Annotated in this window: 56 protein-coding genes, 1 riboswitch and 1 other annotated feature (1 of these 58 only partly in view); of the genes, 18 read left to right on the top strand and 38 right to left on the bottom strand. The window is 41.1% G+C overall.

The window, feature by feature from the left end; genetic code table 11:
• Nucleotides 1–183: 183 nt before the first annotated feature.
• Nucleotides 184–1,146 carry a hypothetical protein gene (locus SRRS_RS07885; RefSeq protein ID WP_371367769.1) on the top strand — a complete coding sequence of 321 codons (963 nt, stop codon included), beginning with the start codon at nucleotides 184–186 and terminating at the stop codon, nucleotides 1,144–1,146.
• Nucleotides 1,147–1,149: 3 nt separating this feature from the next.
• Here the strand turns inward: SRRS_RS07885 and SRRS_RS07880 are convergent, their stop codons facing one another.
• A complete protein-coding gene (locus SRRS_RS07880) occupies nucleotides 1,150–3,789 on the bottom strand; it encodes a phosphoenolpyruvate synthase (protein ID WP_371367767.1) in 2,640 nt (879 codons plus the stop codon).
• A 213-nt stretch (nucleotides 3,790–4,002) separates the two neighbouring features.
• Between SRRS_RS07880 and SRRS_RS07875 the strand changes: the two genes are divergently transcribed.
• Entirely contained in the window at nucleotides 4,003–5,274 is a 1,272-nt protein-coding gene (locus tag SRRS_RS07875) for a LytS/YhcK type 5TM receptor domain-containing protein (RefSeq protein ID WP_371367766.1), read from the top strand.
• Between the two features lie 499 nt (nucleotides 5,275–5,773).
• Here the strand turns inward: SRRS_RS07875 and SRRS_RS07870 are convergent, their stop codons facing one another.
• Entirely contained in the window at nucleotides 5,774–6,346 is a 573-nt protein-coding gene (locus tag SRRS_RS07870) for a JAB domain-containing protein (RefSeq protein WP_371367764.1), read from the bottom strand.
• Nucleotides 6,347–6,632: 286 nt separating this feature from the next.
• Entirely contained in the window at nucleotides 6,633–7,235 is a 603-nt protein-coding gene (locus SRRS_RS07865) for a nitroreductase family protein (RefSeq protein WP_371367762.1), read from the bottom strand.
• 480 nt (nucleotides 7,236–7,715) lie between these two features.
• Between SRRS_RS07865 and SRRS_RS07860 the strand changes: the two genes are divergently transcribed.
• The 4 genes from SRRS_RS07860 to SRRS_RS07845 all read left to right on the top strand — a co-directional run bounded on the left by SRRS_RS07860 (nucleotide 7,716) and on the right by SRRS_RS07845 (nucleotide 9,680).
• Nucleotides 7,716–7,916: a hypothetical protein gene (locus tag SRRS_RS07860; RefSeq protein WP_371367760.1), complete on the top strand. Its 201-nt coding sequence runs from the start codon at nucleotides 7,716–7,718 to the stop codon at nucleotides 7,914–7,916.
• 98 nt (nucleotides 7,917–8,014) lie between these two features.
• Nucleotides 8,015–8,118: riboswitch (THF riboswitch) on the top strand.
• A 70-nt stretch (nucleotides 8,119–8,188) separates the two neighbouring features.
• Nucleotides 8,189–8,728: a folate family ECF transporter S component gene (locus tag SRRS_RS07855; RefSeq protein ID WP_371367759.1), complete on the top strand. Its 540-nt coding sequence runs from the start codon at nucleotides 8,189–8,191 to the stop codon at nucleotides 8,726–8,728.
• Nucleotides 8,729–8,992: 264 nt separating this feature from the next.
• Nucleotides 8,993–9,448 carry a CBO0543 family protein gene (locus tag SRRS_RS07850; protein ID WP_371367757.1) on the top strand — a complete coding sequence of 152 codons (456 nt, stop codon included), beginning with the start codon at nucleotides 8,993–8,995 and terminating at the stop codon, nucleotides 9,446–9,448.
• A 103-nt stretch (nucleotides 9,449–9,551) separates the two neighbouring features.
• Nucleotides 9,552–9,680 carry a hypothetical protein gene (locus tag SRRS_RS07845; protein ID WP_371367756.1) on the top strand — a complete coding sequence of 43 codons (129 nt, stop codon included), beginning with the start codon at nucleotides 9,552–9,554 and terminating at the stop codon, nucleotides 9,678–9,680.
• Nucleotides 9,681–9,888: 208 nt separating this feature from the next.
• Here the strand turns inward: SRRS_RS07845 and SRRS_RS07840 are convergent, their stop codons facing one another.
• The 8 genes from SRRS_RS07840 to SRRS_RS07805 form a co-directional block, all read right to left on the bottom strand.
• Nucleotides 9,889–10,200, bottom strand: a complete 312-nt coding sequence (locus SRRS_RS07840; RefSeq protein WP_371367754.1) for a hypothetical protein — start codon at nucleotides 10,198–10,200, stop codon at nucleotides 9,889–9,891.
• Nucleotide 10,201: 1 nt separating this feature from the next.
• Complete coding sequence (locus tag SRRS_RS07835) at nucleotides 10,202–11,539, bottom strand: acyclic terpene utilization AtuA family protein (RefSeq protein ID WP_371367752.1); 1,338 nt, start codon at nucleotides 11,537–11,539, stop codon at nucleotides 10,202–10,204.
• A 26-nt stretch (nucleotides 11,540–11,565) separates the two neighbouring features.
• Nucleotides 11,566–12,861, bottom strand: coding sequence for a CitMHS family transporter (locus tag SRRS_RS07830; RefSeq protein WP_371367750.1), 1,296 nt, complete (start codon nucleotides 12,859–12,861; stop codon nucleotides 11,566–11,568).
• A 284-nt stretch (nucleotides 12,862–13,145) separates the two neighbouring features.
• Nucleotides 13,146–13,304, bottom strand: a complete 159-nt coding sequence (locus SRRS_RS07825; protein ID WP_371367748.1) for a helix-turn-helix domain-containing protein — start codon at nucleotides 13,302–13,304, stop codon at nucleotides 13,146–13,148.
• Between the two features lie 127 nt (nucleotides 13,305–13,431).
• A complete protein-coding gene (locus tag SRRS_RS07820; RefSeq protein ID WP_371367746.1) occupies nucleotides 13,432–13,962 on the bottom strand; it encodes a 3D domain-containing protein in 531 nt (176 codons plus the stop codon).
• Between the two features lie 230 nt (nucleotides 13,963–14,192).
• Nucleotides 14,193–17,294 carry an isoleucine--tRNA ligase gene (gene ileS / locus SRRS_RS07815; RefSeq protein ID WP_371367745.1) on the bottom strand — a complete coding sequence of 1,034 codons (3,102 nt, stop codon included), beginning with the start codon at nucleotides 17,292–17,294 and terminating at the stop codon, nucleotides 14,193–14,195.
• Between the two features lie 80 nt (nucleotides 17,295–17,374).
• Nucleotides 17,375–17,588, bottom strand: a binding site (T-box leader).
• Nucleotides 17,589–17,678: 90 nt separating this feature from the next.
• Entirely contained in the window at nucleotides 17,679–17,876 is a 198-nt protein-coding gene (locus tag SRRS_RS07810; RefSeq protein WP_371367743.1) for a hypothetical protein, read from the bottom strand.
• Nucleotides 17,873–18,526 carry a GGDEF domain-containing protein gene (locus SRRS_RS07805; RefSeq protein ID WP_371367741.1) on the bottom strand — a complete coding sequence of 218 codons (654 nt, stop codon included), beginning with the start codon at nucleotides 18,524–18,526 and terminating at the stop codon, nucleotides 17,873–17,875. Before SRRS_RS07805 ends, SRRS_RS07810 begins: the two co-directional genes overlap by 4 nt.
• A 168-nt stretch (nucleotides 18,527–18,694) precedes the next feature.
• Between SRRS_RS07805 and SRRS_RS07800 the strand changes: the two genes are divergently transcribed.
• The gene (locus SRRS_RS07800; RefSeq protein ID WP_371367739.1) at nucleotides 18,695–19,021 is read left to right on the top strand and encodes a helix-turn-helix domain-containing protein; all 327 of its coding nucleotides are present in this window, start codon (nucleotides 18,695–18,697) and stop codon (nucleotides 19,019–19,021) included.
• A gap of 200 nt (nucleotides 19,022–19,221) precedes the next feature.
• Here the strand turns inward: SRRS_RS07800 and SRRS_RS07795 are convergent, their stop codons facing one another.
• The gene (locus tag SRRS_RS07795) at nucleotides 19,222–21,267 is read right to left on the bottom strand and encodes a diguanylate cyclase domain-containing protein (protein ID WP_371367737.1); all 2,046 of its coding nucleotides are present in this window, start codon (nucleotides 21,265–21,267) and stop codon (nucleotides 19,222–19,224) included.
• A gap of 411 nt (nucleotides 21,268–21,678) precedes the next feature.
• Nucleotides 21,679–22,092 (bottom strand): nucleoside diphosphate kinase regulator, encoded by a 414-nt coding sequence (gene rnk, locus SRRS_RS07790; protein ID WP_371367735.1) that lies wholly within the window; start codon nucleotides 22,090–22,092, stop codon nucleotides 21,679–21,681.
• Between the two features lie 466 nt (nucleotides 22,093–22,558).
• Here rnk and SRRS_RS07785 point away from each other — a divergent pair, with 466 nt between their 5' ends.
• On the top strand, nucleotides 22,559–23,557 hold the full coding sequence (locus SRRS_RS07785; protein WP_371367733.1) for a hypothetical protein: 999 nt from the start codon (nucleotides 22,559–22,561) through the stop codon (nucleotides 23,555–23,557).
• 101 nt (nucleotides 23,558–23,658) lie between these two features.
• On the opposite strand, the gene SRRS_RS07780 is transcribed toward SRRS_RS07785, so the two are convergent.
• Entirely contained in the window at nucleotides 23,659–24,249 is a 591-nt protein-coding gene (locus SRRS_RS07780) for a DNA-3-methyladenine glycosylase I (RefSeq protein WP_371367731.1), read from the bottom strand.
• A gap of 213 nt (nucleotides 24,250–24,462) precedes the next feature.
• Between SRRS_RS07780 and SRRS_RS07775 the strand changes: the two genes are divergently transcribed.
• The 3 genes from SRRS_RS07775 to SRRS_RS07765 all read left to right on the top strand — a co-directional run bounded on the left by SRRS_RS07775 (nucleotide 24,463) and on the right by SRRS_RS07765 (nucleotide 27,886).
• Nucleotides 24,463–25,086 (top strand): TetR/AcrR family transcriptional regulator, encoded by a 624-nt coding sequence (locus tag SRRS_RS07775; RefSeq protein WP_371367729.1) that lies wholly within the window; start codon nucleotides 24,463–24,465, stop codon nucleotides 25,084–25,086.
• Nucleotides 25,087–25,265: 179 nt separating this feature from the next.
• Complete coding sequence (locus SRRS_RS07770; protein ID WP_371367727.1) at nucleotides 25,266–26,324, top strand: HlyD family secretion protein; 1,059 nt, start codon at nucleotides 25,266–25,268, stop codon at nucleotides 26,322–26,324.
• A complete protein-coding gene (locus SRRS_RS07765; protein WP_371367725.1) occupies nucleotides 26,321–27,886 on the top strand; it encodes a DHA2 family efflux MFS transporter permease subunit in 1,566 nt (521 codons plus the stop codon). Before SRRS_RS07770 ends, SRRS_RS07765 begins: the two co-directional genes overlap by 4 nt.
• Before the next feature lie 233 nt (nucleotides 27,887–28,119).
• Here SRRS_RS07765 and SRRS_RS07760 read toward each other — a convergent pair whose 3' ends face one another.
• Both SRRS_RS07760 and SRRS_RS07755 read right to left on the bottom strand, forming a co-directional pair.
• Nucleotides 28,120–29,001, bottom strand: a complete 882-nt coding sequence (locus SRRS_RS07760) for a DMT family transporter (RefSeq protein WP_371369755.1) — start codon at nucleotides 28,999–29,001, stop codon at nucleotides 28,120–28,122.
• A gap of 794 nt (nucleotides 29,002–29,795) precedes the next feature.
• Nucleotides 29,796–30,317 carry a nitroreductase family protein gene (locus SRRS_RS07755; RefSeq protein WP_371367723.1) on the bottom strand — a complete coding sequence of 174 codons (522 nt, stop codon included), beginning with the start codon at nucleotides 30,315–30,317 and terminating at the stop codon, nucleotides 29,796–29,798.
• A gap of 283 nt (nucleotides 30,318–30,600) precedes the next feature.
• Here SRRS_RS07755 and SRRS_RS07750 point away from each other — a divergent pair, with 283 nt between their 5' ends.
• Entirely contained in the window at nucleotides 30,601–31,926 is a 1,326-nt protein-coding gene (locus tag SRRS_RS07750) for an FAD-binding oxidoreductase (RefSeq protein WP_371367721.1), read from the top strand.
• A gap of 182 nt (nucleotides 31,927–32,108) precedes the next feature.
• Here SRRS_RS07750 and SRRS_RS07745 read toward each other — a convergent pair whose 3' ends face one another.
• From SRRS_RS07745 to SRRS_RS07710, 8 genes are all read right to left on the bottom strand, one after another.
• A complete protein-coding gene (locus tag SRRS_RS07745; RefSeq protein WP_371367720.1) occupies nucleotides 32,109–33,134 on the bottom strand; it encodes an ATP-grasp domain-containing protein in 1,026 nt (341 codons plus the stop codon).
• Entirely contained in the window at nucleotides 33,131–33,817 is a 687-nt protein-coding gene (locus SRRS_RS07740; protein ID WP_371367719.1) for a WbqC family protein, read from the bottom strand. Before SRRS_RS07740 ends, SRRS_RS07745 begins: the two co-directional genes overlap by 4 nt.
• Nucleotides 33,818–33,829: 12 nt before the next feature.
• The gene (locus SRRS_RS07735) at nucleotides 33,830–34,912 is read right to left on the bottom strand and encodes a DegT/DnrJ/EryC1/StrS family aminotransferase (RefSeq protein ID WP_371367717.1); all 1,083 of its coding nucleotides are present in this window, start codon (nucleotides 34,910–34,912) and stop codon (nucleotides 33,830–33,832) included.
• Nucleotides 34,913–34,914: 2 nt separating this feature from the next.
• Nucleotides 34,915–35,760: a UDP-3-O-acyl-N-acetylglucosamine deacetylase gene (locus SRRS_RS07730; protein ID WP_371367715.1), complete on the bottom strand. Its 846-nt coding sequence runs from the start codon at nucleotides 35,758–35,760 to the stop codon at nucleotides 34,915–34,917.
• Nucleotides 35,745–36,731 carry a glycosyltransferase gene (locus SRRS_RS07725; protein ID WP_371367714.1) on the bottom strand — a complete coding sequence of 329 codons (987 nt, stop codon included), beginning with the start codon at nucleotides 36,729–36,731 and terminating at the stop codon, nucleotides 35,745–35,747. The genes SRRS_RS07730 and SRRS_RS07725 overlap by 16 nt, the downstream gene beginning before the upstream one ends.
• 15 nt (nucleotides 36,732–36,746) lie before the next feature.
• Nucleotides 36,747–37,718 carry a GNAT family N-acetyltransferase gene (locus SRRS_RS07720; RefSeq protein ID WP_371369753.1) on the bottom strand — a complete coding sequence of 324 codons (972 nt, stop codon included), beginning with the start codon at nucleotides 37,716–37,718 and terminating at the stop codon, nucleotides 36,747–36,749.
• Nucleotides 37,696–38,685, bottom strand: coding sequence for a Gfo/Idh/MocA family protein (locus SRRS_RS07715; RefSeq protein WP_371367713.1), 990 nt, complete (start codon nucleotides 38,683–38,685; stop codon nucleotides 37,696–37,698). Before SRRS_RS07715 ends, SRRS_RS07720 begins: the two co-directional genes overlap by 23 nt.
• Before the next feature lie 357 nt (nucleotides 38,686–39,042).
• Complete coding sequence (locus SRRS_RS07710) at nucleotides 39,043–39,921, bottom strand: LysR family transcriptional regulator (RefSeq protein ID WP_371367711.1); 879 nt, start codon at nucleotides 39,919–39,921, stop codon at nucleotides 39,043–39,045.
• 157 nt (nucleotides 39,922–40,078) lie between these two features.
• On the opposite strand from SRRS_RS07710, the gene SRRS_RS07705 reads away from it, so the two are divergent.
• Both SRRS_RS07705 and SRRS_RS07700 read left to right on the top strand, forming a co-directional pair.
• Nucleotides 40,079–40,843 carry a sulfite exporter TauE/SafE family protein gene (locus tag SRRS_RS07705; RefSeq protein WP_371367709.1) on the top strand — a complete coding sequence of 255 codons (765 nt, stop codon included), beginning with the start codon at nucleotides 40,079–40,081 and terminating at the stop codon, nucleotides 40,841–40,843.
• 132 nt (nucleotides 40,844–40,975) lie between these two features.
• Nucleotides 40,976–41,389 carry an EamA family transporter gene (locus SRRS_RS07700; protein WP_371369751.1) on the top strand — a complete coding sequence of 138 codons (414 nt, stop codon included), beginning with the start codon at nucleotides 40,976–40,978 and terminating at the stop codon, nucleotides 41,387–41,389.
• A 157-nt stretch (nucleotides 41,390–41,546) separates the two neighbouring features.
• Here SRRS_RS07700 and SRRS_RS07695 read toward each other — a convergent pair whose 3' ends face one another.
• The 4 genes from SRRS_RS07695 to SRRS_RS07680 form a co-directional block, all read right to left on the bottom strand.
• Nucleotides 41,547–42,176 carry a CBO0543 family protein gene (locus SRRS_RS07695; RefSeq protein WP_371367707.1) on the bottom strand — a complete coding sequence of 210 codons (630 nt, stop codon included), beginning with the start codon at nucleotides 42,174–42,176 and terminating at the stop codon, nucleotides 41,547–41,549.
• A gap of 68 nt (nucleotides 42,177–42,244) precedes the next feature.
• Nucleotides 42,245–42,622, bottom strand: a complete 378-nt coding sequence (locus tag SRRS_RS07690) for a VOC family protein (protein WP_371367705.1) — start codon at nucleotides 42,620–42,622, stop codon at nucleotides 42,245–42,247.
• Between the two features lie 347 nt (nucleotides 42,623–42,969).
• A complete protein-coding gene (locus SRRS_RS07685; RefSeq protein ID WP_371367703.1) occupies nucleotides 42,970–43,200 on the bottom strand; it encodes a helix-turn-helix transcriptional regulator in 231 nt (76 codons plus the stop codon).
• A 185-nt stretch (nucleotides 43,201–43,385) separates the two neighbouring features.
• Complete coding sequence (locus SRRS_RS07680) at nucleotides 43,386–43,814, bottom strand: MarR family winged helix-turn-helix transcriptional regulator (protein ID WP_371367701.1); 429 nt, start codon at nucleotides 43,812–43,814, stop codon at nucleotides 43,386–43,388.
• Between the two features lie 421 nt (nucleotides 43,815–44,235).
• Between SRRS_RS07680 and SRRS_RS07675 the strand changes: the two genes are divergently transcribed.
• Together SRRS_RS07675 and SRRS_RS07670 are read left to right on the top strand one after the other, a co-directional pair.
• Complete coding sequence (locus SRRS_RS07675; protein ID WP_371367699.1) at nucleotides 44,236–45,900, top strand: ATP-binding protein; 1,665 nt, start codon at nucleotides 44,236–44,238, stop codon at nucleotides 45,898–45,900.
• A 226-nt stretch (nucleotides 45,901–46,126) separates the two neighbouring features.
• Nucleotides 46,127–47,296 carry a GNAT family N-acyltransferase gene (locus tag SRRS_RS07670; RefSeq protein WP_371367697.1) on the top strand — a complete coding sequence of 390 codons (1,170 nt, stop codon included), beginning with the start codon at nucleotides 46,127–46,129 and terminating at the stop codon, nucleotides 47,294–47,296.
• Between the two features lie 90 nt (nucleotides 47,297–47,386).
• Here the strand turns inward: SRRS_RS07670 and SRRS_RS07665 are convergent, their stop codons facing one another.
• The 6 genes from SRRS_RS07665 to SRRS_RS07640 all read right to left on the bottom strand — a co-directional run bounded on the left by SRRS_RS07665 (nucleotide 47,387) and on the right by SRRS_RS07640 (nucleotide 50,938).
• Nucleotides 47,387–47,935, bottom strand: a complete 549-nt coding sequence (locus tag SRRS_RS07665) for a flavodoxin family protein (RefSeq protein WP_371367696.1) — start codon at nucleotides 47,933–47,935, stop codon at nucleotides 47,387–47,389.
• Nucleotides 47,936–47,949: 14 nt separating this feature from the next.
• The gene (locus SRRS_RS07660; RefSeq protein ID WP_371367694.1) at nucleotides 47,950–48,627 is read right to left on the bottom strand and encodes a flavodoxin family protein; all 678 of its coding nucleotides are present in this window, start codon (nucleotides 48,625–48,627) and stop codon (nucleotides 47,950–47,952) included.
• Nucleotides 48,628–48,645: 18 nt separating this feature from the next.
• Entirely contained in the window at nucleotides 48,646–49,188 is a 543-nt protein-coding gene (locus tag SRRS_RS07655) for a nitroreductase family protein (RefSeq protein ID WP_371367692.1), read from the bottom strand.
• 127 nt (nucleotides 49,189–49,315) lie between these two features.
• Nucleotides 49,316–49,627, bottom strand: a complete 312-nt coding sequence (locus SRRS_RS07650) for an ArsR/SmtB family transcription factor (RefSeq protein WP_371367690.1) — start codon at nucleotides 49,625–49,627, stop codon at nucleotides 49,316–49,318.
• 98 nt (nucleotides 49,628–49,725) lie between these two features.
• Nucleotides 49,726–50,364, bottom strand: coding sequence for an HXXEE domain-containing protein (locus tag SRRS_RS07645; RefSeq protein WP_371367688.1), 639 nt, complete (start codon nucleotides 50,362–50,364; stop codon nucleotides 49,726–49,728).
• Nucleotides 50,365–50,503: 139 nt separating this feature from the next.
• Nucleotides 50,504–50,938 carry a MarR family winged helix-turn-helix transcriptional regulator gene (locus tag SRRS_RS07640; protein ID WP_371367686.1) on the bottom strand — a complete coding sequence of 145 codons (435 nt, stop codon included), beginning with the start codon at nucleotides 50,936–50,938 and terminating at the stop codon, nucleotides 50,504–50,506.
• Nucleotides 50,939–51,192: 254 nt separating this feature from the next.
• Here SRRS_RS07640 and SRRS_RS07635 point away from each other — a divergent pair, with 254 nt between their 5' ends.
• The gene (locus SRRS_RS07635; protein WP_371367684.1) at nucleotides 51,193–52,155 is read left to right on the top strand and encodes a P1 family peptidase; all 963 of its coding nucleotides are present in this window, start codon (nucleotides 51,193–51,195) and stop codon (nucleotides 52,153–52,155) included.
• A 127-nt stretch (nucleotides 52,156–52,282) separates the two neighbouring features.
• Here the strand turns inward: SRRS_RS07635 and SRRS_RS07630 are convergent, their stop codons facing one another.
• A complete protein-coding gene (locus SRRS_RS07630) occupies nucleotides 52,283–53,638 on the bottom strand; it encodes a PLP-dependent aminotransferase family protein (protein WP_371367682.1) in 1,356 nt (451 codons plus the stop codon).
• Between the two features lie 115 nt (nucleotides 53,639–53,753).
• Between SRRS_RS07630 and SRRS_RS07625 the strand changes: the two genes are divergently transcribed.
• The gene (locus tag SRRS_RS07625; RefSeq protein ID WP_371367680.1) at nucleotides 53,754–54,950 is read left to right on the top strand and encodes an MFS transporter; all 1,197 of its coding nucleotides are present in this window, start codon (nucleotides 53,754–53,756) and stop codon (nucleotides 54,948–54,950) included.
• Between the two features lie 235 nt (nucleotides 54,951–55,185).
• Here SRRS_RS07625 and SRRS_RS07620 read toward each other — a convergent pair whose 3' ends face one another.
• The 3 genes from SRRS_RS07620 to SRRS_RS07610 all read right to left on the bottom strand — a co-directional run.
• Entirely contained in the window at nucleotides 55,186–56,535 is a 1,350-nt protein-coding gene (locus tag SRRS_RS07620) for an S-layer homology domain-containing protein (protein WP_371367679.1), read from the bottom strand.
• A 75-nt stretch (nucleotides 56,536–56,610) separates the two neighbouring features.
• Complete coding sequence (locus tag SRRS_RS07615) at nucleotides 56,611–56,787, bottom strand: hypothetical protein (RefSeq protein ID WP_371367677.1); 177 nt, start codon at nucleotides 56,785–56,787, stop codon at nucleotides 56,611–56,613.
• A 10-nt stretch (nucleotides 56,788–56,797) separates the two neighbouring features.
• Nucleotides 56,798–57,671: the 3' portion of an ABC transporter ATP-binding protein gene (locus SRRS_RS07610; RefSeq protein ID WP_371369749.1), read on the bottom strand. Its footprint extends 95 nt past the window's final position; 874 of the gene's 969 nt are visible here — the last part of the coding sequence; its start codon lies beyond the right edge, outside the window — the gene reads right to left on this strand; its stop codon occupies nucleotides 56,798–56,800.

The raw sequence follows: 57,671 nt of genomic DNA, 5'->3' as shown, positions 1-57,671 counted from the left end.
CGGAGTATCCATCCCTTCTTTAATGGACAGTTAAAACACATGATATACTGAAAATCAGAGAGGGAATTTTATAATATGGATAAACGGCAGGGCACCATTAGTTCTCTCCATAGTATTTACAGGATTTTTCCTTATACACTATCGAATATATGCATGCAGAGGACGTTAAAGGAGTAGTTAATATTGCATAAAAACTCTAACACACCGAACAATTTATCACTCATTAAAGATAATGATAAACTTTTTTTTAAATCATTACTAAAACAAATTGATGAGCTTAGCAGAACAGTAAATGAACAACTAGCGACTCGCATCAGATTTTCAAATTTTTTATTGATATTTCTTTTTGCTGTTGTCCTTTGCCTATCAGTTTACTATGAAGAAAAACTAATAGCGATTAGCAACTATTTATCAATAATTTTATGTTGTATTGCTATTCTTGCCTTGTCTTACTTCATTCGCTTACGATCGAAAATTGCCGACTTAGCTGAAGCTACGCAAGAAATCAGCCTGCAATTGAATAAACGCTTGGAGACAGAGTATGTCTTATCGTTGAATGAAAATAAGATAGCTCCAATCCAAATAAGCCCACACTGTGATATTAGCCGCCTTGATGTAGATTTATCTTCAGAAATGTTTAGAGACGCCCTTTTCTTTAGAGAAAAAGCTACCCTCATTCCTTCAACCGAGTGCTTTATTCGTTGGCGTTATGTCCGAGCTTCAATCATTTATTTTTGTTGCGCCTTAGAGTCTTGGGTTAATAGCACTCTTACAAAAAAGTTACAGGAAAAGCAAAAAGTACAGGTATTACCTCGTTTCGAACATGATCTTTTAAATTTCTTACTTAATGAAGATTTTTACGAACCGCATAATCCTGTCATAAAGCTTAACATCCCAACTAAATTGCGCAAAACATTACCGCAGGTGCTAAGCTTGCAGGAAATTGATGATGAGATTATCAACCAGTACCTAGAATTGGTTAAGCTGCGTAACCGAATTATTCACTTTAGCAGCAAGGATCTTGAAACCGTATACGAGTCAGAGACACTTTATTTAATGCTACGTTCAGCACCGGAAATCATTGAAAAGCTAATTACGATGTTTGAACCTGATAACGTGCCTGACTGGGTTAAGGCAAGACCATAAACCTCACCCGCCAATGAATGTTGGCTCTAAAATTTCTACAAACCCCTGCACTCCATCCACGCGTATTCTATCGCCGTCTTTAATGAGCCTTGTTGCATCATCTACCCCGACTACTGCCGGAATGCCATATTCACGCGCAATCACGGCTCCATGGGTCATTAAACCGCCAACTTCAGTGACGATAGCAAGGGCTGATTGAAATAAAGGAGTCCAGCCGGGATCGGTATGAGGTGCGACTAAAATCTCCCCTTCATTTAGCACGGCAGCTTCCGGTCTAAGAATAACGCGAGCCTTCCCTTCAGCAACTCCTGCGGAAACCGGAGTTCCTAATAATGTTCCCTCAGGAACACTATCTCTTTTCGGCGGCACGATAACAATTTCGCCCTCACTCGTCATAACGCGCGGTGGCTTCAAACTTTGATACCATTGATATTGTTCCTTGCGTTCAGCGAGTAATTCACTAACATTCTTATCAAAGCTATCTTGTAAAAGTTGATACAATTCGTCCAATGTCAAGTAATAGCTATCTTCAGCCTGCTCTAAGATACCTGCCTTTACCAGTTCGTTGGCTTCCTCCATAATAGCTTTCTTGCAATCGCCCATTATGGTAATAATAAAAAACTTGTGATGTTCCCGAAGCCCGCCTAAATTACGATATACATCAATTAAGCGAGAAGTAAGTTTTGCTTTAAAATGCTTTCCTTCTACTGCTTTTAACATACGCCTGGACGCAGCTTCAGCTTCTCTTTCCCCTTCGGCAAATCGTTGTCTATGCTCACCGGGCTTCAGGCTTCGTATATTACTGAGAATGGCCGATACCAATCGTGTTGGCGTTTCATACCATCGCGGCGTAGTAATATCAATTTCGCCAGGACATCTCATGCCATATCTATCAATAAACGCTTTAAAATCCGCTTTGAACTGCCTTCCACCTGGTACTTGCTCCAGTCCGCTATAAAAGTGCTGATCATCCGCCGTTTTAAGATACTCTTGCACCTCTGGCAATTCACGTGCTTTATCCGCCAAATCCCCAAGTTCCAACCCCATCTCACTCGTGACATTACCGGGAAGGGATTTGTTTAATCTATGCACCTCCATTTCGTCTCCAAACATGCGGATACTTATTTTTTTGAGTAAAGCATTTGCTATAATGCCTGCTGCAGCATACGGTATGATAGTATGAACAATCTCCACAAAAAGTGTATCCAATTGTTCTTTTACTGTTTTTATCCGTTCAGCGCCATGCACTCCCCGTAACGCCTGACGAGTTTTGATAATACGCTCCTGCATAATTTTTTCTACATAGCCCTTACCCTTTTGAGGGTCATCTGTACGAATAATAGCCCAAACCTTCCCAATAACCGGCATCAGCATTTTTCTAAGTGCGGAAAAGGTCATTGCATCTTTTGACTGATGTCCTTCAAGAAACTCGGGACGTTTAACAATAGTCTCAACAGCACGGCTCATGGCTTCATCCACGTTGCCCAGAAATTTAGGCACCATCATGCGCGCCAGCTTATTATGAAGAACATCCGACATATCAAGAAAAATTCTTCCCCCCGCTTCCGTAAATATCCGCGGAGGAAAAACGGTCTGTAGTACAGATAATCCTAGTGGCTTAATAGCATCTGTCATCACTTGGACATGACCGAAGGACAAGAGCAGCCGTACTGGCTGTTGTGGAAAATTAGGCAAAGGATACAGTGTAGTAATCGGTCGGCTTTGAACGATAAAAAATTCATTGTTAGCAACACAAAATTCTATATCTTGCGGATTGCCATAGTGCTCTTCAATTTTTTTGCCTAGCTCTGCTAAATCAATGATTTGACGGTCTGTTAGGACTTGCTGCTCCTGCTGCGCGGGCAGGAGTTCTTTCGTGACTGTACCGCCCTCCGGCATAGAATAAATCGCCAGTTTCTTCTGCGATATTTTCTTGCTAAGGATGGCGTGATTTTTTACTTTATATAAATCTGCAGAAACTAAACCGGATACCAACGCTTCGCCTAACCCAAAACTCGCATCGATTGAAACAACGGTACGATTACCGTTCACGGGGTCGGCAGTAAACATAATCCCGGACAGATCGGAAATGACCATCTTTTGAATAACGATGGATAGAAAAACCTCGCTATGGTTAAATCCATTTTTAGCTCGATATACAATGGCTCGGTCAGTAAATAACGACGCCCACGATTTACGAATATGACGGAGCAATTCCTCTTGTCCTTTTATATTCAGGTAAGTATCTTGCTGACCCGCAAAAGATGCATTAGGCAAGTCTTCGGCAGTCGCACTGGAGCGAACGGCATAAAAATTTTCCGTCCCAACCTTGACCCATGCGTGAAGAATTTCATTGCTAATTTCTTCAGGTATTGGTAGTTGTTGCAAATGATCCCGAATACGCAGCCCTAATTGCCTTAGCTGACTTAAATTGGATAAATCAATAGATTTCAATTCCTCAAAAAACCCAGCCATTTCCGGACTAGTTGCGATAAAGTCTTGATAGGCAAGTGTCGTAACGCAAAAACCACCCGGAACAGGAAAACCAGCCTGTGTCATTTCTCCTAAATTTGCACCCTTCCCACCCACTAAAGCAAGACTTGCACGGTTAATTTGGTCAAAAAAGAGTATATAATGCTTCATAACATTTCACCTCATCCAAGTCGGTTAAATTTTTAGCGTTATTGCTTAAGCGAAACTTCTTACTAAACCTGATTTCTATATCGTGAATCTTCTCCTTACAGATATTCTAAGTATTATTATCTTGAAATTTTTAAAATATATTGAAGGAAATGGCTAGTGCACATCCAATAATGTAATATTATGTAAAAACATAAATTGAAAGGAGGTGCTTCTTTGAATAGTGTTCTAACTGGCTCTATAGTATCACTAATTGATAATGTCTGTGTAATTACGGTTATGGCTTATACAGTAAGCCATTCTAAATACTATTTGGAATGGCTTGATGAGAAACGCAATCTTAAAAATAAGTCATTTTTGACAATAATATTTGGGCTATTTTCACTCTATGCTGCGGCGGCAGGCGGTGTAGCCAACGTCAGAGTTCTGGGACCAATGCTTGGGGGATTAATAGGTGGCCCATTAGTTGGTATAGGAGCTAGTTTCTTCGGCGGTATTTACCGCTTTTTAGATTTAAGATACGCCGGAGCCACAGAAATGGCCCACTCAGCTTTATTGGCGACAGTTCTGGCAGGACTGGCAGGTGGCCTGGTTTACAGGTGGCGAAAAGGTCAACTGCCGGGGTTGTGGACCACAGCAATCTTCGCCATTGTCTTTGAAGCATTTCATATGGCGTTGACTGTAGCAATGGAATACCAAAACGAAATAGTAATTTCCACAGTAAAGACGGTCGGTATACCAATGACCATTAGCCACACGGTTGGCGCAACAATGCTTGTATTCATAACTAAAAACATAATTAAAACCCGCATGAAAGAAGAGACATTGCGAATAGACAGGCTTAATATGGTTGGACAAATGGCTGCAAACGTCGCTCATGAAATACGTAATCCGCTAACTTCGGTCCGGGGCTACTTGCAAAGGATGCAAATGAAAAACGATTACTATATCGGCAAGGAACGCTGCCATATAATGCTTGAAGAATTAGACAGGACAAACTTAGTTATCAGTAAATACCTGTTGCTAGCTAAGGAAAAAGTATCTCACCGGAAAAGTCGCTGTTTAAATAGTGTAATAAAGGCTTTGCATCCATTATTACAAACGAACGCAACCGCCGGCAACTCATCTGTAACACTCCTTCTAGAAGACATACCGGAGTTATATTTGGATGAAAACGAAATTCGTCATTTGCTATTTAACCTGGTAAATAACGGTCTAGACGCCATGCCGGCAGGTGGCAAAATTGTCATTCGCACATTTTTCAAGCAGAATAAAGTTGTTTTGGCCATAAGTGACCAGGGTTCAGGCATTTCGCCAAAAATAATGAGAAAATTGGGGACGCCGTTCTTCACTACCAAAGATACAGGGACTGGTTTAGGCCTACCAATATGCTATAGAGTCGCTTCCAGGCACAATGCCTCCATTGAGGCTGAAACCAGCCCAGAAGGGACAACCTTCACGGTAAAGTTTTCAATACCGGCAAAATAAAAGCGTTTTTCCTTACAAAAAGAATTAAACAGCACGCAATTTTTAATTAGCACGTTGTTAAACACTGCTCGCGAAATACTTCATACGTGATTGATAAAAGAAAAATTTAATTAGAGGGAGTAAACAATTATATACGCTTATGCATAGTTGTCCTTCTTAGGCTATACAGTTTAACAGGGAACCGTCAACTTACTCCAGAGTTCCATCGCGGAAGCCCTTGTTCTTAGCTAATGGTAGGCGTTCGCCCCCTTTTGGAACTTTCATCCTATAGACCGGGCGGCATAACAATAAAAAGAGGCTGATCTAAATCATTAGATCAGCCTCTATGTCTGGATACTTCCAATATCTTTTTGCCGCAAAAGGAATTCTGGTAACCGCCTGAGCATCGTCCTCTAAGGCTTTTCTGATATACATATTTATACCTTCTAAGGAATTTTCATACTACTTTTCAGCTTATTATAACCTCAATAACCTCGTCCCCAATCTCTTTTCAGCAGCATTAATCAAATACTACGCCGAATTTATCATTATCTTTAATCGAATAATATCTGCTTTGAGTTACGATGATATGATCTTTTAGCCTAATACCGGCCTTTTGTAGTTTAGGTATTAGCATGGAGGTGTAATATACATCTTCCATTGAGGGATAGATTGTTCCATTCGGGTGATTATGGGCAATAAAGATAACATTTGCTTCATTCTGGATGCAATGCTGTATAATTACCGCTATGTTGGGAGAATTCACATATCCCCCCTGCTTATCCGTGCACTGAATTTCAGCCACCAAACGGTTGTCTGCGGTAACCAACAGTAAGATAAGATACTCTGTGGGTTCATTACCAATCCATTTGTAAATATGACGAAAAACATCTCTAGCAGATTTTATATAAACGCTTGACACCGGTCTCAGAATTACCGTTTCGGCTGCCTCCTCAGTATCGTTAGCACCCCCTGTTTCACTTTGCTCGGTGCTAGGAACAATATGAAACATGCTGGCTGTTGCACCCAATATCGTTATATAGATTAGCCCCAACGACGTCACGATAATTAGCGTTTGAAAAAATTCACTCATACGTCCACACCCCAATCCTTAATTTATTCTTCCAGCATAAGAAGCCATCGGTCAATAATGATTGTTAGGACTTCAAGAATTTCATTCGCCGTTAAATCAAACCACGAGCTCAGTTCCATCCGAACCTGTCGTAAAAGTAATGATTACATCGTGCCGCGCGGCAACAAAAAACAAACCTATTGCTTTTTTTGAAATATTTGCCATCAAAATTAAAACTCCTGCCTAGTTTTTGCTAGCAGGAGTTTTTCTTGATAACACTCTAAATATTCTCAATCTGATCTATCGGCTATTTGTAGATTTTTGTACGTTCTTCGGTAGGTAGATAGTCTTTTTGATCAGGCTGCGAGAGTGGCTTGCCAAAAGGCATCTGGGCAATCAACTTCCAATTATCCGGAATATCCCACTCTGCTTTAACCGCATCATCAATAACTGGATTATAATGCTGCAACGATACACCTAGCCCTTCCATTTCAAGAGCTGTCCAAATAGTAAACTGTAGCATGCCTGATGACTGATTAGACCAGACTGGGAAGTTTTCTTTATATGCAGGAAATTGCTGCTGCAACCCTGCGACTACGTTCATATCCTCAAAATAAAGAATCGATCCATAGCCGCTGCGGAATGCACCATTAATCTTTTCCTCAGTCGCCTGAAACTTATCGGCAGGTACTATCTTTTTTAACTCCGCTTTAACAATATCCCACAAACGATTATGTTGTTCATCAAAAAGAACCACCACACGAGCACTCTGAGAATTGAATGCTGACGGTACATGCTTTACTGCCTCATTAATAATGTTCTGAATGCGGTCAATATCAACCACTTGCTCTTTGCCTATTGCGTAATACGTTCTTCTGCCTCTTACGGCGTCCATAAATGACATTTCCATTACATTTCCTCCTCGTTCTCCATTGCATCTTTTGTGTTTGCGTCAATCAGAAGTAGGTAATCCTGGGTACCAACTATCGGATTATGCGCATATGTAATAAATACGAACTCTTCTTACTCCTTAGGTGGTCAATGTGCTCGGTAGACACTTGAATCACCTCGTTTGTTTGCAAATGCTTAGCATTTGCTTTGATAGTGGTTTACATACACCAATTTCAACAATAATTATTCATTAGTATTATTTATATTTTAAATGGAATATTGTAGTAAGTCAAGAATATTACGGAAAATAATCTGAATTAGTCTGACGTAACAGGAAGTGCTTACTACCCAATGAACCCCTCTGCGGTATGATCTAGCTTTCCAGCCATAAATTAATTAGTTGGATTGCTGAATCAATATTCATGATTTGCCCTCCTCTTGAACTAACGCATTTCCTAAAACATAAAATGTATCATAAAAGTTTGTAGGAGTTGCAATTATGAAATGTGACGATGTTGATAGACTGGTACTTTTAACTCTAATTCTAAGCGTTGCGGTAGATCTAATTGCCTTAATTGCTGAGTTAGTGTCTCAGTGTTGTGAGCAGCAGGAAAAAGCTGAGAGTGAAAAAGCAGAAAAAGCTTTGATCGCAAGACTGGATGATTTTGAACGGCGAATTAGTAAGCTAGAAAGAACTTAGAGTTAGATAAGCGCATCTGCCCTTTAAATTTATTTTAATAAAATTTCTAAATTAAAGCAGGATTTCCTACATCTGCTCTATAATTATCTCCAATAATTTGCAGAGTAAGTGTTTGTGCGTTAAGTGTCATGTAAACGGGGAGTTGTCACTGAACGAAAAACTACTTCATTAGTTTGCGATACAAACACTGCATCCCGCTGCTGCATAGAAGAAAATCCAAAATATGTAGCAATTTGTAGCAATTTGATCTACATTTTTCAGGAGGTGCTTCCATGCTTTTTTATACGAAACGCCAACCATTTCAACCGGTTATATGCACTAATACATTAGTTTTTTCAGCAATCTTCATATCCCTGATCATCATGTTTACTAATGTTTTCGCGATCCAGACCCCCTTCATTCGAATCAGCCTTAGCTTTTTACCAATTGTAATGTGTTCTATACTATTAGGTCCATTATTAGGTGGTATTGTTGCTGCTATTGCCGATGTTCTAGGATGCATGTTCTTTTCTCCCGGGTTGTTTTTCCCAGGATTTACCCTAAGTTCATTTGTGTCCGGAATGATCTACGGTTACTTTTTACACAATAAAAAAATAACTTTGCAAAGAATCAGCTTAGCAAGCGTAATTGTACTCTTATTAGTAGATCTTAGTTTAAACACGTTATGGCTATCCATCTTATACCAGAAAGCTGGCAATTTGTTTTTATTTGGACGAGTACTCAAAAGTTTAGTCCTACTCCCAATTCAGATTGGGACTATTTATGCAGTCAGTAAACCATTGCTCCGGTATAAATTAGTACGACAACAATAATTATTAAATTTTTCCCATATTTCCACAATTACATCAACAAAATATATTGGATCAATCGCAGAGATGTTGCATATACGTTCCTTTTGTTCAGCAGCCATCAGTGTACTTCCAGATCCGCCAAAAAAGTCGGCCCACGCTCCCCGGGCCGACTTGAGTTTTGTTATTTTATAAATCTCCTTGTCTTATCGCCAACCGGACTGTTTTATTTGGATTTAATTAACTTAAACTACACAATCTAAATATATCTTTAGAAAGGATGATGGTATGAATATCGAATTGTTAATACAATACATAGCTATTGCTATTGCTATAATTGCGGTGATTATTGCTCGCAAAGAATTGAAACGCTTTATTCCAGTTGGATTGTTTGCTAGTTTTTATGCGAATCTTTTTTGCTATGTTGCCAATTACTTTAATTGGTGGGAGTTTCCGGTAAAGGTTTTACCCGGTGTAAAAGACGTTTCTTTTACAGTAAATGTCGTTATTGTACCAGTCCTGGCTATGTTTTGGGCTAGATATTCTCCCATGTCAAGAATCAAGTGGACTTTTCTTTGGACAACCATTTTAACAGGAATTGAATATTTGGCTGTAAGGTATACTGATATGATTACTTATCACAATAACTATAATTGGTATTATTCGTACATTTTGTGGTTAATCAGTTGGTATGTCTGGTATTCGTTCCATAAATGGTTTTATAAAGATGGGGAGCCTCACTAAAATTTATCGATCACGCTTACCGCTTGCACCCCAAGTCAATTTTTAAATTTTACCGGCCGTATTTTTTCCTGTCAAGGAAATACTATTTGGTGGAGGTGATTTTATGGGCAAAAAACTAACTGATCGTACTGGTGAGTGGCAAAAGCAACAACAAATTTTGAAAGAGTACGCCAATAGAAGGTCCTTAGATAGGACCACCACTGATGAAGGTACAGATAAAAAACAAAATTAATGTCCAAATCCCTCCTGGGGGGCCTATTATGGCTCCCTCGTTTTTTTGCGCAAGACTGGTTGGCTACTGACTCTTAAGCAATTGCTTATCAGTCTGCCTCGCTCTGACCGACTCAAATTATTATAAAAAGTTGTTTCTTTATTTTGCTCAATGCACATACAAAAGGAATCCCATTACCGGGATTCCTTTTGTATCTTTAGTCTAAAGATTATTCTAAATCAGGAATTTCAAGGTTCATTAAGGCCGAGCTTAAGGATTTGCCATGAATATCAAGCGCCAGTGTCCGTGTTACACCACCGCCAAGGGCATTATACATAACAAAGTTCAATGCGCCTACTTTAGGAAGTTCATAGCGTACTACGTCCCCCTCAACAATATCCGAGAAAAATTCTTTAACTTTCACAGCGGTTACATATTTCTTTAGGAATTCATAATTGATAGGATCATATGCAATCACGGAAATATTTGACGTATTTCCTTTGTCACCGGTGCGAGAATGTGCTATTTCACGTAGTTTCATGTTATATCACCTCGTAATGAACATTAGATTGAACTAGTGAACGGGGAATTAATGCTGAAACCATTGCTATTACCTCGCGAGCTACTTTCCAGGCGCCCGCTCCACCGGCAGGACCATTAGTATACAAGGTTTCCACCTCATTACCGATACGCACCGCTTCTTTCATATTCTGAGTACGCCCCGTAACTCTGGCACGAACTTCATACGGTTCATGTCCGGAGGATAACTTATCGCCATGCAGCGAATTTACCCCGACTAAATCAAACCGAATTTCCTGATACTTAACACCCATTAACTTCAGTCGTTCAGCAACGATATCAAGCGCCAATTGACCTCGGGCAACCGCTCCAGGACCAGCATAGCTAATCTGGCCTTCACCAATATAGCTGTCAACATAGCCAATGGAAACTTTGAGGCTGTCTGTTTTTGGTGCACCAGTTGCCCCGGTTACTTGCACCATGTCTTTACCAATTTGATTAAACTCTACGCCGGTAAAATTCGCTGCAACATCGGGAGTAATATAGGCAGCAGGATTATGAATTTCGTATAACATCTGCTCTTTGCACGTGTCGAGTGTAACCATTCCTCCAGCTTCCGGCACTTTTGTAATAAAAAATTCTCCGTTTTCCTGGACTTCGGCGATCGGAAAACCAAGATGAGCAACTCCGGGAACGTCTTTGTAACCCGGATCTGAATAATACCCGCCGGTAATTTGACCAGCGCATTCCAGCAAATGCCCAAGCACGGTAGCTTTCCCCATAAGATCCCAATTGTCCGGTGACCATCCAAATTCGTATATTATAGGTGCGGCAAAGAGAGCGGGATCAGCTACACGCCCTGTAATTACTATGTCAGCACCATTTTTCAATGCCTCAACAATGGGCTCTGCACCAACATAGGCGTTCGCAGACACCAGTTTATCTTTTATACTGACCAGTTTTTCGCCGGTCTCCTCGATCTTTAGATCCATATCTTTAATGGTGCTTAGTACATCATCACCGGAAACAGCGGCTATCTTAAGATCTTTAATTCCCAGTCTTTGAGCAACTTCTTTAATTTTTTGCGCTCCGGCGACAGGGTTTGCGGCCCCCATATTTGTGATGATTTTTACGTTATTTTTCTTACAGACGTTTAGCACCGCCTCCATGCGTGCCTCTAAAAGAGGATCATAGCCAACATTGGGATCCTTTAACTTCGCCTGCTGGGCAATGGCAATAGTTCTTTCAGCCAAACACTCAAAACATAAATACTGAATATTTCCTTTCACGGCAAGCTCTACGGCAGGCTCAATTCGATCGCCGGAATATCCGGCCCCAGAACCAATTCTAATTTTCTTCACAATATTTCACCTCTACTATCAAAGTTCTATAATGGAAATACCCCAACAATAACGCAGGTAATTGTCATGATTACCGAAGCAGCCCAAAGGAACGGAATAGAAAACTTTTGGTGTTCTCCTAACTCAACCCCCGTTAATCCAACAATCAAAAAGGTGGCGGGAGTGAGCGGGCTGACAGGAAAACCGGTTGTCATTTGCCCCATTAGTGCTGCCTGAAATACGGCAACAGGTTGGACTCCTAACATTTTTCCAAGTTCTGCGACTACTGGCATTACGCCAAGATAGAAGGAGTCTGGATCAAATATTAAACTTAAAGGCATAGATATCAAACCTATCCCAAAAGGAATATGTTGTGCTAAGCTAGGCGGGACAAACGCTACTGCTACCTTAGCCATCGCAGTGATCATTCCTGTACCATTCATGATGCCGGTAAATGCACCTGCTGCTAATAGGATACTGGCCATCATTAACGCGGCTTTGGCATGAGCATCAATCCTAGCTTTCTGGTCACTGACATTCGGATAATTGATAATTAAAGCCAGTACTGTCCCGATCATGAACATGGGAGCTGGATCAATTTTTCCGCTAATCATGGTTCCCATCACAACCAATGTAAGAACCGCATTGATCCAAAATCTGTTCGGACGACGCAAAGCCTTTTCTTCTTCTTTAACTTCACGTTTAAGTTCGACACCTTCTACTTTTCCATCTGTTAATCCAAGACGTGACTCTTCTCTTTTTCCCAAAAAGAAAGCCAAAGCAAACATATAGATTATTCCGACTACCTGAGGAATAATAAGAGGTGTAAAAATATCCGCAACGGGAATGTGCAGCGCGGCCGATGAGCGCAACGTAGGTCCTGTCCAGGGAAGATAGTTAACTCCGGCCGCTAAAGAAACCATTAGGCATAACAGTCTTTTATCCATTTTGAGACGTTCAAAGATTGGGAGCATGGCCGGTATCGTAATTAGGAAGCAAACAGCTCCCGATCCATCCAGATGAATAAGCAAGGCCAAGAGAGCTGTTCCCATTAAGATTCTTGTAGGCTTCGCTCCCACTGTTTTCAGTATTCGGTCAATAATTGGATCAAACAGCCCTGCATCGCTCATCACCCCGAAAAACAAAATAGCAAAAACGAACATCGTTGCAACCGGGGCTATATTTTGAATACCTTTAATGATAAATTTACTGGTTTCTAGACCGAAACCCCCGACAAGCGACGCTGCTACCGGAACAAAAATAAGAGCAATTAACGGAGACATTTTCTTTGTAATAATTACCCCTAAAAGTACAATCAACGTAACTAAGCCAAGAAGTGCCAACTTACCCTCCTCCTTATTATTAAGCTGCAAGCAAAATTTCTATTATTGTACTCCTTTCCTAATATTTTCGCTCACTTAGTAATAACGCAAGAACTATGCCAAAGTTAAATTTCTCATTTTTCCCGGACTAAATGCCCTTTTCTCATAAAAACATTCTAATTTATTAGAATAAAAAAAGGATTGTCCTTTTCCCGGAGTGGCTTAAACCATGAATAAAAAAAGACTCAAGCCAACTTCTAAATAATTAGAAATCGACCAAGCCCTATTCTAATATATTAGAACAATTACACTTTTCCGCGCTGCCCTTTTAACTTGTTATATAGGGTTGCTAACGAAATTCCTAGTTGCTCAGCTACTTTCTTTTTTCCTTCCAGTGTATTGCCCTCTATTTTTAACGCAGTAAAAATAATCTTTATCTCCGCTTCTTGTACAAGCCCAGCCAAACAACGTTTTTCCTAATTGGGTCAGGTGATGGTTCGCTAACTCAATCCAGCTTTTGCAGCAAAGCCAAAACTCCTGCCAAGATAATCACAAATCAGGCAGGAGTGTCTCTTTTTTATTCCTCTATCTCTACCGGTCAAGAACAAATACTCTCACCCCATGGGTTCGCCCTAGCTCATATAGTTCATCGTCTGAAGCGTCTATATGAACGTCAAACACTTTACCTTTAACCGCCCCTCCAGTATCTTCTGCTATACGCCGGAATGCTCTGCCGTCAGGCATTACAATCTCAACTTCCGAACCGAGTGGAACAACGTCTGGGTCAACGGCTACAGTCCTGCCCGAGGTAGCTATTGTGCCTGAAGCTGTTTTACCTTTGTCGTTGTACCAAGTTACTTGTGCGCCGTCTATGTAGCGAGCCACCAACCGCCCACCGCGACTAGTTGGGTAGACTTCACGCTGAGCCGCCAGCTCACGCCTTAAAATTGCTATATCTTTTTGCATATCCTCAACTTTTTGCTTGTTCACTTGAGCCTCGGACGTTATTTGCGCTATTCGAACTTCAGCTGCTTGTTTTTGATCAATGGTCGTTTTGTAGCTAATGCCGACGCCAAGCATTAGAGCTATTATAATCGTGCCAATAGTCAATTTTAGTCTCATCCTATCACTCCTTCAAAGGATATATTGAGGCTTAGCTTATATTATACTAGTAAAACAGAAACGATATCAATGGATAAATTTTCTTAATATCATCAAAGTCCATCAAACTAACCGTTATCAAATAAAAACAAGTCCTCCGACGATCATCGGAGGACTTTTATTTGAAGCGAACCAAGTTTCGAACTCGCACCCACAACTTTGAAAAGAACCTTATCTAGCAGCCTTCGCCCCTACTGCCGTTCCACGGCCAGCTGTAATTTTTCGCCGTTAATGTTTACTTCAGTATAGCTATGTTCCGCATTAAATACGATATTTACAGCAAGTGTCTCACTCATAATGTACTCTTTATATTGCTGTACAATTGTTTCAAGCAAACCATTACCAGCCATATAGACTATAATTTTGTCAACAACTTCAAATGAGCTGTCTTTTCTCATGTTTTGCAGCTTGCTGATAATCTCTCTCACATAACCTTCGTTTTTAAGTTCTTCCGAAATATGAGTGTCTAAAACTACACCCACTTCACCCTCGCCGGCAAAAGTAAACCCTTCCAGACCGTTCATCGTTACCAGGAGATTGTCACTGCTAAGTGCAATCGAAGTTCCTTCTACATTAATCGTAATGCTTTGTCCGGAAGATACTTTAAGTGCCAGTTCCATCTGGTTGGCTTCGGTGATTGCTGTTTTGATACCTGTCAACAATTTGCCGTACGTCTTGCCCAGCACCGGCAAATTAGGTTTGACTGTGTAACTTACATAATCGGACATATTGGCATTAACCACTATTTCTTTGATGTTCAGCTCTTCTTTAATGATGTCAGCATAGTAGTCCGGCAATTCATTTGTGCTGACAAGCATCTTGGACAGCGGCTGCCGGTTTTTGATATTGGCAAGATTACGTGCGCTGCGACCCAATACACAAATCCTGTAAGCCAGTTCCATCTCCTTTTCCAACTTCTCATCAACCTGTGTTTCATCATAGTCCGGCCACAAGCATAAATGTACGCTTTCCGACGCCTGGGAGTTGATACCGAATACCAGGTTTTGATAAATTTCTTCGGTAATGAACGGTACAAAGGGAGCAGCGACAATTACCAGCTTTTTCAGTACGGTATGCAGAGTAAAATAGGCATCAATTTTGTCTTCGGTCATTTCCATCGACCAGTATCTCGTTCTGTTACGCCGCACATACCAGTTGGAAAGTTCATCGGTAAATTCTTCGATCAACTGCGCAGCACCGGTGATTTTATAATCGTTCAGGTATTCATCGACTTTATAAATCAGGGTATTCAGCTTGGAGATAATCCATTTGTCCATGACGTGACGGCTCTGTCTGCCCTGGTATTTCTGCGGGTCAAACTGGTCAATTTCCGCATACAGCACATAGAAGGAGTAAACATTCCACAGCGTATTGATAAATTTGCGCTGCGCCTCAATTACGGCTTCTTCATAGAAACGGGAAGGCAGCCAGGGAGCACTGGCAGTATAGAAGTACCAGCGCAGGGCATCGGCACCTTGATTGTCCAATACGGTAAACGGACTGAGGACATTGCCTTTATGTTTAGACATTTTAAGACCGTGCTTATCAAGCACATGCCCCAGTACAACACAGTTCTCAAACGAACTCTTACCAAAAACGGCAGTGGAAATAGCCAAGAGTGTATAGAACCAGCCGCGTGTTTGGTCAACCGCCTCGGAGATAAACTGCGCCGGGAAGTTTTGTTCAAATAGTTCCCGGTTTTCAAACGGATAGTGATGCTGGGCAAACGGCATTGAGCCGGAATCATACCAGCAGTCAATGACTTCGCTGACTCTTTGCATCTTTTTACCACAATCCGGGCAACTCATCTGCACTTTGTCAATATACGGCTTGTGTAGGTCGATATCATCAGGCACATCCAGCCCTTTTTCCTTTAGTTCCGCTATACTGCCAATACATTCTCGATGTCCGCATTCGCATTCCCAGATTGGTAAGGGCGTGCCCCAGTACCGTTCACGACTAAGCCCCCAGTCGATTACGTTTTCCAGGAAATTGCCGAAACGGCCTTTTTTGATGTTATCCGGATACCAATTAATTTTATCGTTATTTTCCAAGAGTTTATCCCGGAGCGATGACATCCTGACAAACCAGGATACACGGGGATAATATAAAAGCGAAGTGTCACAGCGCCAGCAAAATGGATAGGAATGAAGATACTTTTCCGCTTTATATAGAATGCCGTTTTCTTTTAAGAAGGCCAGTATTTTTTCCTCCGCTTTTTTGACAAACAGTCCCTGCCAGGGAGTCACTTCTTCCACAAAGTTACCTTGCGCATCCACCAGATTTATGAGCGGTAAATCATATGTTTGCCCAACCCGGTTATCATCTTCACCATAGGCCGGGGCAATATGCACGATGCCAGTACCATCATTTAGGGTAACAAAATCGCCATGTACAACAAAATAGGCTTTTTTCTCCGGTTTAACGAAACGGAACATAGGTTCATATTCCTGACCTAACAGCTCCTCCCCTTTGAATTCGCGTACCAGCTCGTATTCACCCTCAAGGCAAGTCAATAGATCCTTCGCCAAAATTAAATGCTCATCTTTATTGATGACTTCAACATAATCGTAGGTCCGGTTAATAGCCAATGCCACATTGCTGGGCAACGTCCATGGGGTAGTCGTCCAGACAAGAATAGCCGCATTTTTCCCTTTAAGTCTGAACTTGACATAGGCCGAATTGTCTTTTACATCTTTATAACCTTGCGCCACTTCATGAGAAGATAAGGCAGTACCACAGCGCGGACAGTAGGGAACGATTTTGTGTCCTTTATATAATAGCTCTTTATTCCAAAGCTGCTTTAACGACCACCAAACCGATTCAATATACTCATTATGGTAGGTGACATATGGATTTTCCATGTCAATCCAAAACGCCACCCGCTCCGACATTTCCTTCCATTGTGTAGCATAGGTAAATACGCTATCTTTGCATTTCTTTATGAACTCCTCAACCCCATACTTTTCAATTTCCGGCTTGCCGGAAATACCCAGCTTTTTCTCTACTTCAAGTTCAACCGGCAGTCCATGCGTATCCCAACCGGCCTTTCTCAAGACTCTGTATCCCTTCATGACTTTATACCGCGGAATTAAATCTTTTATAACCCGGGTAACAACGTGACCGATGTGGGGAGTGCCGTTCGCAGTCGGCGGGCCATCATAAAACGTAAAATACTCCTTATCCTCGTTCATACTAAAACTTTTAGCAATGACCTCTTTTTCTTCCCACAAGGCCAGTATTGATTTTTCCATTTCCACAAAATTATTCTTAGAACTTACTTTCTTATACATGTTCTGCCCCTTCCTTTTCATTCGCTTTAACGTCTTGTATGCCAGAGAATATCTATAAGAACAAAAAAACTTCGTCCCCTAATCAGGACGAAGTTTTTACTTCGTTATACCACCTTAATATTCTCAGGTACTGCATACCTTATCCTTTAACGCAGGAATACGGATTAACCTACTAAGCATTCAGTCATCAGCTCTCAGGTGATTTTCTTCCGGCAACTCCCTGCAGGTTCTCAGCACTCCCCGCTCTCTGTACGGTTCTATTCCCGTAATATTCTTCCTGTTCACAGCTTTTATAGAACTATATCAAAATGTTATTGAAATTATACTTCTTCAATTGTGAAATGTCAAACCATCCTACTTGTTTGTTTAACTTGCTATAAGGTTTTACTCACCCCGGAGCTTTGTTTTCGCTCCCTTTCTCCGGAACAACAAAAATTCTTCCAGTACGGCCCCCAGTCTCTGATAAGTATTCGTTGTATCTTTTCCCGCTTTATTTAGCCGATCAAATTTTTCAGATAATCCCCGGATTTTATCATATAGCTCAGTTTCTTGTTTCTTAAAATCCGGATACCTGGCATTCATAAGTTAGCTACCGTAACAATCGCATTTTTTTGTTCTTTGGCTTTATACAAAGCTTGATCGGCTTTTATTAAGATGTCTTTTACATCCTGCTCTTGTTCCAGCGAGATTATCCCGCTGCTTACAGTTACATGATATGGTGAAAAAGTACCTTCTATTTTATCGCGAATGCGCTCCATAACTTCGAGAGCAGTTTTCAGGGAGATCTCGTTAAAAATGATTACAAATTCATCACCGCCCCAACGAATAACAACATCCTTGTTGCGAGTATCTTTTTTTAATATAGTTGCGATACCGGACAATAGTAAATCACCGATAGCATGACCATATATATCGTTAATACTTTTAAAGTCGTCCACATCAATCATGGCAACACACATCTGTTGTTTTACCGTAGGTAATCGTTTTTCGTCCAGCTTTGAATAGAAATATCTCCGGTTCCATAAACCTGTTAAATAATCCGTGTGGGAACTGATACTTAACCTTTGGATTAAACCGCCAATTACAAATCCTTCGATGGAAAAAATTAAAGCAGCCGCTAGCCAAAAAAATCTTTCATAGCCGATTGGATAAACTGTGCCCAATAAATATCCAATTAAACCTATTACTATTCCAAGTATAGCGAGTATGAAACGAGCGTGATTGTAAAACACTTAGACTTGCCCTCCTCTACTAACCCTCAAGTACTAGAAGTTCGCTAATCAACTTTTTTATGCTTAATATTAATCCACTAATTAATTTTAATTCATTACTTAATATTAAGCAATAGGTATATGTAAACATTTTTCTTCCATTGATATAGTTAAGGTCAGGTGATGTGCATGTACATTGATTACAGTGCCATTGGGCAACGAATAAAAAAAATTCGTAAACAAAAAAATCTCACACAAGAAAAACTTGCAGAAAGCCTAGAAGTTTCTACTGTTTATATCAGCCAAGTTGAAAACGGTAAAACGAAACTCAATCTTGAAATGCTAATACGCATAGCAAGCCTGCTAAACACTGATCCAGGCTACTTTATTACGGGTGTTTCCTACTCATCGAAAGATTACCTTAAATCAGATATAGCCCAGTTCCTTCAAGACTTTTCACTCGAACAACGCCAGTTAATAATTGATATAGCTAAACTCATTAATAAATATAAGTAGAATCCAATAAGAAACTGCAGCAAATCGATGTAAAACTGCTTCTTCCTACAGCGACTAATTCAATATGTGACAACTACAATTCGATATGTTCAAAAGTAAAAAGGATAGGTTTGCTCGCTTCTCGGGTAAACCTATCCTTCTTTTCAATACGCTATATTTTCATTCATGTTATGGTCTGACACATTTTTGATCAATATTATCTAATCCAAATCCGTTTCGGCATAATTCTTGTCCCCTGTTTTAGCGTGAATCAGCTCACCCAAATTCCTTGTAATCTTTTCTTTAACTTCCATTCGATTGGTATTCTTATCTTGATACATGGCATCATCAGCTTGACGTAAAACATCAGCTATACTATACCCTTTTCCTAAACAATAACCAAGAGAAATATATAGTGGTAGCGCCTCTTTGCTGCCTCTATAAGCTTCGACTTTGGTGGTAATTTTTTTAATCATTGCATTTAAATTATCTTCAGTAGCATCCCATACTAGAAGCGCAAATTCATCACCGCCAATTCGCGCCGAAATAATTCGCTTATCATCAAATAAAATCGTTTGTGCTGCTGCCTTTAATAATGCATCGCCAGCATGATGCCCTAGCGAATCATTAATTATTTTCAATCCATCCACATCACACATAATAATTCCAATATCATGGTCAGATTTGGACATTTGCTTTATTTGCAGTTCGAAGTAGGCACGATTATATAGACCTGTTCCAGTGTCGTGGTAGCTAATATATTCCAGTGTACTTTCCCATCTTTTACGATCACTAATGTCAATCATGCTTCCTAAAATAGCTTTCTTGCCATTAATTATACAGGTAGAAGTAAGTATATAAACATCAATAATAGTACCATTTTTGCGCAGAATACGAATTTCGTAATTAAAGTGACCCGCCTCTCCCGCCTTTCGCCTTCGCGCTTTATCCAAAACTAATTCTCTATCATCAGGATGAACGTATTCAAGATAACTACTCAACTGTTTTGCTTCTTTCGTAGTATAACCAATCAGTTCTTCCATTTTTGGGTTTAAATATACTATCTTTCCATCCTGTAAAATAGAAATGCCAACAAGAGAATTCTCCACGAGACTTCGAAATTTATCTTCTGCCTCTACAAGCAGATTATTTACTCGGTTCAATTCACCAATTGTAGCAATCAACTGTTGCGCCATGGAAACAAAAGCCTTGTTCAGGTACTGCAATTCCTGAGGAGCTTTTAAAAAAGAGCCTTCTTGGGATACTGCACTATAATCTCCACGTTCTACTCGATTAGCCTTTTCCATTAAAGCGAAAACCGGAGAGTTAATCCTTCTTACAAAAGCGGTAACTAAATATATTAATATAGCTAATAAAACAAAGTATACCAAACATAACTTACCAAGTTTTTTATAAAGAGGAGTCAAAACCTCATTTTCATCAACTTCGGCAATTATTACCCAATCGTGATCTCCAATTGGTGAAAACGCACCGAACACACGTTGCCCGCGAAAATCCATGTATACTTCAGATCCTGATTTACCCTGTACCACCTGTTCAAATCCGTATGTACCTTTTATGTTAAAATGCCCATCAGTATTGGGCATTCCCTGGGATGCCGCGTCACTAGCCAGCCGCGTTGGAGTAATCATCATTCCGTTTCGGTCAACGAGATATGTTTCACCTGTTACCCCAAATTGAAATTGCTCCATAATTTTGCTAACTGTCGTTAGTTTCACCGCTCCAACAACTACTCCGATAACATTACCGTTATGATCAAAAACAGGAGATGAAAAGGATATAAACGGCATGTTTGTAACTCGTCCATAAAGCACATCGGATATATACGATCTTCCAAGCAAGCACTGCTTAAAGTACTCTCGGTCTGAAACGTTATACCCATCATGAGTCCTTCCGTTTATATCAATGAAAGCTAACCATGAAAAGTCGGAATTATTACGAGAAAATACTTCGATATTTGTCTTTATTACTTCCATATCACCATCTCGCGTCGACTTTAGCTCTGAGAAGGTCTTTATCCTCCCAGCATACTCAATAAACCAGTTCTCGACCATACTTCGCTGAATATTAATAGTTTGTTCAAAGTTTTTCAAGATGTATCCACGGGTTGTCTCAATTTCTTGCAAAGCAAAAAGGTAAAAGGACAGGATAAAAACACTGACAGATATCAATAAAAGCAATCTAGTAAAACCAAAAATTGTATTATAAGAAAACAATGTTTTTATCTTTTCGCCAAAGGTGATCATTGAAGTAGACTCCTAGTCTCTGTTTATCATTTGATGCTATATGTTGGAGTATAGAATTCCGGTCCCTGTGTCAACAACAATTTAGAATTATATACAGCTTCTATTAGTTAAATAAAAATCCTGCTGACTTATTTTGAGCAGATCTTTAAAGTACTGGACAAGAAAAAAACAACGGTCTGCTATAGCTGGTGGTTTTTTACAATAACGGACAACCTCTGTCAATTTGACAGAGGTTGTCCGTTGCTTTTGCTATCGTGTATTTATCGAATTTATTTTTGTGTAGCTACTTCACGTTTTTTGCTGTTAGAGAATTGACACGCAAGCGTAATACATGAATTCTAGGCACTACCTCATTCTTCTCATCCTTCCTCCCCATTCTACAGCTCTAGCTGCTTCCTATTCAGATATCCTTTATAGGTCAAAATTGCCGCTGGCTTCAGGCTGAAAAAGAATTTTTTCCACTTTTAACTGGGCGACCCCCTCCGGAATTTTCCAGTCCACCCTATCTTTTTCCCGGTATCCCAAAATGGCCATGCCGATCGGCGCCAATACCGAGATTTTACCTTCCAATATATTGGCTTCGTCCGGGTAAACCAGCGTGTAGATCATTTCCTCCCCGCAACTAAGATCTTTCAGCAAGACTTGCGACCGCATGGTAATCACATCATGAGGAATATTCTGCGGCTCTGTAACGACAGCTCGTTTCAGTTCATCCTTCAATTCCTCCAGAGGCGCCTTACTATCTGTCGCAAATTCTTCTTCCAACTGGATTAATTTTTCCAGTCTCTCCTGATCTTTGCTGGTTATAAAAATACTTCTCGACACTCCTATCCACCCTTTCTTCCAAATTCGGTTATCAGTTATATAAACAGAACGACTATCCTGCTATGCATAGATAGTCGCACGGTGCTTAATAAAAAAATCAGACAATTTCTATTAGTATCCCATATTTTCGCGGTGAAGTAAAGAGCCAGACCTCAGGATTGTACTTTTAATGGTCTATTAGTATGGTAATTTAGGTACCTTATTCCACTTTAAGCACTTTTCTAATAATATTCTAAAATTAGGCATATATAATCCTAACTATGCAGACAGGCGGAAATCTGCAGGGAGCATTAACTTCCTGTTTATATACATTCCTATATACAATAAATACCACCCTATACCTAGTAACTTAGTTACTAGGAATTTTTTTCCAAGTGGTTGCTCCAAAATAAATGTTAGCAGGGTGTTTTGCCGATTGAATCTGGTTTTGATAAAGGGAATTATTATATAAAGAAGAGGTAAGTAAATGGATATATATTATAATTCTAGCTTATGGAACATGGAGAAACAAGGAAGCTGCGGTTTACCACAAGAAACGAACTGGCAGTTCGAATACGCGGGAACGAAACGCTATATTCCTGTTGTATATCGTTTTTCACAGGAGATTGTTTTTGATATTGTCACTATTTTGGACGAAATAAAAATCAGTCAATTTTTAGAGAAGTATAAAATCATCGAGGACACGCTGACACCATTACAGCAGCGCTGTCTAGAACAAGAACATCCCTATCAGACCGTACCAATAAAAGAAGTCTGGATAAACGAAAGACAAACAGAAAATGGATACTCATTCAGTGATGCCATAAGCGTACCGTGGCAACGGCAGGATGAGGCACTGACTCTTGTGCAGAAGGCGTATTCGTCTATCCTAAAAAACACGTCTTGTTTTGCCTGCCAACGCTATTGTGTACCATATCCCAAGATCAACTCTGAATTTCAAATATTACGAAGCTATTTAGGGTTGGGCAGCGTGGACAGTCTAAAGCTAATTACCGTTCCCAGGCAATGGTTTTTCCCCTTGAATATACAGTTTGCTATGTCAGGTGATGAAAAGCAAAAGAATCTTTATTTTTTTCATCCCGTAACAGGAATAAAACACACACTAAATTTTCAAAATTCCAAAATGATGGAAGTTGCCACTGAACCAGGTGGAACTCGTAATTTTTACGTTGTAGAAGCATGTTATGAAATAGAGCCTTTCTTGCCAGAAGGTGAAACTTTGCAATTTGGCTGCAGTACTCAATACACAGAGCCACCAGGCAAATTCGGCCCCACCTTTGCTTCAGGCATTGGCATCATTGGCGGAACAGACGGTCCTACCGCACACACAATATCCGCTGGGGTCCACGGCCACCCAATACATAGCTGTTTTTCTGTTCCAAGTTTTGAAAAGAAAAATGCCTGCCACTTTGTTCTGGAGGGTATCAATACAAAACATAGTGACAGCGAGGAATATAATTTTTAAGGATAGGTTTGTCCACTCCCCGGACAAACCTATCCTTCTTTTCCATCGCTATTTAGTAACATTAGAAACAATCCCGTTTATATCCTCAGGATATCTGTGCTTCATCTATTTTCATCGTTCTTATAAGAATCATGCAGAAAACAGGAAGTTAGATGGTCATTAACCATGCCGGTAGCCTGCATAAAAGCATAGACAATCGTCGTACCAACAAATTTGAAGCCCAGCTTCTTTAAATCTTTGCTGATGCGATCAGAGAGTTCTATGCGTGCCGGCACTTGAGAAATCTCAGACCAGTGATTTTGAATCGGTTTATGATTCACATATTGCCAAAAGAAGTTGCTGAAGCTCTCATACTGGTCCAGTACCTTATAGTAGGCCCTGGCATTTGCAATTACGGCTTTTATTTTTAACCGATTCCTTATAATTCCTGCATTTTCCAACAAAGATTCAATCTTACGTTCATCATAGTGTATGATAATCGCGGGATCAAAGTCATCAAACGCCTGCCGCATGGTTTCCCGTTTGGCCAATATGGTAGACCAGCTCAGCCCCGCCTGCATTCCCTCCAAAATAAGCATTTCAAACAGTTTTCGGTCATCAAACTGGGGACGTCCCCATTCTTGATCATGATATACTTTTTCAAGCTCACTCCGGCTTGCCCAAGCACAACGGATAGTATTAACTTCCTGCATTTACTATTTCCCCCCGCTAAGTCCGAAAATTTTAATCCAGTTTGTACTAGCATACATTGTCGCACAATTCCGTACCTTAGACAACTTTTTTTCTTTTTCCGGAGGCTATTTAGATCGTTAAAAAAAATTGACAGATTATAACAATGGTGCTATGCTCAAATCAAACAAACGATTGTTTGAATTAGAAATATATTTTACCACGAGGATGTTATTATGGAAACTAGTACTAAATCAAAATTAATAGAAGTTGCAACAGAACTATTTGCGATTAAGGGATTTGCCGCTGTCTCTGTCCGCGAACTGACAGAGGCGGCTCAAGTCAATGTATCTGCAATTTCTTATTATTTCAATGGTAAGGAAGGCCTTTACGAGGCCGTATTGCTGGAGCAACTTTCTCCTATTCTGCAGGCAATCAGGGAAGTACAAAAACATAATTCTTCCTCACCTGTCGAGAGGCTCACTCTTTATGCCGGCCAGATTGCAGATGTACATGCGCAGCGTCCTTTTTTACACCGTTTTATGTTCAGTGAAGCGACGAATCCTACAGAATATGGCGGACCCATTATTGAGAAACATATCTCGCAGGTGTATCAGTTTATCTTTACTGCCTTACGGGAAGGCATCGCCGAAGGTTACTTTAGAAAAGATTTGAATGTTACATATGCAGCAGTTTCGTTAGTTGGTATACTAAACTTTTATTTCATTGCCAAACAACTGGTTTCTAAACTTTTCCCTTTACCGGAACAGGGGGAAAGTGAAGCCGAGTATGTTGCTCATGCCTTTCGTGTTTATTTGCATGGTGTAATAAATTCGTCGCCGCCCCTGGAAACCATCTAGTCCCTAGTCAAAACTCAATGCTCAATTATAAGAGCGTTGTCGTTTAAGATATTTCAAACAAACGTTTGTTTTTATGTTATCAGCAAGGTTCCCCCCTTCTGATAAAAAGTACGAACAACGGCTGTTCTTACTACAGTCGACGTGGATTTAACAGAAGTTTTTACGGAAAGGGAGATTATATGAAAATTCCACCAAAGTTCATGAAACTTATTACTGTTCTATTAGTAGTCATTGCCGGCTCCGGGGGCTATTATTTTCTTCACCGCGGTGAGGTTTCAACAGATAATGCCGCTATTGAAGGCCGCACAGTTGTTTTAAGTCCAAAGGTACATGGTTACGTAAAAACTTTGAACATACAAGACAATCAAGTGGTTAAAGCCGGTGACATCCTTATGGAAGTCGACCCGACTGACTATATTATCCGCTGCGCTCGGGCCAAAGCTCAATTAGCAGCGGCCAAAGCGGCAGCCAGCGCTTCTCACAATACACTGGAAACAACCACAGTTTCCGCATCGTCCAAAATTGATGCCTCTGCAGCGCAGGTGGCTTCCGCGCAAGCAACCTGGGAAAAATCGCTCGCCGATAGAGAGCGAATGGAAAGTCTGTTCAATGCGGGCGCCTGTTCCCGCCAACAGTTAGACCAGGCGATTGCAACAGAAAAAGCGGATCGTTCTGCTTTGGATAAATTAGAGGCCGATCTTCGCTCGTCCAAATCAGCCCCCAGTGTAATTGCGACAGCGAAAGACACTGGTGACCAACTTTTGGCTCAGGTGCAGCAGGCCGAAGCGGAATTAGCGCAAGCCGAAGCGGATCTGGCCAATACCAAAGTAATTGCTCCTATGGATGGCCGAATTACCAAACGCAGCGTAGAGACCGGCAATTATGTTCAGGAAGGCCAACAATTGGCTACGCTGGTCGGAACAGAATTATGGGTTGTGGCCAATTTCAAAGAAACGCAGCTTGATCACATGCGTCCCGGTCAAGCTGTCGATATCAGTATTGACGCTTTCCCCAGTGTCAAATTGCATGGCAGAGTAGATAGCTTTCAAGCAGGAACCGGAGCTCATTTTTCTCTCTTTCCGGCGGAAAATGCTACCGGAAATTTTGTCAAAACCGTACAACGTGTTCCGGTAAAAATTGTTTTTGATACTCCGCCTGATGCTGCTCTTCCTCTTGGTCCGGGGATGTCTGTCATACCGACTGTGTATACGATGAAAAGCGCGGGAGCAAAAATATGAGCGAAACAGCTCCCAGGACAGTAAGCCCCCTTCTGGTATCCATGGCTGTCAGTCTTGCCGCCTTTATGGAAGTACTGGACACAACCATTGCCAATGTTGCACTTTCGCATATTGCCGGTTCACTCGGAGCAGGCTCAGAGGAAAGCACCTGGGTTCTAACTTCTTATCTTGTGTCCAACGGCATTGTTTTACCGCTGTCCGGCTGGTTGTCCGGTCTTATGGGGCGAAAAAACTTCTTCATCGCTTGCATCATCGGTTTTACCTTTACCTCTTTTATGTGCGGTGTTTCGACTTCACTTCCCATGCTGATTGTATTTCGACTATTGCAAGGCCTGGCAGGCGGCGGGCTGCAACCGGCCCAACAAGCCATTATTAAAGATAGTTTCCCGCCTGAAAAATTGGGGATGGCCTTTGCGATCACAGGCATAACAACGGTGTTAGCGCCAATACTGGGGCCGACGCTGGGCGGCTATATCACCGATAATTATAATTGGCGCTGGATTTTTTTCATGAATGTGCCTGTCGGATTGTTGGCGGCCTTTCTGGTCAAGGTACTTGTACAAGACCCGCCCAGTGCGCAAAAACAGAACGTCGGTTCCATTGATTATATTGGTCTTGGCCTGATCGCTCTCGGCCTCGGAACACTGCAGGTTGTTCTCGATAAAGGCCAGCAGGAAGATTGGTTTGACAGTTCGTTTATTATGTTCTTTGCCATTATATCCGCCGTCAGCCTCGTGTTGGCGATTTATTGGTTATTGCAGCAAAAACGGCCTGTAGTCGAACTGAAACTCTTTGCTATACCCAGCTTTGGTATGCCCTGTTTAATGATGTTCTTTGTCGGCTTTGCTTTGTATGGCAGTACCACACTGTTACCGATGATGGTGCAGACCAACTTTGGCTATGACGCTACGTTGTCCGGCCTGCTTCTTTCGCCGGCAGGGATAGTAGTTCTCTTAATGATGCCAATCGTCGGTCGACTCGTTAATGTAGTTCCGGCAAAGTACTTAATCTCGATAGGTATGCTGATTAATGCTTTTGGCATGTGGGCTACCGGTTTTATCACTCCGCAGGCGGATTACAGTACATTTGTTTTTGTACGCATCCTGCAAACGTTGGGGTTACCTTTCTTGTTTGTGCCGGCCAGTACACTCGCCTTCTCAAAAATCTCCCCGGAAAATAGCAGCAATGCGTCGGCAATTATTTCTCTTACACGTAATCTGGGGGGAAGTATCGGCATTGCGTTGGTAACCAATAAACTGATACACAGCCAACAGATTCAGCAATCCTATCTGGTGCAGCATTTAACAATGGCAGATGCCGGCTACCGCTACGCACTTGAAACCTATACACAGGCCATGACGAATATGGGAGTCCCCTCCTCTCTGGTTTCCATGCAGGCTATGGGGAAAATCTACCAAGAGCTTCTTCATCAGGCTAGTATTCTTGCTTACCGGGATGCTTACAACTTTGTTGCTGTCTTATTGGTTATTTTAGGGATCGGAGCCTTATTTATGCCAACTAACAGACCGCACAAGAAAGAATCTCCCGCTGCATCGCATTAATAAAAGAAAATCGATGGTTCCCGGCTAACCCAAGTATGAATTTTCTTCCACAGCCATGACACGTTTAAAGAATCAATACAAATAATTGAATAAGAAGAGGCTCCTCGAAACTCCCCGTAGTGAAGTTTACATCATGCTCGTCTGTCTCAATAAGAAATTGAGATGCTCCTCTTAGTAGACAGGTTAAACCAAAAAAAACCTGCGACCGAAGGGGAGCATTTTCTGTACCCCTTTTATTCAATAGATATGTTTTTAGAAGTATCATTTTTAGCAAAACTCGGTGCTTGCGATAAAAGCATTCCTGCCAGCATCATAGCACAACCAATATATCCTCTAGTACCTAATTGTTCATTTAAAATTACTATACCGCCTAAACTGGCGAAAACCGTTTCTGTACTAAGAATAATTGCAGCATGAGATGGCTTTGCATGTTTTTGTGCAAATACCTGTAAAGTGTATGCTATACCTACAGAACCAATCCCACCATACAAGATTGGTATAATTCCCTGTTGTAATTGACTCAGTGTATTACTTTCAAATAATAATGCAACTATAAGGCTAAGCACTGCGCTGGTTAAAAACTGCACAAATGATAATTTTAATGCATCCACTTTTTTAGTAAAATAATCAATTACCAGTATATGGACCGCCCATAAAACTGCGCCAGCAATTTCATATAAATCTCCCTTTGCAATTGTGAAACTTTCTGTAACACTTAAAAGATATAAACCTGTAATTGCAAACGCTACAGCAATCCAAGTACTTACTTTAATTTTATGGTTTAGGAATATACCAAATATAGGTACAATTACAATATAGAGACCTGTCAAAAAAGCTGCTTTTCCAGCACTTGTATCTGATAAGCCTGCTTGCTGAAGCCATGCTGCTAAAAAAATAATGGTACCTGCTATTACTCCAGAAAATACAACCAGCTTTTTAGTAGCAGTATCCGGTATTTTATTTCCACTTCTTCTATTGAAATACAATAACAGTGGAATTAGCGAAATACTTCCCAATCCAAATCTACATGCATTAAAGGTAAATGGCTCTAAAACCATAGCGCCTACTCTTTGGGCGATAAAACCAAACCCCCATATTCCTGCAGTTATTAACAGAAGAATATTTGCTTGTATCTCCTTCTCTTTAATTGTTCTTCCCCCTCGCTATTTTAATAGACGGCTCTTTTCCCTAGTCCAAAAATACGTTCCTTTTTAATGAAAGAAACTTTAAGGAAAAGCCGATATAGTAAGACTATTAATAAAAAACAGCCCAACACCCGTTATTACATGAGTATTTAGTATTTGAATACCAGTTATTACATTCAGAACATTTTATAGGTTTTTCTGTTCTAATTTTGTTGAATATTTCATTATTTTTCCATATATCAATTGGATTATTTCTTTTAACGTTATTGTTCTGAATCTTTCATTTCTTTGGATTTGCTCACGGATGTTCCTTTAATTGTTGTTCGTCTTCATATAATCGGTACAATATTATGATAATTTTTAGTGGAGAAATATTTCTCACTATTATATTTGATATTGTTGCAATAATTATGCCAAAAGAAACTATCGCCAATTTCCAGTAATCTTGTCTAGAATTTTAATCATTTTTTTGCGGTTCCCCCAGGAATTTTGCATTAACCACCCATTCTTTCGTTTAGAAGATATTGATTATTTGTGGCCTGCAAGCGATATGTTCCCACACGCCAAAGAAATTTGCACCAGTGCTATTTTTTTTGCACTGAGCTGCTCTTGGCGTTAAACCATTAAAACTATGTGAATGCACGTATGAAACTTGTTGGCAATCCAGTTATACAAATAAACTAAAACACACAAAGAGGCTGTCTCAACAAGAAGGTTAAGACAGCCTCTTACGCTTGGAGGTATTAAATCAGTATAGTATAATTTTATACTCTTACAATATAATTAGATTTTCTTGGAGCAGCAGGAGCAACTCCGCCTTCAGCGCTATAACCTAATATACAGTTACCGATTCCTACATAATCTCCTTCAATTCCCCATTGTTTTAATAACGCTTTGCCTTCTTCTGTTTCGAATACTTCTTTTGCTCTATAGATGAAGCAGGAATCAACACCCATAGCATGAGCAGCGTTTAATAGATTCCCCATAACAAGCGTACCATCCTCTAGATGGGTTACTCTATTTTTATCAGCAAGAACAACTAGGACGGTTGGCGCACCATAGAATGGATCATCTTTACTTCCCATCACGGCTGCATTCATTTTTGAGAGTTTTGCAATCGTTTCCTTATCCTGAACGGCTACGATAACCGGTGACTGTGCCCCTTTACCTGTCGGAGCGTATGTACCAGCTTCCAGGATTGCATTAAGTTCTTCCTCTTTAATCTGTTTCGCCTGATATTTTCTGCAGCTTCTTCTTGCTTTTAAATCTTGTATTGTTTCTTTCATAGATACCGTCTCCTTCCAAAATATGTGTTATAGTTCCTACTATAATTATATAACGTAATTACGAGTACACAAGTCCAATCTTTCCTCTATAATGCATCAATTTTCCAATCCAATACTCCCCAAAGTGTTTGTATCTCATATTTCCTTCCTGCACTCGTACACTGGAATCCGGCTTCGCTTTACAGACTGCATGATCTTACTTATTCCAATTGTTACCAAATACCTTCCAGGCCTAAGATTTATATAATATTGTAAGAGGTTGTAGTGGAGGTGAAGTAACGAAGTGGCGAATTCGAATATGGGACTTACCGGACGAATTGTTTTTCCGGATGACCCAAGTTATGAGGACGCTCGTATGGATTATAATACGCGATTCTCAAAGTATCCCCGCGTTATTGTTTTTTGCCAAAGGGTATTAGATGTAATCAATGCGGTAAAATGGGCAAGAGAAACCCATACCCCGATACGTGTACGCTGTGGAAGACATAGTTATGAAGCTTTTTCAATAGTAAATAAGGGAATAGTCATCGATGTAAGCGAAATGAATAAAGTTTTACTTGAGAAAAGCAAGGGTATAGCAAGCATCCAGGCCGGAGCTACCCTTCTTCCCCTTTACAAGGTTCTATGGCATAAGGGGGTTACTATTCCAGGAGGAACATGCCCGACTGTTGGCATTTCCGGCCTTACCCTGGGGGGAGGCTTTGGCATGCTTACACGAAAGCTGGGTTTGCTTTGTGACAACTTGCTGGCAATCCAAATGGTCGATGCGGAAGGGAAAATAGTCTATGCTGACCAGTGTGTTAATTCCGATCTTTTATGGGCTTCCCGTGGCGGTGGGGGCGGCAACTTTGGAATTGTAACATCATTTGTTTATAAAGTTCATCCCATTGCCAATGTTGCTGTTTATACGATCACCTGGGATTGGTCAGATGCCAAAGAAGTAATCAAAGTATGGCAAGATTGGGCGCCGTTTGTTGACGAACGATTAACGTCAATCCTAGAGCTATCTACCAAAAAGGATGGCCGTATTTCTTCCTCCGGTGAATTTTTAGGCCCGGAAGGCCAGCTGCAATACCTGCTAAGACCATTAATTACTGCCGGAAAACCTATTCAAATTAACGTTCAGACAATACCATATATTGAAGCAGTATTAAAATTTGACGGTGGTTCTGGTCCTCATAACTTCAAAAATACGGGGGCTTTTGTGTATCACTGTTTACCGGATGAAGCAATTAGCACCTTGCTTTATTATATGGAGATTTCCCCCAACAAAGATAATTCAATTCAGTTTCAGAGCTTGGGAGGAGCTGTCAGCAAGGTACCTCCGACAGGAACGGCCTATTTCCATCGTGAAGCAGGCTATATTATGCAATATATAACCCAATGGGAAGCTGACACTGCAGAATCTCCAAACATCTGCTGGGTAGAAACGCTTAGGCAATCCATGCTAAAATATGTGGACGGAACTTATGTTAATTGGCCTGACATCTTTATTAAAGACTGGCCCTGTGCCTATTATGGTATCAATTACCAAGAACTTATGCGAATCAAACACAAGTATGACCCGGAGAATATATTCCACTTCGAACAGAGCATTCGTCCATGCTAACCATAGATTAGATATCCTGTTCTGCAATTTAGGGAATTCATAAGGGAAAATAGTACGTCAAATTCCCATAATAATTGAAACAAATAATGGGCTGCCTCAATTTTCTTATTGAGGCAGCCCATTATTTGCTTATGATACGCAGGGAGAACTCGAATGCAATTAGGTTTTCTTGGAGAAGCAAGTTAGTTTTTTTGCTCTATATTAAATTCCTTTTGCAACCTAATAATTTTCTCAGTTGGCACAAGATAATCAGTATACTGTCTGATTACACTGCATTTCAAAATTTTAGTTTGATCAATTGCTTCGCCCAGTACTTCCGCTCTTATTAAAATTTCCGCCTCATTAACGCCTAATAAACAGCGCATTCCCGTGGAACTGCTGAAGCGAGGATTTATTTCGAAAATATAGGGGTTGCCATTGAGAAGGCGCAATTGAAAATTGCACGGACCGTACGGTTTTAGAACCCGGGCTACTTCTTTGCAGTAATCTGTAATCTCCATGAAATCATCTGCGTCCGCCGACATAGTCATGCCTTCTTGCAAGTATCTTTTTAGGGTTATCCCGGAAAGAACCCTGCCGTTAGTCCCAGTACAAATACCGGTCGTAAATTCCCCACAGTCATCTGGTAAATATTGCTGAAGAAGAATGTCTTGTTTGTTTTCGAGCAGAGGCTGCAGCTCTTCATATTGATTAACGATGTACAACCCCTGTGATCCCGCCCCCTGTCTCGGTTTAATTATGACGGGAAATTGTACTTCTTTTATAAATTCATCGATTTTGTCCTTATCTTCCGGATAGCGAATGGTAATAGGAAAATAAAAACCATGCTCTTTAAGAAAGTTTACTGTACGCCATTTATCATTACATATATTCATGGTTTCGGGCAAATTAGTAAACACTTTGACTCCGGTCTTTTTTTCAATTTCAAGTTTATTATGGCTATAAAAAGCAAGCTCATGGGAGGAAGCAACAAAAATAGCATGTATATTTTCCTTGGCAATAATATCTAACAAGCTAGTTAAATATTGCTCCTCTTGCTGGGCGGGTGGTACGATATAGGCCTGATGAGCCAAGTATAAACCTAAGGTGCGGACGCTGGTATCACAGGCTACCAGGTTTAGGGATAAATCTGATTGCAACAAAGACTGAATGATGGCTACTCCATAAAGGGACCCGGAGCCTGATATCAATACATTTACTTTTTTCACATGATCACCTGCTTGGTAAGATAATCCTTGCTATCAGGACCACAGTTAAATATCAAATCCACGGCCGACAAATTGGGCATGAAGTCTCCCCACAGCTGTGGGTAAACAGGATGTTCAAATTCCTGGTAAACCAGCCGAATGTTGTTTCTTGCAAAGGCTGCCTCGTCATTATAGGTTCGGGCGCCGTTACCGGAAAGGTAGATATCTGCTTTGCACTGTTTACATAGGCTAATGATACGGTCACCTTTGTTCCCTTCAATTCCCGGGATTTCGGAAGATCGGATCATTGGCGTCTTAATTTCTAAAATTTCCCGAATAACATGGATCAGCCGCAGGTTCAGGTCAGCCAGCAGTTCCCCTGGGTTTTCATAAATGGGGAGAAATAAGTTTTTGTATTTCTCCCAATAGGGAGAGCGGGCATAGCAGGTTTGTAATGAGCCCCAGTGGTTTAAGTACCACGGGAAATCGTTTTGAAGAGCCGCATCTTTAATCAAACTCTTTTTTCTACTTACCTGTACACTTAATAATCGCTCTCCCTCCGGCCCCTTTATTTTGTTTTTTTTGGTAACTTCCCTTCGCGCAAGAAGCACATCATCCAGAATGACAAATAAATCACAGGACATCATTTTGTGAAAGTATCCCAGCCATGGCAGGTAATTCGGTTGATGGCCACTAATAATCACGCGCAAGCCTCCTCAACGGTAATGATTCAGTACTTCTACAATGGTTGTTACATCACTCTGTGAAAGAGCCGGATGAACAGGTATTGAAACACAGCAGTTCGCCAGGTCTTCTGCCACCGGCCAGGTACCTGAACAGGTCGCTATATCTTTATATGCCGGCTGAGCCGGCATTATTAACGGGTAGTGAATGCCGTAGCCGATACCGTTAGCATCCAGGTAAGCTGTTAAAGCGTCTCTATTTGTTACTTTTAAGGTATATTGATGATAAACATGCTTTCTGTCAGATGGTGACACCGGTTTTTGGATACATGGATTTACAATGTGATCATCGTAGAATTTTGCGTTCTCTATTCTTTTCTGGTTATATAGATCTAATTTCTTTAGCTGCTCCAGCCCAATCGCTGCGTGAATATTGGTCATTCGGTAGTTATATCCCACCATTTCATGATAGTAGCGCCGGCGTTGCCCCTGATTAACTAATATTCTTATCTTTTCTTCGATCACTGGGTCATCGGTTAATACCATACCGCCTTCGCCGCAGGTTATATTTTTGCTGGGGTAAAAACTAAAGGCCGAGGCTCTGCCCAAAGTACCGACTTTTTTGCCGCGATACATAGCTCCGTGGGCCTGGGCACAATCTTCCAGAACGAGGAGATTATTCTTGTTTGCAATCTCTAAAATTTCATCCATATCTGCCGGTAACCCAAACAGATGAACTACGATCACCGCTTTGGCTTCCGGGTGGTCCTTAACCGCCCTCTCCAGTGCGGTGGGCGAAAGATTATACGTTACCGGATCGATATCAGCAAAAACCGGGGTGGCTCCTGCGTGTAAAATGGCATTAGACGTAGCGATAAAGGAATAAGGAGTAGTTATGACCTTATCGCCAGCACCAATACCCATAGCCTCTACGATAACATGCAGGGCGGTTGTAGCGGAGGAAGTAGCAATACCATACTGAGAATCATGACAGCGCTTAAACTCATCTTCAAACTCCTGAACATAGCTGCCTGCTGCCAACATACCGCTGCGCAACACTTCTATTACCCGATCTTCCTCTTCCTTGCCTAACTGGACCTTCACGTGAGGAATCATGGTTACAACACCTCCTTAATTTGCATCTGTAATTTCTGACATAGTTGATTATTGTCTTTGTGCCCTGTTCTGATGCCAATAAAGTGACCCTTTACGGGCCGCCCCATGGTATGAATGTCGCCCAGCAAATCTAGTACCTTATGCCTTGCCGGTTCATTGTCCCATTGCAAATCGACAGGCCCTTTTGCCAGGATCAGACAATCTTCAATACTTTTTCCAATTAATTTAAAGACTGTTTCATATTCACTTTCCGTGATATATGATCTTGCCGTTGCCAACTCGGAAGCAAAATCGAACGAGTTGTCGAATGAAAACTGGGCTAACTGGGTGGGAATCTCTTTACCCGGGTAGTCAAGCAGGTATGTGAGGGTAAGCTCAGGTGCCGGTAATGCCAGCAGGAACCGATCATAACGCTTCTCTTGATGAAAAAATGGGTTTATGATGCAAACCGGTTCTTTGACATGAAAACATCTTTTGGGCCTATCCTGTAAGACAAGTCCTGCTTGTAAAAGAGTTTGCACAAAACCACGGCTGCTAAAGCTGCTTACTACCGGGATAAACGGGCTGCTTACGCTAACCTTCAAATTATCCAGGCCCAGTCCGGCAATGGCCGCCAGCAGGTGTTCCGTGTGTTCAATGCGTATATCATTGTTAACCAGTGAAGTCCAGCGCGCCTCTACCCGTGCATAGTCCGGCCGGCATGGAACTTCCGGCTTCCCCGGCAAATCTTCCCGGATAAAGACAATTCCGGTATCGGGTGGGGCTGGGTGAAATATTACAGTGCTATCGGTCTGACCGGTAATGCCAATGCCAGTACAACTAGCTGTTTGTTTTATGGTTTTCTGCATGGCTTAACCTGCCTTAAACCAGTAAATTCAAGGATTTGTGCAGCCCTGTCATTGTACGTATTGTGGTAAGAATATACTTCACGCTGACCAGCTAACGCAATTTCCTTTCTCTTTGCATCCTGCTCCAGGTAAAAATCTACCATACGCAGGGTTTCCTCTTCCGAACGGGTAACGACCAAATGTTTTCCTGGTTCAAACTTTTCTAAAACGGCTGTAGTAGCCGGTGCCAGGAGGAATCCCCGGGCGCCCATAATCTCGTAGGTGCGTGAGGTTAGCTCTGTGACTACGTTTTGAAACCCGAGGATTATTTTTGCTGAACTGTAAACATGATTTGTTTCCAGATACGATAATTTCCCCTTGAGATGCCGGGAATCTACATTAAATCCGACAATACCCGGATCCAGCTTTTCCCAGCGTTTACCCCAAATGGCTACATCGTAGCCCCTTTCTACCAGTGGTTTTAATAATATCCGGGCGCTGTCCCGGCGATAGGAACTCCAGGTTACTCCAGCGGTGGCCACCAATGCGATATCGCATTTGTACTTTTCTACAGGTCCGGCAGGCCGGTGAAACTCCGGATTACAAGCCCAGGGCAAATAGTAAGCCTTAAAGCCGAGCCGGTTGTAAAAGGCTACTGATTCCCGGTCAATTGTAAAAATATATTCCGGCTTAGTTGCTTTAATATAGGGTAATGACCATTCATCCGTCCAGCGGGGATCCTCCGTTGCCCAGTAGGCATGCGTTAAGTGGTATTTCTCCACCATCTCTCCTAATATTTTCAGCCTTGAATCAGTGTGTATTTTCGTCCATCCGGCAGTTACCACAAGATCTGGATGATATCCCGCCAATACTTGCTCCAGTTCTTCTCTTATGATATCTTTTAATATCTTTACTTCACATCCGTGGTTTTCAAAACCGGGAGGTAAGCCCAGTAAATACTGGTAATCCACATCAATAAAAAGTATCTTCATAAAAAATCACCTCTGCTATAAATCCAAATAATACATTTCCCTTAATACGCCCCGCCCGCCGAACTTTTCTTTAAATTCGAAGAGCCCCTGATTTATCCTTGACCCCTTGTCTTCAGTGGAAATTCCCCAATCCAAGTAAGAATAGTCCTTTTCCATACCCCAGCTAATTAATTTATAAAATAATAGTTCCACAGAGCGCAGGTTCTGGTATTGATTGTCACTGGCAATGTAGAAACAGTTAATAACCCGGCTGTTAAGCAGAAATACAACTACGCCGCTAACCATTTCACCTTGCAAAAAAGCGGCGAAGAGCTTAATGGACTGGGGATACCTATTTGTCAAATCAAGGATTTCCGCTAAAGTATGGGTGGGCTCTGCATTATGCCTTTGTTTAAGGTTATTGGTAAGAATACGCCAATAGGTTGCCAAATCATTACTTTCTTCGATAGTAACTCCGAGCCTTTGCGCTTTACGAATATTCCTTTGGGTACTCTCGATCAGGTGATCGGAAGGTTCAGCAAGTTCTTTTAAAGGCAATGCTGTGGCTAATTCGGATCTGGCTATGGAAAAGCCGTAATATCGTAAGGAAAAGTCTATTTCATCACTAGGCCAAAAATGATAAATGCGAGGAATCATTTTAATTTCGATAGCGCTAAAGTGATTCGACTTACAGTATTCGGTTAATAAGGGTACCAGAACCATTGCTTCGGAAGTGCCAAAGTTTTGGTCTACAATGATTCCGCCGTGTGAAGCACCGGGATAAGAAGAGAACACCTTTTTTTGATCTACCATTTTTTGCGCTGCCGGTATTACAGCAATTAATTTTCCGTGAGCGTTATAAACCATCAAGGAACAATCAACAAACCGGCCCGGCGGATGATAGTTTAGAAAAGTTCGCTGCTGCATAAATGTACCGTTCCGGGAAGCTCCGACAAAATTATCCCAGTCTTGTTGATAAGATTGGTTATACGTCTCTATCTTTAACATTTGTTTCACCGTTCCCATCCCAACAAAGTTTTGTTCCATTGTTTAAAAGTGATTGTTCCACTAGCTCTGTCGCCTTTATTACCCAGAGAATATCTGCGGATCCAGTCCTTGGTTGTGATTTAGATTTTATACAGTCAACAAAATGCATGCACTGGTTGGTTAGGGGCAAGCTTGTTTCATACTTGGGCACAGTAATCTCACTGTTATAAGATATTAGCTGTAACTTATCGGTAGCTTTGACATCATCAAAGGCCAAGGTCATCTGATCTCCTAAAATTACTGCCTGTCGTTTTTTAATTGGACTGATCCAGTTTGCGTGAATTTCCACAAATAAATCACCCGGAAATTCCATACTAATGCTAACCAGATCATAAATGTTTTGTTGTTGATAGCTTACGCCATGTGCAGATACCCATCGCGGATTTCTGTTAACCAGGTATCTGACTATAGAAAGATCATGTACAGTAAGATCCCATTGCACACTAACATCATTGTAAATTTTTCCACGGCTGGTACGTTCCAGTAAAATATATCTCAACTGACCCAGCCGCCCCTGACTAATATAGTCTTGCATTTTAAAAACTACCGGGTGGTACTCCATTAAATGCCCCACCATTAAAATGGTATTATTCTTTTCCGCCAACTTACTTAAGGTATCAGCCTCATGGTAGGAAAGAGTACACGGTTTTTCCACCAGCACCGCCTTGTTTTGCGACAAAAATTCTGCTGCAATGGAAAAGTGACTATGAGGTGGTGTTGCAATAATGACACCGTCCAAGAGGCCATCATTCAAAATTTCACGGTAGTCGGTGGTTGTTCTTATATTGGGGTAAGTTTCTCGGACCTTTTTGAGCGACTCTTCTTTTATATCACATACATATTGAAGCTTTACTTCCTGTATAGAACATAAAGTGTTGATATAATTAAATCCCCAGGCACCACAGCCTACCAAACCAATTCTAGCCATATTTCACCATCCGCTTGAAGAATAAAAGTTTCTATTTACTAGTAGGGTATTCAGCTAACATTTGATGCGTGATAGTTTTATGGAAATTACAATAACCGCCCCCTAAAGGAAGGGGACATATAGAGAATCAACAAATGCTGAAAATTTAGCCGGCGAATTTCGTACAGAAGAATCGGAAATTACATGCAAAAAAACAAAAAACCCGCGAAAAAGTTCCGCGGGCGTAACAGCTTTTTATTTAGTTAGTGGGACAGTGAGTCTGTCCCGTATCCCACATTCCGGCATTGATAATACTTACAATTGCGGTGGATTGCGTTAGGATATTTTACCTTAAGCATATCCACAGACATTGTCAGCTTAAGTAGTATGGAAATTTTGCAACACAAAATCTACGAAAGCTTTACCTGCTTTTGATAGATATCTATTCTTGTTCCAGGCTAATCCGATTTCAATAGATATTGGATTAGCCAATCGGCAGCTACTGATATTCGAATGCTTTCTTACAATTCGTTCAGGAAGCAAAGAGATTCCAGCACCTGCTTCTACCAGACCAATAATTGTTTCCACCTGTCTGGATGAAAAAACAACTTCGGGAATGATTTGATACTTTTCACATTCAGCAAGTACCATCTGCCGACTATAGGTATCTTCTTTGAATAAAATAAAAGGATAGTTTTTAAGTTGATCAAAAGAAACTGTCGAACAACGGCTCAACGGATGGTGATTTGAAAAACATACATGAATAGGTTCGATGGTAATGGTTACTTTCTCTAAACCTACCAAATTACTGGGGAGTATCAACATTCCCAGGTCAATATCACCTTTTTCCAGTAACTCTTGAATTACTAAAGAGCCTTCTTCTATAAAAGTAGCTTTAAAATGAGGGTATTTGGTATGAAACTTCTCGAAGATTTCCGGAAATATAATAGCGCCAACGATCGGAGTAATCCCAATCTTGACAGTTGCTATATGATCTAATCGATAATCATTCATTTCCTCCATAGAGTATTGGACATGATCTAAAATTTCATTAGCACGCTTTAAAAAAACACTGCCTTCTTTCGTTAATTGAAACTTCTTAGAATTACGATTAATTAAACTAACTCCCAGCTCTTCTTCCAGCTTCTTTATGGCGACACTGATAGAAGGTTGCGATACATTCAAAAAAGCCGCCGTCTTTTTCATACTCTTCATTTTACTGACCATTTGAAAATATTCCAGTTGCCTTAGCTGCATGTATGTGTACTCCTAATTTAATTTAAACTATCGGCATATAAATATTTGATAATTTATGTTTATACTTAAATACATTATAATGATAGCAGATGCCATGTTCTCGTCAACTATTTATGTTTTAAATGCAGTAAGTAATAGAGTTTATATGTTGGAGGAGATGCAGTTGTTATCAATTTCTTATGTAATTTTAGGTTTTGCTGTCGGAACTTTCGGCACGTTAGTTGGCATTGGCGGGGGCGTTATTTTAGTTCCTATCTTCTTATTGATTATGCACTGGACGCCTCAGTATGCCATTGGCACATCGTTAACGATTGTTTTTCTTAACGCGTTATCGGGATCTGTTGCTTATATAAAACAAAAAAAAGTGTATTACGACGCAGCCATCCGGTTTAGTCTGGCAACCTTGCCTGGAGCAGTTGCCGGAAGCTATTTGGCAATGTATTTTACGGGTTACACTTTTCGTATTGCTTTTGGTATTTTACTTATGGTTATGGCACTCTTAATGTATTTTCGCCCTGCGAAGAAAAACGAACCTGACGAGGATTTTAATAAAAATACCTTTACGTATAATCGTACCCTTGGCGTCATTCTTAGCGCGTTTGTAGGCTTTATATCCAGTATTCTGGGGATTGGAGGCGGAATTATTCATGTGCCGGCCATGATCTTTCTCTTAGCTTTTCCAACCCATATTGCAACAGCAACCTCTCATTTCGTTTTGGCAATATCCAGCTTTTTCGGTGTCGTATCCCACCTGGCTCTTCATAATGTTCTGCTTAAGGAAGCGTTACTGATAGGTGGGGGAGCCGTAGCAGGCGCACAATTCGGAGCCTACTTATCGGTAAAAGCCAAGTCGCAACTGATTTTGACCTTATTATCGCTGGCTCTGTTTTTTTTAGGATTGCGATTAAGCCTTGCTGTTTAACCAGTAACCCGCTGGTTACTTATTATGGTGATAACAGTGTTTCTTGTGCTGTTATCACCATAAGCGTTTTGCTAAATGAATAAAAAGGAGATGAAATCAACGTTGATAAACGAAATTTTGGTAGGAAAATATATGTGGTTCGTATTTGCACTACTGTCCGCCGTTTTTGCCGCTGCGACCTCAATTTTAGCTAAGATCGGTATCGAAGGAATTAATTCGAATTTGGCAACCGCCATCCGCACGGTTGTCGTGCTTGTAATGGCTTGGGGCATGGTGTTCATTACCGGGACGCAAAATGAAGTTGCCGACATAAGTACCAAAAGCTGGACCTTTCTAATACTATCCGGTATTGCAACCGGCCTGTCCTGGCTGTGTTATTATAAGGCATTGCAAATCGGGGAAGCATCAAAGGTTGTTCCGGTGGATAAATTCAGCGTGGTTATTACCATGATTTTGGCCTTTATTATCTTAAAGGAAACCGTCACAACAAAAGTCATTGTCGGAGGAATTTTAATTACCGCAGGAACATTTGTTATGATATTGTAAGTAAGTAAAAAATTAAAGGTCTGCAGATGGATCAATTCATTTGCAGACCTTTTTTACAGCTGTTCCTGTCCTTTATGTATAAGCAGCTTGACTTAATTACCATTCGAATAAGCATTTGCAGAAGATACGACAGCGCCTGCCTCTCACACGGTAAACGTTAGTCATCATTTTCAATTGTACCTTTTTCTTCCTTATCTAACGGTTTTGTAGCCGCTGGCTGTAGTCCGGGAAACCGAGAAGAACCATGACTCGACTGAGACTGACTTTGTTCTATGCTGGTAAACCAAAAGAGGAGTCCTCTTGCCACGGTTCCAGCTGCGAAGAAAAGTAAATAATGGAAGAACCAGTTCCATTTATAAAGCTGGAAAATTCCTAGTACCGAATATAGAGGCAATACACCAAGCACTATGATTGCACAACCGATACCATTCCATAGCAAGAAATTTTTCCACGTAGAAGTATACTGAAATACTAACATATACATGATTGGTCCCATAGTAAGTCCGACTATAAATAAGGGAGGCTGAAAAGGGAAAAGTCTGATTGTAAATCCCCACAATCCCAGATAACCTACACAGACAGTGTCTACTACGGCAAAGGCTACCGCACATAATGATCCTAATAACAGTAAGTCTTTTATCCTGCGTTTATCAACTAATTTAAACCAAATACCATAAGTAACGATAAGTACTCCAACTGTAACGAACCAACCGAAGGAAAAAAGCTCACTGGATATCCAATGTTGATAAGATAGATCCGCCAGCAACCTTGAAGTTTCGTATATCATTTCTTCTCCTCCTAAAGCCAGAGCTACTCTTAGTCGATTTCAACATAAATAAGCAAGTGTTTGTTGTTTCAGCCATTCATAGAGTGTAACCCAATCCGATTGCCTTCACTGTCTTCGAAATACGCACAGAAACCGTATTCGCCAATACTCGCCTTAGGAATCAGTTCCTTACCTTTATTTGCAACTACCTTTTTCAATGTATCAGTAATATCTGCCACGGAAAAATACACCAGCGTACCATCATAAGACGGCACAAAGTGTTCCTCTTTTACCAGAGCCCCGCTGGCTCCCTGTTTTGCCATTTCCATGGGAAACATAGCCATTTGTCTTGGCCCCATGTCAATAATCGCTAATTTTTCATCAAATACTGCCTCATAGAATGCTTTGCCTCTTTCCATATCGCCGACAGGAATCTCGAACCAAATTACCGGATTGAATTTACTCATATTTTTCACACTCCTGATGAGTTACTTTCTTTTTAGCAAGGCTTAGCTAGCTCGAAGTCATCTCTTTAATTTACCGACACACCTAGTATAACCGATATTCTATTGATTGAATAAATTTATTAACTCCACCACAAAATCCAGACCCTCCCAAAATAATACAAATTCGGCGTTTTTTTGTGGTTCAGTCTTTAATGCCAAATATAGAAAATAAATAAAAGCGATATCTCAATAAAATTATGAGATATCGCCGTAATCTTCTAATCCGGTTAACTAGCAGACGCTCCCGTTTTATCACCTTTTTACGTATATGTTCACGATTGCTCTTACGGGGGACGGGATCAATTTTTTCATTCTGTTTCCCCCTCAACCCAAAAAAGAGTATTAATATCTGTTGCAAAATACCTTGCAATACGAAAAGCCAGTTCCAAAGACGGATTATATCGCTCTCCCTCAATGGCAACAATGGTAGCTCGCGTTACTCCAATTTCTTTGGCAAGCTGTTCCTGCGTCATTCTGAATTCTGCCCGAAAAACATGAACTCGGTTTACTATTTTTAACTGTGTTAGCAATTTAGCCATCTTCGCACCCTTCCCAAGGTTTGCCACACCCTATTCATAACAAAACGCGTGACAGACGTCATATCTTATCTTAATCGCATAGGATAAAACTACTGCTATATCCATGTTTTTTTAGCAGCTAGCTTTCTCATGTTTATATTCCTCCCATCAATTTAGTTGTCACAACAACTACTTATCGAAAAAAATTACGTCAAATTATTGTAAATTTGATTCAATACTATTTTCATTTCCTTTATTTTTTCTTCATCAATTGATCTTGTTGCCTTTTCCAATAATGAGACAGCTCTCGGTACTAATCTCACTCTCAAATCCTTGCCTGCGTCGGTCAGAAATATCCGGAATGCTCTTCTGTCAGTTGGGTGAGGACTCCGTGTAATCAACCCTTTTTTTTGTAAATTATCAAGAATTCGATTGGTATTAGGCTTATCCTTAAAAGTAAGGTCTGCCAACTCTTTAGGAGTGACACCATCCCCCTCCCATAGGAAATTAAGTACAGCCCATTGCTCTGTTGTAATGTCATATTCTTTTAATTTCTGAAAAGCTTCGTTCTTTAGCTTCGCATTTACTTTATATAAAATAAAGCCTAGGGAATCATCTATTTTGAAATCTTTCATTAACAGCTCACTCATCCCTTAATTTAGTTGTCATCACAACTAAATTATAGCTTTTTAAATACCTAATGGTCAACCCATAATATACCTTTATATACTTATTTTGCAAAAATGTTTGTGTCAAGAAGACAGGAATTGAACGATACCCTTGAGATATTTTCCATAAAAAAAGAAAAATTCCTGCAAAATAAACCATTTTTGTCAGAAATTTCCGATCTTCTTTTTTTGTTTTCTATTCTATTAGGTTGCAATAAAATATTTCTTCGCACTCCGGTTGCTTCAGAATCTAACTCGATTATAGAACGTGGACGAATTATTCCCTTTTTCCTTTTCATAAATGCCAAAACTATCCATAAAAGGAGGAACTCTGCATTCTTGTAGAGAATAAAAAATGTAATTTATTAACTTCTAACAGAGGGATTTTATGGATATTATTTATTTATCTGTCATGGGGTCAGTGTTTGGGACTCTAGCAACAATTCTAATTTGTATATATTTGTATGTGTTATACCGCGTGCGCTATATGGGTATATGGGCCGTAGGCTGGCTTGTTTTGCTCTTACGGTACGTTATTTTGGATTCTGGATTATTTCCCTGGAAATTGTCTGCCTTCGGGTTATCACTATATCAAGCGATGACTTTTATCTTTGTTCTGATGATCGTTTGGAGCACTTATAGTTTTGTAAACAAGCCGCTGAACAAATGGTGGATATATGGTACTGTCAGCATTTTCGTCGCCAGTAGCGCCTTGAATGTTCTACCTTCCCCCTTACTTTATAAATTAGTACTGCCTATCTATGCCGGCTGTTTTGCAATTATATGGGTCGGTTTAACTTTTATACGCCATCCTAAGATACCAAAGTTTGGTCGCTTAGTTATCGGCTGGGCTTATATTCTCATGGGTCTTCTCAATCTTAGCTTTCCCTTTATTGTTGATGGCTCATGGTATGGTCCTTGGTGCTATGTTTTTGGCGGAACATTGCGGTTACTCATTGCTGTCGGAACTTTGATGTTATTTTTCGAGAAAACCAGAACCGATTTAATAAATAAAGAAATCCAATACCAACTATTAGCCGAAAACGCTATTGACGTAATCTATTATTATCGCATGCCTGAAGCCGCAATCGAATATATAAGCCCCTCGGTTTTGACAGTCACCGGTTATGCCCCTGAAGAATATTATGCTGATAATAAATTAATCTTCCAATTGATACATCCTGACGATTGCTCCCAGCTGGATGATTTCATCAATAATCTACCGGGTTCGGTTGAAAGGCCACTGACAATACGTGTGTTGAGAAAAGATAAAACCCCCATCTGGGTTGAACAAAAATGTGTCCCTATCTATGACGAACAAAAGCAGCTCGTGGCATTAGAGGGTATTATCCGCGATATCACGCAACGAAAAAAACTGGAACAAATGACCGCAGCATTTGACAGGATGAATATGGTAGGTAGTATGGCGGCAACTGTCGCTCATGAAATTAGAAATCCCCTAACCACCGTGCGCGGCTACCTGCAAGTACTGGAACGAAAGGAAGAATATCAAACCGATCAAGATAAATTTGAATTAATGATTGAGGAAATAGACAGAGCCAATAACATTATACGGGAATACCTCTCTTTGTCCCACGAAAAGTTTGCTAATTTAAAGAAATGTTCTTTAAATAACATCATTGAAGCCTTGTTCCCTTTGATCCAGGCGGACGCCAATTCTTCCAAAGTATATACCGCTCTCAACCTTAGCGACATTCCCGAATTACTGCTGGACGAAAATGAAATTCGTCAATTGTTACTGAATTTAGTACGTAATGGTATTGAAGCCATGCCATCAGGCGGAAACCTGGTTATTCGTACTTTCCTTGCCGACAACAAAGCCGTTTTATCCATCAGTGACCAAGGAGCGGGAATACCGCCGCATATACTGGATCACTTGGGTACACCGTTTTTTACTACTAAACCTACAGGTACTGGGTTAGGCCTTGCAATTTGTTACCAAATAACCCACCGGCATAATGCCAGTATTAAGATTGATACCAGCAATACAGGAACTACGTTTTTCGTGTATTTTAGTCTGCCAACTCCGTAAAAACTTAAAATTGCCTCAGCCCTTTTTCAGTGAATGAATTTCTGAAAAAGGGCTTTTTATATTCCCATAAAACCCATATTCCTACATTTTTCTCCATTCTTTTACATTAATCACAGGAAAATGTACTAGTTTCTCCGTAACCCTTAATTACGGGGGTGATAGTTATGAAGACATAATTTTTATAAAAATTTTCTGCATCCAAAAACTATTACGAGGAGAGAAGAACATGATAAACAATGAAACAAAAACAAATACCAACTCAATAGTAAATCCTGAAGATTCAATTAAAATTTGCGTAGCTAAAACCACGGAAGAGAAAAGGGAAATATATCTTTTTCGTTATCAAATCTATGTGGAAGAAATGTCTAAACATCTTGCAGAAGCAGACTACGATAATAAACTTCTATATGATGAACTAGATGAATGGGCTATATTGTTATACGCCAAAGTTGGTACAAAGATAATTGCCACTTATAGAATCAATATAGGCACCATGGTAGAATTTCCCCAAGGAGTAATAGAGTTTTTAGCGCTGAATAGACTTAACAATTGTGTTACTGAACATGACAGTCTTAAATTTGCCTATGCGACAAAAGTAATGGTCACTCCCGCTTACCGAAGCTCACCAGCGCTATATCTGCTTATGACAAAATGCTATGAAATTTGTTGTTATGAACAGGCCCAGTTTCTCTTAGGCGCCTGCAACATTCATTTGCTTCCTCTCTATGAGAAACTAGGCTTCCGCAGGTATTATAAAAACTTTCTTTACCCTGGCTATGGCCTATTAGTCCCTCTTGTTATGCTCATAGATGACGTTGAGCATCTTCATAAATTACGTTCTCCACTTTTTCGCATAGCACGGAAAAGACAAGCAGTAAATACCAGCGTAGTTGAATGGTTTGATACTGTTTTCGCTAATAACTCATCCTTTATTAATAGTCAAATGATTACGGAGGAAGAATTATGGAGCCTTTTGTGTAAACGTTTTCGTTGTCTACCAACGGAAGGAATAACCTTATTGCATGATTTGTCTCAAACAGAAGCGAAAAAATTCCTTCATAGTTGCGGGATTTTAGTACAATGCAATCCGGACGATATAATCACATTTCAAGGATATGTTAGTTATACCTATAATATATTACTTTCCGGCAGATTAAAGTCATTAACCTTCCTGAGCCCAGCTAAGGAATACGTCACGCCCGGTCAACATTTTGGGGCCAATGGATTAACTGAGCAGAATACACATACAGAAGACATAGCTGCAATCAGCTCTACCGAAATATTAGCATTATCCGGTATCGCTTTTCAAAAATTTTATCATTCCCACCCGGATATTGCCCACAAGATCGTCAAAAACATTATCAGTACAAAGAAAAAACTAGCCCGCGTTAAATAAATTTACGTCCAAACATTTTTCGGGTTAGTATACTAAACAAACCGTCATTACACTTCACATGTTATATCAAGTGTAATGACGGTTTCGCCTTTACTGTATGCTGTTCCCTAATGCTTCGGCTCTCTGTAGTCCGTCGGTCTTCAGAATATCGTCTTTAACATGAAGGCCCGGTACCAGGATTATGCCGCAATCCTTCCAATTCAGGTAATCAGCAATAAGCTTATAGGAGGTAATAATCCCCTCGTACCTGTATTCCTCCTTATCGCCGCCACATACTAGAAGTGCGCATTCTTTTATCTTCCATGTCTGTTTCCCAATCAAAAAGGAATAGAACTTATCAATAGCAGCTTTTAGCTGTTGGGGAAAAGAAAACCAATATAAGGGAGTTGCAAACACAACCATGTCCGCCTGCTCTAACAGCGGCGCCAGGTCATTAAAATCGTCCGGAACAGAACAAGCGACACCCTTACTGAAGCAAGTCTTACAGTCTATACACCCCTTAATATGTTTATCTGCAGCTGTATATTTTACGGTCGTGTGGCCGGCCTGCCGCGCGCCGGCAATAAATGCATCTGCGAGTTTTTCGCTATTGCCGCCTTTTCTGGGGCTGCCTGTCATAACAAGGATATTTTTTGACATAGTTGGCTTCCTCCTTACTGATCGATTGTATTTGGGTGGCTAGCTTCTGTAAATCGCCTACCCATGTTATATGCTTTTTCACAATCCTGAGGGAATACTTCCTTGCGTCTTGCGGCTTTCTTTTCCGGATCGAAGGAAGTGACGACATAGTTTGAGTAATCATCAAACTGGTATGTATCGGTAACATAAAGTGATTCCACTACGCCGAAAGTTCTCTTTAGTACCATTTCAGCCAACTCGAACTGCCGGACATAGCCCATTTCCTCCATTCGGCTTTCCGGGACGTTCATGGTATAAATAAGACCTACCGGTATATTCCGCTTGAAAAGCGAAGAGTAATTTTCATCATAGACGATGTAGGGGAACACAAGCCGTTCCATAAATGATCGCATTTCTCCGGAAACCGCCCCTATATAAATAGGCGAACCCAGAATGATCGCATCAGCCGACTCAATTTTCTCAAGGACCGGGGTCAAATCATCCTTCATTGCACATTTTCCATAACTTGTGCCACCTTTTCTTTTGCAGGCGAAACAACTGGTACAACCTTTGAAATTGAGATCATAAAGGTGTATTAATTCCGTTTCAGCTCCCTGCGATGCGGCCCCTTCCAGCGCCTTTGTCAACAAAGTTGCTGTATTCCAGCCTTTCCTTGGACTTCCATTGATAGCGATGACGGTTTTCTTTTCCATACTAATTCCCCTTTTCTCTTATAAATTATTTTGGAATCCGTCCCAGAAGACAACTTCTTCCAAAGGTCTCCTATTTTTGGGGGCGCCTTGAGTAAGCTCAGTAGCCGGATAACCGACATGCAATACTGCTGTTGGTTCAACGTGCTGGGGCAGATGTAGTGCTTCACTCAACTTTTTAGGATCAAAACCACATACCCAACAGGTTCCCAAGCCAAGATCCGCTGCCGCCAAGGTCATGTGATCGACCGCGATAGCAATATCAACATCACAGTGGTCCTTGCCGTCATCGCTGCGATGCCAGGATTTTTGGTGGTCTCCGCAGATGACAATAAAAACAGGCGCACTTTTGTAATGGGTCAGATTAAATGGCGAATACGCCTCGGCGATTTTCTCTTTTTGCCCTGCATCCTTAACCACAATAAAATACCAGGGCTGAGCATTTGCCGCCGAAGGTGCCAGTCTTCCTGCTTCCAGGATGACTCTTAACGCATCGTCTTCAACCATTTGCTCTTTGTACTGCCTCACGGACTTTCTTTTTTGTACCAAATCTAAAAACTTCATTAACCAAGGCCTCCTTTTTATGTTTTTTGGGGCTACTATAGTGGAATTTTGTACATCATTAAATTTAAATATCTAAAAATATAGATATTTGTCGAAAAAAAAGAGAAACAAACTTGTAAGTTTAGTTTTACAATTCATTTCTAATGTAATCGGAAAACTCCTGAATGGTCTTCTCATTACGCCGATAATAAGTCCATTGTCCAAAGCGCCTGGACTCTAACAGACCGGCTTTTTGCATCATCAATAAATAACTTGAAACAACAGATTGCGTCAGTCCGGCTTTAGCTTGAATACTACCTACACAAATTCCTCCCTTAAAATCGGCATCAGTAGGTAAGCAGGTTTGTGAACCAAAATTTTCATCCGGATTTTTCAACCATTCTAAAATTTGGCGACGAGTTTCATTTGACAAGACTTTAAATATTAGTATAGGTTCCATATTTTTATTATATCTATTTTTCTCGATATGTCAATATTCACTTGTATGCCCTTATTAATACAGCGTTTATGACTTGTTGCCTTCCTAATCCTTATACATTAACGCATTTTATTTGAGCGATAAGGCCCCAATTGCTTTTGATCAAAGTTAAATGTTGTTTTTTCATTTTTCAGCCACAGGTTGCCTTTTATAATTAATATATAGGTAGCCATAACAAAATATACAATTCCCAATATCCAATCATAAACAGTCGCTAAATTGTGTACTGTAATATAATTGATATACCAAACACCGATGGGAATATGCAGAAAAACGACAGCAAGCAGCCCCGGATTATAAATACCTTTGATTTTTACATTAGCGACAATACCATGCCATATCAATTGAAAAAAGCCCATAAGCACCGGCGCTAAGCCCAGCCATATCTGATCTACAAAAAACAGGGGAAGCAAATAAAACCCATAAGCAATTAAAAGATTAATAATCATCGCTGAGTGACGATTTAAAGGATACTTATCCGGATTTATACTTTTGAACATAACAACATTAAATATACCGGGAAAATACCCTGGCCAACGGTATTCTTCGAATTGGTGAAACAGAATTGCAACAAAGCTCAGCCATAAAATCACACTGATTTCTTGCATTTGCTGATGGAAAAGAACTAACCCCATACACACCACTAAGCCTACTATACCACCGATGTCTTGCCAATACTTTCTTAAGAAATCCATCATCTTTTCCCTCTCCTCAATTAGATTTTCCTTCTCTCAATATAATACAATAGTATATTACGATATAATTGTCATTGACAACTATATCGTAAAAAATTAAGCTGAAATTTTCCAGCAAAATTTTTGAAAAAAATTCTATTTATCAACTGTGAGATTGAATATTAGCATACATTTTATGCAATAAATTTTTTAGTACCTTTACTTCGTTTTCCTCCATATTTTCAACTAACCATTCATTAATTTCATCAGCAATTGGGATAATTTCTTTTTTTACTTTCGCCCCCCGTTTTGTCAGATAAATCAATGCCGAACGTCTGTCACTTTTACTTTCTTCCTTAAAAATCAAACCGTTTTCTTCAAGTTTTTCAATAAGCCGTGTAGTATAGGGTTTATCTCTAAGTGACACCAACGACAAATCAGTTGGTGAAATTCCTTCTTCCTCCGAAATTTTAGCGAGTAAAACCCATTGCTCAGGTGTAATGCCATATTTCTTTAATTTTTTAAGAAATATGTTTTTCATTCTCGAATATGTCCTGCTAAGTAAAAAACTAATCGCATCTGTTAAAATATAAGTCATTTTTTTCTCCATATAATTGTCATTGACAACTTTATGATAGGCTATTCTACTTTAAATGTCAAGACGCTCCTTGGATCCACTCCGCTTGCCCACTCACATTTTTATCTTTCTTTACATATTATGTTGTTAAATCATATATTTTACCTAACCCCCTCAATACTCCCCGTCATGCAAGAACTATACGATATCCATCGCGTGCTGCGACTTAGTAAGAAGTTCTTTTGTCTTAAATTTTAACGGTAAGGGTGAGATAAATGAGTAAGGAAAAATGCAAAAAATTGAAAGTAGCCGCTACAGGAGGACTTACCGATGTTCCCGGCATCCTGGTGGGAAATGCCGAGGACAAAAGCTGCCGTACAGGCTGTACGGTAATTCTCTGTCCGGACGGGGCAGTCCCCGGTGTATCTGTAAGTGGCGGTAGTCCCGGTACCCAGAATACTGATATCCTCCGACCCGGCACCTCGGAGTATCCTGTATTTGGGTTGCTCCTCACAGGAGGCAGTTTCTTTGGGCTGCCGGCGACGGGCGGAGTAATGCGCTGGCTGGTTGAGCAAGAAATCGCCGCTGTGCCGCTCGTACCTGCGGCGGTCATCAATGACCTCGTCTACGCCAATGGAGCACCCCCGCCTGATGCGGCCCTGGCCTACGAAGCCTGCCAGACTGCAAATGCGGGCCCCGTGACGGAAGGAAATGTGGGGGCCGGGGCGGGAGCAACGGCAGGGAAAATCTACGGAAGACCTATGAAGTCCGGACTGGGCACTGCCTCTGTTTGTATTCCCGGCGGCCCTGTGGTGGCGGCCCTGGCCGTGGTTAATCCTGTCGGAGACGTGTGGTATGGAGAACGTATCGTTGTCGGAGCACTACGTCCTAATGGAACTTTTGTCAATCAGACCCGGGCTATGCTGTCCGGTGTACCGGCGCCAACCACCCAGACCCGGAATACCACGATCGCCGTAGTGGCTACCAATGCGCAGCTTACCAAGGCACAGGCCAACCGGGTGGCGGCACTTGCCGAGAATGGCATGGCTCGGGCCATCTCCCCCGATACGCAAGCCGACGGTGATACGATTTTCTGCCTCGCCCTGGGCTCATACACCAGTAACCTGACGAGCGACGAACTCGTTACGCTGGTGGGCACAGCCGCCGTGGTGGCACTGGAGGAGGCTATTGTACGTGGGGCATTGGCGGCACAACAATCATATTTTCCAGAACCATAAATGGTTCGCAACAGCCGTATAAATTCCAAAGATCCAATAATTAAAAAGTAAATTATTGGATCTTTTGTTATGAGTAAGCATTTTCCTGTAATCCAGTATAGACATCTGTTGCTGTAATGGACTATTTTTATCGCAAAGGCATCCTCATAATCTCATTGTGAATTTCAGGAAGTCCTTTATTAATATCGTCCACAGTTGTGCGTGCCACACTTAGCCGTATACCTTTTTTATAATAATGACTGTTAACGAAACACTCACTTCCAGGCGTAACTAAAATGCCCCGTCGTCTTTTTAAATTCTCCACAAATTGGCCCTCGTTAATATGGTCAGGCAGTTTCAGATAGCTATAAAAACCGTTCTCTCCTCCTATCCATTCCAGCCCGGACTTGCCTGCCTCTGCGAAATGTATCTTAAGGCAGTCCAGCCTTACAGATAATTCATTTTTGATGGAAGAGACATGTTTCTTTAACAAATTGCTGCGTATATAGATTTCTAAAGTAGACTGGGATACCAGAGATGGCGAAAAGTAGGAATGGTAATAGGAATACTTTACATATTCAGTAAAGATAGGTAATAGTTGCGACGGAACAACGGTTATGCCAATTCTAATCCAGGGTATTATTTTGATGAAGCTCTTCAGGTAGATATGATGGATATGATCACCGTAAGAATATATGGGATCTCCATAGTTGCCAACTAGGATATCGCCAAAATAATCATCTTCTACTATATATACATCGTATTTTTCCGCCAAGCGTGCGATCGCTTTGCGTTGTTCCTTATTATAACAAGTACCTAACGGATTGTGACTACTGGGCACCGTGTAAAAAAATTTAATCTTTTCTTTCTTAAAAAGTGCCTCCAGAAAGTCTATATCAACTCCGTCTTTATCTCGTGGTATGCCCAGAATTTTGGCACCGTTACTTTTTAAAAAGTTAGTATAATACCTGAAGGTAGGTTGTTCAATCAAGATGGTGTCTTTCTTATTAGGAAAGGGCATTTGGTTTAACATGTTGAGAGCTTGCTGAACACCCAGATTGACGAAGATATTATCGGTAGTTGTGAATACTTGAAAATCAGCCAGGTATTTGGGCAATAGGTTTCTTAACGACGGAATACCGTAGAGCTTATCCCCGCCAAAGCTATTGGTACTGCATATGTCAACTGCCCGGTCGAGACAGTGCTTCAGGTCGGGAATATAGATATTATTGAACAGCGGGTTTCCTCTAGAAAAATCAATGATTGCAGTATTAGTCTGTTCTATCTTCGGACGACTCTCCACCACGTAACAGCCACTCTGGGGAACAGAATAGATTAAGTGCTTGCTCTTTAAAATATCATATGCTTTCACTGCGGTACTTTTGCTGCACCCATATGTAGTACATAAATCCCGGATCGATGGTAATCTGTGATCCTGCCTGAATCTGCCTTCCTGAATGAATGTTTCCATATCATCGACAATCTGCTCGTAGGCCTTCCTCACACATTCAACCCCCAACTGTATCGGTACAGTATAAGTATATCACAATTGTTACCATGATTTTCTAGGGCTATAATGGATTTAGCTACGAAACTAATACATTATAGAGGTACAGAATATGCTTAAACAACAACAATACCTGCTTAATACGTTTCATATAATCATTGACGGCCTATTTGACAGTGCGCCGCTACTTCTATCTTTCATGATCCTTGCGTTTGGGTCTAATGAGAAAGCCGCCGGTATCATTATCTCGCTTGCGATTATGGTAAGCACTCTTACCGGGTTATCTACCAAATTCTTTTCCCAAACCATAGGATCGCTGCGCACCTTCCTCATTATAACGGCACTATATGGCCTGGGATTTCTCGCAAATGCGTTTGCAACCAATATTTATCTTGCAGGATTTTGTTTTATCCTGGCAAATACAGGGTTTAGTTTGTTTCACAACGTAGCGTTTTCCTATCTTACATTAACTTCTGAAAGACAGTCACTGGGAAAAGCTATGGGTGATTTTACAGCGATTGGCGATATTGGCAGAATTCCTTTTGCCTCACTCGCCGGCTTTATTGGCGCGGTTTCTTTGTTCGGATTTCCAGGATGGAGAATTATCTGTTTAACCTATGGCCTGGGCGTTTTGCTATTTTCAGGCTATATATTGGTTTCCTCCTGCCACAAAGAAGAAACTATCAAGCAAAATACAGCAGCAAAAACAACAAGCCGTTTTCCTTCCTTTTCCCTGCTACGCAATCCCCAATATGCGTTGCCGATCAGCGCAAGCGTACTTGATGCATTTGCAAGCGATAAAATTTTTACTTTTTTGCCTTTTCTTCTTTTTGCAAAAGGGATTGACCCCGAAGTCATCGGCACTTTCGCACTGGCCTTTACCTTGGGCTGCTTTCTCGGAAAAGCAGCTTGCGGCAGAATGGTTGATGCCTTCGGCACACGCAGAGTATTTGTTATCTCAGAGGTTATAATGGCAATACTTCTTGTGCTTCTAGTTATAGGCCAGCAACTTTTTATCATTGTCGGAACCTCTCTCTTGCTGGGCATTGTAACAAAAGGGACTGTTCCAGTTGTCCAAACGATTATTACAGAGCCGGTTAGAGAAAAACACAACTATGACGACATTTTTGCAATTAACGGCTTTTGTCGCGGAACTACCAATATGATTACGCCGCTGCTCTTTGGCTTTATCGCTTCTTCCTTTGGTGTACATTGGATTTATGATATTATGGCTTTTATTGCGATATGCGCTGTCCTGCCGGTGCTTTTAATGGCTAACAAAGAACAGACAATCGCTGTAGAGAAGTAAAAACCTTTAAACCGCCTAATTTTTGTTGCGGCCTCATTAAATGCCTAAATAGGAGTTGGCTGGATCAAACCATTCATCTAAAGAGTGATTCCGTCCGTCCCTTCCACCGCCGCCAAGGCGTAGAGAGAGAATTCTTGGAGAAGAGGGAGTCTTAGAGCGGGTTAGTCATCGGATAAAGCAAGGTATGCACACTGGCTTTCGCATGCATACCTTGCGGTAAACACCAGCTTGTCCCTTAGAAGTAATAGTTGACAAAACCGCCATAGCTTTTGGCTTTATCGGAACCTTTAACCGCTTTCCAGTCCGTATAGTTGACATTAACCTTTACATTTTTAGCCGGACAATAATTAAACTCATAATAGAAACCCTTTTGGTTTTTATCCAGGTCCCAATCCGTCAAACCAGAGTCCATCAGAGCATTCTCCTCCAGGTGGGCATATTCAAGATACATACCATAGGAGCCCGGCTTGGACGTATCACAGTTCTTATAACTAAGAACTCCGAAATAACCTCTGTTATCCTCATCCTTGTCTGAGCCGCCATAGATACCGGTTAAGACAAGATCGGGAGTAAGATTATAGTTTAACGCGCTTTCCCAATATTTTTGCTTTTGGAATTTATCCCCGGAGCCAACCGGGTTTGCACTCATATAGGCACCTTTAAAGTTCAGGTTTTTAGTAAAATTATAATCTAAGTTTACGCCAGTCAAATTGTTGTCACCATACTCCGGTGCCGTGGTGATGATCTTGCCGTTCTTAATTTGATAACTGCCTTTGGAAATCTGATTGGCATTCAGGGATCGGCCAAAGAAGCCGGTTACTTTAAGTTCTTTACCAAAACCCACCGTCACCCCGTCAATCGGGCCGCTGTAATGCATTCCATTACCGGTATACAGCGGAATTTTTCCGGCCTCGATGGTACCCCAGTTAAGATCGCCATGAACATAAACACGGTTCAGTCTTATCGTGCCGTCAATTCCTTCATTGCCATAGGTGGCACGGTTATCACCGTCGAAAGCTTTTAGATAACTACTCCCGTAGTGACCGTCACTGGTTTTTAAGTCACTGATCTGTTGCAACCGGGTCTTGAATTGCCATCTGTCGTCGATTTTGCCGGTGAGCCAGAGGCGGAGACGGCCATCTACCACATTATCTTTCGTTTTTACACCATCTTCGTCAGTGGCATGCGTCCCGAGGTACCTAATCCGGTATTCGCCATTGAATTTTACCTTATCCGTCTTTGCCTCCACAGCCGCCATGCGGACACCGAGGTTTTCCAATTCGGAGGAATATTCCGCAGAAAGCCTTTCAATAACAGCTTTTTGCTCATCAGTAGCTTTTTCCAGCTTGGTCAAGGCATTGGCCACAATCTGCGCCATTTCATAGCGGGTCAAGGTTCTTTCCCCGCGGAAAGTTCCATCAGCATAACCACTCACGATCCCGGCCTGATTTAACTTGGTCACAGCCTCATAGGACCAATGACTGGCAGGAACGTCATTGAAGTGATTAACAGGAGCAGCCAGAGCAGTACCGGCAACGCTCATCATATAAACAGCCGCAAGAGCCAGGACAACTTTTTTTCTCATACTAATAACCATTCCTTTCGTTTTGCTCAAGGCACAAAATGGCACGAACCCATTGCCTGTGAGCTTTCTTGGGACTCACCAACTCCAAAAACTCAAAATGCCCCAGATAACCACGCCAATACCAAAACCAAATAATAGAATGACCGGTAGTACTATCATTACCTGGGCAATCATAACCGCCACAAGATCTTTTCCGCCAATCCGGGTTCCGCCTTCGTCACTATCCTGCACCGCTTCCACCTCTGCCGGCAACTTTCTTTTCCTAAATAACATGACAGGCAACGAAATGGTCTTTGGCGATTTCCCGGTAGGCAGGAACTTCTTCCTTGCACCGGGGCGTAACATAGGCGCAGCGGGTATGAAATTTGCAGCCCGGCGGCGGGTTGGACGGGTTCGGCGTATCGCCGTGCAATAGAATTCTCTGCCGCTTCACCGCAGGGTCGGGGATCGGCACCGCCGACAGCAGGGCTTTGGTATACGGATGAGCCGGATGACTGTATAATTCTTCTTTCGTCGCCATCTCTACCAGCGAGCCCACATACATCACCCCGACCCGGTGACTGATATGTTTTACCACGCTTAAGTCATGAGAAATAAATAAATAGGAAAAACCGTGCTGCTGCTGCAAATCCCCCAGCATGTTAATAATTTGCGACTGGATGGAAACATCCAGCGCGGATACCGGTTCATCGGCAACAATAAATTCCGGATTCAATATCAAGGCGCGGGCAATCCCGATCCGCTGCCGCTGCCCGCCGGAAAACTCATGGGGATACCGCTTACTATGATACGAAGCCAGCCCGCAAGCTTGAATGGCCTCAAGCACTTTGTCCCGCACCTCATTCTTAGGCACAAGGCCATGATCGAGTAACGCCTCGCCGATAATGTTTTCCACCGTCATGCGGGGATTTAAGGAACTATAGGGGTCCTGAAAAATAATTTGCAGCTTGGGACGCAGCTTGCGCAGCTGCTCTTTTTTGTAGCTGTATAAATCCTGACCCTGAAAAAATACCTTGCCCGCGGTCTTATCCAATAATCTCAGGATGGTTCTGCCTAAGGTTGACTTCCCACAGCCTGATTCACCCACAAGGCCTAAGGTTTCCCCCTTCCTGATGGTAAACGAAACGTCATCCACC

The organism is Sporomusa rhizae (assembly GCF_041428845.1).
Lineage (GTDB): Bacteria > Bacillota > Negativicutes > Sporomusales > Sporomusaceae > Sporomusa > Sporomusa rhizae.
This window is presented reverse-complemented; position numbering and strand designations above follow the sequence as displayed.

Excerpts from the sequence above, each read along its gene's own strand:
- SRRS_RS07880 (WP_371367767.1), bottom strand. The coding sequence starts at position 3,789 with ATGAAGCATTATATACTCTTTTTTGACCAAATTAACCGTGCAAGTCTT.
- SRRS_RS07870 (WP_371367764.1), bottom strand. The coding sequence starts at position 6,346 with ATGAGTGAATTTTTTCAAACGCTAATTATCGTGACGTCGTTGGGGCTA.
- SRRS_RS07865 (WP_371367762.1), bottom strand. The coding sequence starts at position 7,235 with ATGGAAATGTCATTTATGGACGCCGTAAGAGGCAGAAGAACGTATTAC.
- SRRS_RS07860 (WP_371367760.1), top strand. The coding sequence starts at position 7,716 with ATGAAATGTGACGATGTTGATAGACTGGTACTTTTAACTCTAATTCTA.
- SRRS_RS07855 (WP_371367759.1), top strand. The coding sequence starts at position 8,189 with ATGCTTTTTTATACGAAACGCCAACCATTTCAACCGGTTATATGCACT.
- SRRS_RS07850 (WP_371367757.1), top strand. The coding sequence starts at position 8,993 with ATGAATATCGAATTGTTAATACAATACATAGCTATTGCTATTGCTATA.
- SRRS_RS07845 (WP_371367756.1), top strand. The coding sequence starts at position 9,552 with ATGGGCAAAAAACTAACTGATCGTACTGGTGAGTGGCAAAAGCAACAA.
- SRRS_RS07840 (WP_371367754.1), bottom strand. The coding sequence starts at position 10,200 with ATGAAACTACGTGAAATAGCACATTCTCGCACCGGTGACAAAGGAAAT.
- SRRS_RS07820 (WP_371367746.1), bottom strand. The coding sequence starts at position 13,962 with ATGAGACTAAAATTGACTATTGGCACGATTATAATAGCTCTAATGCTT.
- ileS (WP_371367745.1), bottom strand. The coding sequence starts at position 17,294 with ATGTATAAGAAAGTAAGTTCTAAGAATAATTTTGTGGAAATGGAAAAA.
- SRRS_RS07810 (WP_371367743.1), bottom strand. The coding sequence starts at position 17,876 with ATGAATGCCAGGTATCCGGATTTTAAGAAACAAGAAACTGAGCTATAT.
- SRRS_RS07800 (WP_371367739.1), top strand. The coding sequence starts at position 18,695 with ATGTACATTGATTACAGTGCCATTGGGCAACGAATAAAAAAAATTCGT.
- SRRS_RS07795 (WP_371367737.1), bottom strand. The coding sequence starts at position 21,267 with ATGATCACCTTTGGCGAAAAGATAAAAACATTGTTTTCTTATAATACA.
- SRRS_RS07785 (WP_371367733.1), top strand. The coding sequence starts at position 22,559 with ATGGATATATATTATAATTCTAGCTTATGGAACATGGAGAAACAAGGA.
- SRRS_RS07780 (WP_371367731.1), bottom strand. The coding sequence starts at position 24,249 with ATGCAGGAAGTTAATACTATCCGTTGTGCTTGGGCAAGCCGGAGTGAG.
- SRRS_RS07775 (WP_371367729.1), top strand. The coding sequence starts at position 24,463 with ATGGAAACTAGTACTAAATCAAAATTAATAGAAGTTGCAACAGAACTA.
- SRRS_RS07770 (WP_371367727.1), top strand. The coding sequence starts at position 25,266 with ATGAAAATTCCACCAAAGTTCATGAAACTTATTACTGTTCTATTAGTA.
- SRRS_RS07765 (WP_371367725.1), top strand. The coding sequence starts at position 26,321 with ATGAGCGAAACAGCTCCCAGGACAGTAAGCCCCCTTCTGGTATCCATG.
- SRRS_RS07755 (WP_371367723.1), bottom strand. The coding sequence starts at position 30,317 with ATGAAAGAAACAATACAAGATTTAAAAGCAAGAAGAAGCTGCAGAAAA.
- SRRS_RS07735 (WP_371367717.1), bottom strand. The coding sequence starts at position 34,912 with ATGATTCCTCACGTGAAGGTCCAGTTAGGCAAGGAAGAGGAAGATCGG.
- SRRS_RS07730 (WP_371367715.1), bottom strand. The coding sequence starts at position 35,760 with ATGCAGAAAACCATAAAACAAACAGCTAGTTGTACTGGCATTGGCATT.
- SRRS_RS07725 (WP_371367714.1), bottom strand. The coding sequence starts at position 36,731 with ATGAAGATACTTTTTATTGATGTGGATTACCAGTATTTACTGGGCTTA.
- SRRS_RS07720 (WP_371369753.1), bottom strand. The coding sequence starts at position 37,718 with ATGTTAAAGATAGAGACGTATAACCAATCTTATCAACAAGACTGGGAT.
- SRRS_RS07715 (WP_371367713.1), bottom strand. The coding sequence starts at position 38,685 with ATGGCTAGAATTGGTTTGGTAGGCTGTGGTGCCTGGGGATTTAATTAT.
- SRRS_RS07710 (WP_371367711.1), bottom strand. The coding sequence starts at position 39,921 with ATGCAGCTAAGGCAACTGGAATATTTTCAAATGGTCAGTAAAATGAAG.
- SRRS_RS07705 (WP_371367709.1), top strand. The coding sequence starts at position 40,079 with ATGCAGTTGTTATCAATTTCTTATGTAATTTTAGGTTTTGCTGTCGGA.
- SRRS_RS07700 (WP_371369751.1), top strand. The coding sequence starts at position 40,976 with ATGTGGTTCGTATTTGCACTACTGTCCGCCGTTTTTGCCGCTGCGACC.
- SRRS_RS07695 (WP_371367707.1), bottom strand. The coding sequence starts at position 42,176 with ATGATATACGAAACTTCAAGGTTGCTGGCGGATCTATCTTATCAACAT.
- SRRS_RS07690 (WP_371367705.1), bottom strand. The coding sequence starts at position 42,622 with ATGAGTAAATTCAATCCGGTAATTTGGTTCGAGATTCCTGTCGGCGAT.
- SRRS_RS07685 (WP_371367703.1), bottom strand. The coding sequence starts at position 43,200 with ATGGCTAAATTGCTAACACAGTTAAAAATAGTAAACCGAGTTCATGTT.
- SRRS_RS07680 (WP_371367701.1), bottom strand. The coding sequence starts at position 43,814 with ATGAAAGATTTCAAAATAGATGATTCCCTAGGCTTTATTTTATATAAA.
- SRRS_RS07675 (WP_371367699.1), top strand. The coding sequence starts at position 44,236 with ATGGATATTATTTATTTATCTGTCATGGGGTCAGTGTTTGGGACTCTA.
- SRRS_RS07670 (WP_371367697.1), top strand. The coding sequence starts at position 46,127 with ATGATAAACAATGAAACAAAAACAAATACCAACTCAATAGTAAATCCT.
- SRRS_RS07665 (WP_371367696.1), bottom strand. The coding sequence starts at position 47,935 with ATGTCAAAAAATATCCTTGTTATGACAGGCAGCCCCAGAAAAGGCGGC.
- SRRS_RS07660 (WP_371367694.1), bottom strand. The coding sequence starts at position 48,627 with ATGGAAAAGAAAACCGTCATCGCTATCAATGGAAGTCCAAGGAAAGGC.
- SRRS_RS07655 (WP_371367692.1), bottom strand. The coding sequence starts at position 49,188 with ATGAAGTTTTTAGATTTGGTACAAAAAAGAAAGTCCGTGAGGCAGTAC.
- SRRS_RS07650 (WP_371367690.1), bottom strand. The coding sequence starts at position 49,627 with ATGGAACCTATACTAATATTTAAAGTCTTGTCAAATGAAACTCGTCGC.
- SRRS_RS07645 (WP_371367688.1), bottom strand. The coding sequence starts at position 50,364 with ATGATGGATTTCTTAAGAAAGTATTGGCAAGACATCGGTGGTATAGTA.
- SRRS_RS07640 (WP_371367686.1), bottom strand. The coding sequence starts at position 50,938 with ATGACTTATATTTTAACAGATGCGATTAGTTTTTTACTTAGCAGGACA.
- SRRS_RS07635 (WP_371367684.1), top strand. The coding sequence starts at position 51,193 with ATGAGTAAGGAAAAATGCAAAAAATTGAAAGTAGCCGCTACAGGAGGA.
- SRRS_RS07625 (WP_371367680.1), top strand. The coding sequence starts at position 53,754 with ATGCTTAAACAACAACAATACCTGCTTAATACGTTTCATATAATCATT.
- SRRS_RS07620 (WP_371367679.1), bottom strand. The coding sequence starts at position 56,535 with ATGAGAAAAAAAGTTGTCCTGGCTCTTGCGGCTGTTTATATGATGAGC.